Here is a 57,671-nt window from a genome sequence, read left to right as displayed (position 1 = left end):
TCCTTAGACAAAATTATTAGGAAAATTCAGCTACGCAAGTAATAGCAAGGGAAATACGGGTTTTTGTTAATAACTTAGGGCATTTGTTAATAAAGCGAGTGTATTTCATCGGATTTTTTGTAAAACCAATGATAATAAGGGTTTACAGCAGTTTTGCGGATTCAGAAAAATTAAACCCATTTAAAAGTGATTTTACATCCATCTTTCGCTTTCCAGGAAGTTGAATTTCTAAAATATTTAGGTAACCTCCTTGACATGCGACTTTTAGTTCATCTTTACTAGCGATTAATTGTCCTGCTTCAAGGTTGTGTGTTTCTTCTATTTTTTCGACACCATAAATTTTTATAGATAAAGGTTTTTTATCATCATTTTCTAAATAGCACCAAGCTGTTGGAAAAGGGTTTAAGCCTCTTATTTTATTATATATAGTGTTAATTGGTTGTGACCAATCAATTTTACAATTATCACGATTAAGTTTATATGCTGTTTTTAAGTCTTCGTTTTGGGGTTGAATGGTTGTGCTTACGGCATCTGCTTCTATCTGTTTAACGGTTTTAATAACTAGCTCGCTACCAATAGCCATTAACTCATCATGCAAATCGCCTACGGTTGTTTTATGGCCTATATGTGTTGCTTCACTTAAAATAACAGCTCCTGTATCAATTTTTTCATCTATAAAAAATGTGGTTACGCCTGTTTTTGTTTCTCCATTAATAATGGCCCAATGTATTGGTGCTGCGCCTCTATATTGAGGTAATAAGGAGGCATGAAGGTTAAATGTTCCGTATTCTGGCATCTGCCAAACTACTTTTGGAAGCATTCTAAAGGCTACAATAATTTGCAGATTGGCATTTAGAGACTTTAATTCTTCTAAAAAAGATTCTGCTTTTAAATTTGTAGGCTGTAAGATATTCAAATGATGTTCTAAAGCAAATTGTTTTACCGCAGATGCTCTTAGTTTTTGGCCTCGTCCTGCAGGTTTGTCTGGTGCAGTAATGACACCAACAACATTATATTTATGGTCAATTAAGGCTTTTAATGTGGCTACCGCAAAATCTGGAGTACCCATAAAAACAATTCGTAAGTCACGTGTTTTCGTCATACAAGTGTGTAAGTATTAGCTGGTGTTAGTTTAATTTTATTAAGTTCAATAAGTTCTGAAAGACTTTGTAATAATATTTTTTCAGAACATTTAATATGTTGTAATAACTGTCTTGAAGATAAGGTTTTTGTTTCTAAGGCTTTTGTAATTTGAAGCGAAACCATTTCAATTGAAACATTTTCTATGGGCGTTGTTTTAGCTATACAAACCGAACACTTACCACAAACATTGTTTGTTTCTTCTCCAAAATAGCGTAAGAGTTGTTGACTTCTACAAACGGAATCATTTTTAATATAATTTAAAACAGACTCAATCTGTTGGTGTTTTAACGTATGCTGCTGTTCTATAGTTCTTGCAATTGGGTTAATGGTTATATCATCTTCACGAGGTTGTAAGAAGGTAATTTCAGAATCTGTATTTGTCATCTGTAAACTAATGACCTCGTCTTTTTCTAACCTTTGTAATTGGGCTATTACTTGTTTTTCTGACAGATTTGCTTTTTTAATGATTAAACTGAGGTTTACTTTTGTTTCATAATCAAAAATACCTCCATAAGTTCTTAAAAGTACCTTAACCAAAATATTTAAATCTAGATGTGTTTCTAAGTATTTAAATAAAACAGCATTTGTGGTTATAAATTGAATTTTTGTTCTAAAATTAAATAGCTGGGTTAGTGTAATAATAGCATTTCGGTCTAACAGCAACAAAGCATTGTAAGTAATATTGGCATTTAACTTATATTGATTACAAAAGGACTTAAAATCGAATTGATGTAATGTGTTTTCTCCTTCTCCGTAAGAAATCTGAAAATAATTACATAACTTATTATACACTGTTTTTACAAAAGCAACAGAAGGTAAGGTGCTTAAAAACTGATTACGAAGACGGTCTTCATCTATATGTTGTTTTAAAATAATAGCATAAGATAATGTGCCATCTCTTCCGGCCCTTCCTGCTTCTTGATAGTAACTCTCTAAACTTTCTGGTAAATTAAAATGAATAACGGTTTTTACATTAGCTTTATCAATTCCCATTCCAAAAGCAGTGGTAGCAACCATAATCTGTTTTTGGCCATTAGCCCATTCGTATAAGCGTTCTTGTTTTTCTTTATTTGTTATACCACCATGGTAAAACGTTGAAGAAAAACCCTTGGCATTAAGAAAATTATGAATATCAGTTGTTGCTCTTCGGGTTCTAACATAGATGATAGAAGATCCATGGTGCTTTTTTAATAAATGTTCGAGTTGAAATAATTTATCATCAGTATGAATGACATTATAGGCAATGTTTGGTCTTGCAAATGAGGCTTTATATATATTAGGGGTTATAAAATCGAGATTTTTAACAATATCATTTACAACATTATGTTTTGCAGTAGCTGTTAACGCTATACAATTAACATGTGGATGCATTTGTCGTAATATTGAAATGTTTTTGTAAGCAGGTCTAAAATCATTTCCCCATTGACTAATACAATGTGCTTCATCTACAGCAATTAAGTTCACTTTCATTTGCTGAATGCGATCTTGTACCAAAGTTTGTTGCAAACGTTCTGGTGAGAGGTATAAAAACTTGTAATTGCCGTAAATACAGTTGTCTAGTTGTGTGTCTAAATCTTTGTAAGACATACCAGAAGCTAAAGCAATGGCTTTAATACCTTTAGCCTTTAAGGTGTTTACTTGATCTTTCATCAAGGCTATTAAAGGCGAAATAACAATACAGATGCCATCTTGTATTAGAGCAGGAATTTGAAAACAAATCGATTTTCCTCCTCCGGTTGGTAATAGCGCAAAGGTATCTTCACGGTTTAAAACCGAAGTAATAATGTCTTCTTGATACGGTCTAAAAGACGTATGATGCCAATACCGCTCTAAAACTTCTATAGGATGCATTACTGCAAATTTAAGGACTCTATAATAAAATTAGCCCTAGTTTTAACATTTCCAAAAGGAACATCAATTAATTGATAACCAAATCGCTTATATGTGTCTAATAAATGATGGTGGATTTCTATGGCTTCTTCAAAATTTTCGTAACGTTCACTATCGCTAGTAAAAATTTCTTGCCAAGGAGCTAAAATAAAAATGGCATCGTAAGTATAAGTTTCACATGCTTTCACAAAATGTTCAGGATAAGTATCTCCAATATAATCCATATATGCCAAAACATCGGGAATGCCCCTGTCTAAAAAAACAATAGGATTAGATTCTTTAGTGGCATCTTTAAATTGTTGCGTTCTGCCTTCTAACAGTTTTTCACTGAAGAGTAAAGGCTCTGTAAGAAATAGTTGTTCTATACCATCTTTTCTTGCTTGTAAAGTGATTTGCCTAGATATTTCATCATAACATAAAAAACCACGTTTTTTTAACTCATTAATAATAGTGGTTTTTCCTGTACCAGGACCACCTGCGATGACAATTTTTTTTGGACTCAAATTGGTATTTTTTTTGAAATAAAACAGAGGATAAAAGTAAGGTAATAAAAATAGAATATAAAAATCCGTTATATATTTTGACTTTTTTTAAGTTGCAAATTGTATCGAGAATAGATTTAATCTTTAGTTTTTAAGTTTTAAACGTATCTTTACATCTGAAAAATTTCATTATGGATAATTCTAAAAAAACAGACGCGTTTTACGAAAAATTAAAATCACAACTTTACGATACAGCCCTTTGGCCTTCGGAATACTTATACAAATTTATTATACTATCTGAAGGTTCAGGAGTTAATCATATTGAAGCCCTTTTTGATAATTTAGGAGCTGTTATTACGACTACAGAATCAAAGAATGGAAAATATACTAGTGTATCTATAAACGTTAGAATGAAAAATCCCGAAGCAGTTATCGCTAAATATAAGGAAGTCGCCGAAAATGTTGAAGGAGTAATTTCCTTATAAAATTTCTATTAAGCTTCGTATTTTTTTGTACTTTGCAACAAAACCTAAAACGACTACAGGTTTTACAAACTATACACTACACATTTTACAATTTTGATTGACGATTTAGAATACAACACAGAGCGCGAGCATTTAATTATACCTGAATATGGACGTCATCTACAAAAGATGATTAATTATGCTAAGTCTCGCGAAACAAAAGAAGAACGTAATAAAATAGCCAAAGCAATTATAGCTGTAATGGGAAATCTACAACCACATTTAAGAGATGTGCCAGATTTTCAGCATAAATTATGGGATCAATTGTTTATTATGGCCGATTTTGATATTGATGTAGATTCACCTTATGGCGAACCTTCAAAAGAGGAAATACAAGCAAGACCAGAGCCTTTAAAATACCCACAAAACCATCCTAAATACCGTTTTTATGGTAATAATATAAAAACAATGATAGATGTTGCTGTTGGTTGGGAAGAAGGTGATCTAAAAGAAGCTTTAAAGTTTACGATTGCAAATCACATGAAAAAGTGTTTCCTTAATTGGAATAAAGATACCGTTGAAGATGCTGTAATTTTTAATCACTTGTATGAGCTTTCTAATGGAAAATTAGATCTAAAAAATAATGAAGAAGATTTAAGTGATTCTTCTAGTTTGATGCGTGCCAAGTCTAAATATGGAGGTAAAAACAATTCAAACAAAAAGAATAATCATTCAAATAAGAAAAAATATTCTAATAACAGAAAACGTTACTAAAACGTATGAGTACATTTAAAATTGAAGGCGGTCATCAATTAAAGGGGAAAATTCAGCCTCAAGGAGCAAAAAACGAAGCTTTACAAATCTTATGTGCAGTACTTTTAACTGCCGAAGAAATTAAGATAGATAACATTCCAGATATTATTGACGTAAACAAACTTATTGCTTTATTAAAAAAGCTAGGGGTTAAAATCAATAAATTAGGAAAAGGGTCTTATACCTTTAAAGCAGACGAAGTAAATCTAAAATATTTAGAATCTGCAGAGTTTAAAGAAGACGGAAAAGGATTACGAGGTTCTATTATGATTGTAGGTCCATTATTAGCACGTTTTGGAAAAGGGTATATACCCAAACCAGGAGGTGATAAAATTGGTCGTCGTCGTTTAGATACCCATTTTGAAGGTTTTATCAACCTTGGAGCAAAGTTTCGCTATAATAAGGAAGATTTGTTTTATGGAGTAGAAGCAGAAAAACTGAAAGGGACATACATGCTTTTAGATGAAGCTTCTGTAACTGGTACAGCTAATATCGTTATGGCTGCTGTTTTAGCAGAAGGAACAACAACTATTTATAATGCCGCTTGCGAACCGTATTTACAACAACTTTGTAAAATGTTGAATCGCATGGGTGCTAAAATCTCTGGTGTTGGTTCTAATCTGTTAATTATTGAAGGTGTTGATTCATTAGGCGGAACAACGCATAGGATGTTACCAGATATGATTGAAATTGGTAGTTGGATTGGTTTGGCTGCAATGACAAAAAGCGAATTAACCATTACAAATGTAAGTTGGGATGACTTAGGTCTGATACCAAATGTATTTAGAAAAATAGGTATTACAGTAGAGCGCCAAGGTGACGATATTCATATTCCTGCACATACAGAGGGTTATGAAGTACAAAGTTATATTGATGGCTCTATTTTAACCATTTCAGATGCTCCTTGGCCAGGATTTACACCAGATTTGTTAAGTATTATTTTAACGGTTTTAACACAGGCGAGAGGAAGTGCAATTGTACATCAAAAAATGTTTGAAAGCCGCTTGTTTTTTGTTGATAAATTGATAGATATGGGAGCAAAAATTATTCTTTGCGATCCACATAGAGCAACTGTAATTGGTCACGATTTTAAATCGACATTAAAGGCAACAACCATGACGTCTCCAGATATTAGAGCAGGAGTTTCTTTATTAATTGCAGCATTATCTGCAAAAGGAACATCTATAATTCATAATATTGAACAGATTGATAGAGGTTATGAAAATATTGATGAGCGTTTAAGAGCTATTGGAGCAAAAATTGAACGTGTAGACGGTAATTAACCCTTTTTAATTAAAGTATATAAAAAAGCTTCAAGTGTATATCTTGAAGCTTTTTTAGATTTAGGATATAAATACTATTTTACATGGTATAAAAATATTGCTCACTTGTAATTTTGCCGTCTTTTACTTCATATACGCAAACTTCCTCCATTTTTTGCCTTCCGCCTTCTTTAAATGTACAGTCAAAGTCCATTTTTGCTGTAAAAAAATTACCAGCTACAAGAGGGTTACTAATACTACTGGCGTGAATATTTTCAACACTATCAATCCATTCTTTACTTTTGTTCCAAACATTTTGCTTTCCGGTTACAACTTCACCAGGCATACCAGGCATTTCTTTGCTCACTACATTTTCTGCATAAAGCTCGTTAATGCATTCTAAGTTTTTGCCTTTCTCACACATTTCTTTCCATTTTTTTGCAACTCCCCAAGTATTCATAATGTTCTTGTTTTTGAATTAGTGCTTTAAAGTTAACAAAAAGTTTGAAGTAATATCTTATTTTTTAGCCATTAAAATAAAAAGCCCTGAAGACTAGTCAGAGCTTTTAAAATTGTTTGTTGAAATGGTTATTTCGGTTTAAGACCTTAATAGTCTTATAATTAGTAACGCATTTTATATTGTTTTATTGTTTGAAGGAATTAAAATTTTAATTTAAAGCAGATTTATATGTTTCTAAGCAGCGTTCTCTTGCAATTTTATGCTCTACTATAGGAGCTGGATATGTTAATTCCTGAAAATCAGGAACCCACTTTTTTATATATTCTAAATTTTTATCAAATTTTTGAATTTGAGTTGTTGGATTAAAAATTCTAAAATAAGGGGCTGCATCTACACCGCAACCAGCAACCCATTGCCAATTACCAACATTACTTGCCATTTCATAGTCGTGTAGCTTTTCTGCAAAGTAAGCTTCTCCCAATCGCCAGTCTATTAATAAATGTTTACATAGAAAGCTACCAACTAGCATTCGTACTCTATTGTGCATAAAACCAGTTTCATTTAATTGGCGCATGCCTGCATCTACTAAAGGATATCCTGTTTTGCCTTCGCACCATTTTTTAAACTCGTCTTCATTGTTTCTCCAATCTATGCGATCGTATTTTGGTTTAAAGGCGTTGTCTATAGTATGTGGAAAATGCCAAAGAATTTGCATAAAAAATTCACGCCAAATCAATTCTTGCCAAAAGATTTCATTCTGTTCTGCAATTGCTTTTTTTATTGTTTTTCGGATGCTAACAGTTCCGAATCTTAAATGTGGTCCTAAATGTGAAGTCGCATCTTTTGATGGAAAATTTCTAGTGGCTTCATAATTTTGAATTAAAGTAGGAGTGAGAACATAAGGTAAAATCTTTTGGTTAGGTTTTTCAAAACCAATATCTGATAGACTAAGATTAGGCAACCTACTATGTGTAATTAAATTATCTAAATGTGAATTGGTATCGTAAATTTCTAAGTCAATAGTCTGAAACTTTTTTTTCCAAGTCCGCATATAAGGTGTGTAGACCAAATAAGGATTTCCGTCTTTTTTTACAACTTCATTTTTTTCAAAAATAACCTGATCTTTATAGGTGTTAAGTTTAATAGAATTGGTTTCTAATAAAGACTTGATTTTATGATCACGTTCTGTTGCATAAGGTTCGTAATCGTGATTGGTATAAACTGTTTCAATTTCATAGTCTTTAATTAACTGTTTAAATATTGTTTCAGGTTTACCTTTAAAAATGGCAATACTACTATCGTGTTCATCTTGTAATATTTGTCGCATCGATTGAAGCGTTTGATGAATAAATGCCACGCGAGCATCGTTTTTGGCTAATTTGTTTAATATTTCAGTATCAAATATGAAAATGGGAAGTACCTGATGTTCGCCTCTTAAAGCCTCATAAAACCCAAGATTGTCATCTAATCTTAGGTCTCTTCTAAACCAAAATATATTTGTTTTTTTACTCATTTAAAATGCCGATTTAATTTTTAATTGAAGGCTGTAAAAGTTTGTTTTTTGTGCTATAAATTAGTTTCTAACCTTTATGTTTTCCAAATAATTCTTCTAATTTTTTGGTTCTGTAATTAAATATCTCTTCCAATTTTGGCTGCACTAAAAACGGATGCACGATTTGCCCTAAAATTCCCAATGGTAATTTATAATCTATAATATCTTCCATTTCAACTCCACCTTCAATTTCTTTTATAAAATGCTTATGATGCCATAGAGCATAAGGCCCAAAGCGTTGTTCATCTACAAAATATTCAAGATTTTTAACATGTGTAATTTCTGTAACCCATTTAGTTTTAATACCTAAAACGGGTGTGACAATATATTGAATAATTTGTCCCGGAAACATTGGTCTGTCTGCTCCAGAAAGAATGTTAAAACCCATATAATCTGGAGTAATCACTTTTAGATTTGCAGGACTGGATAAAAACTCCCAAGCTTGTTCCACTGAGATTGGTAGGTTTTGTTTTTTATGTAAAGTATATATTTTCATGATATGTTATAGGTGTAGAAAACTAGTAGAATTGTGTCTATAAACACAAGAGTGAAATGACGTTCCAATTAATTATTAAAAACAACGTAACCATTTAAGGAGGTTGCAATACAGAGCCAAATAATATAAGGAAGTAATAGGTATTTTAACTTACTTAATTTATCATCACAAAACGTGATAAAGAAATATGCTATGACTAGTGTTAATAATGTAATATTGATTAAAGCTAAGTTTGTGAGTTGTTGATTAAAGAATATGTAATTCCAACTTACATTTAAAATCACAGCAATAGTATAAACAAATATTACAAATTTAGAATTTCGAATTGTAAATAAATAGCTTAGGTATGCCGAAAAGCAAATCATAATCAGTGTCCAAGTCGCTCCAAAAACCCAGCCAGGAGGTGTCCAAGGTGCTTTATTTAAATTGGTGTACCATTCGCTTGTAACAGCATCTCCCATAAACCAATTGCCAAGAGCAAGTCCGCCAAAATTAATAATTAGAAATAATATGAAAAGGTAGATTTTTTTCAAGGTAAGATTATTTTAATTTATCAATTTTATCAGCAATTAATTGAGCTTCAGTATATTTTTTGTCACTTTCAGCTCTATTTGTTGTAGAAAGCTTATGCCATTCAGCCATAAGTTTTTCATATTGTTTTTGAAGTTTTTCCGCCTCCGATGTCTTTTTAAATAATCCGAACATAGTAATCTATTTTAAGTATTTTATGAGTCTTGAACTTGTAGGACTTGTGATAGAATAGTAGTAATTTAAAAATTCACCATTGTCGTCTATTAAATATTTTTGAAAATTCCACTTTACGGTAGAATTTTGTTTACCGTTAAGAGGTTTTTTAGTCAGCCAAGCATATAAAGGGTGTTGATTCTCACCCTTAACGGCAATTTTTTCAGTAATTAAAAATGTGACACCATAATTAATTTTACAAAATTCTTGTATTTCGTTAGGGGTTCCTGGTTCTTGTTTTCCAAATTGATTGCAGGGCACTCCAATAATAATTAATGTGTCTTTGTAGGTGTCTTGTAAATGTTGTAAATCTTTATATTGTGATGTAAATCCGCATTTAGAAGCGACGTTTACAAACAGCATTTTTTTACCTTTAAATTGTTGTAAATTTATAGGCTTACCTTGTAAACTGTTAATTTTTATATCGTAAAGTGATTGTGTTGCTGTTGTCATCATTTTGATAAGGTGTTAATGATATAGTTACTTTACGTAATGCTATTTCTATAATTTGAAACTTACAATGCCACAATCCATTTCAAATATTTGACCTGATAGCGATGCTGCTTTGTCGGATAACAAAAAGGCAGCCATACCAGCAACTTCTTCGGGTTGTAAGTACTTTTTTAGTGGGTGGCGCTCATTCATATTTTCAATCATACGTTCGTTACGTAGTAATTTTGAGGCCAATTCTGTATGTGTAACAGTTGGAGCAATAGCATTAACTCTTATTGCAGGTGCTAATTCTGCACCTAAGGACTTTGTTAAACCTTCAACAGCAGATTTTGAAGCAGCTACACTGGCATGAAAGGGCATACCTAGTTTGGCAGCAACAGTACTAAAAAGTACAATTGAGGGTTGCTTTCCACTTTTTAAGGCTGGTAAGTATTTCTGAATTGCTCTGACAGCTCCAATAACATTGATTTCAAAATCATTTTTAAAATCGTCTACAGTTAATCGGTTAATGGGTTTTAAGTTGATGCTTCCTGGACAATACACTAAGCCATCTGCTATGTCTATTTCTGGTAGTTCATCTTTAAGAATATCACAGCTGTAATGTATTACATTAGGGTAGGATTCTTCTGGTGCTGTTCTGCTGATGTTTATAATTTCATCATAAAAAGAAAGCAAAGCTATAACAATTGCCTTGCCAATACCTTTGCTTCCTCCTATAATTACTAGCCTCTTCATTATTAAATTATGAAGCGGTTAGTGGCCTTCCTTTTAAACGTTTTTCGATTTTTTGTTTTATAACCGTAAGACGCTTCATTAAATCCATAAGTTTAGCATCTTTCTTTTCTTTATATAATTCGTTTACCTCTAAAATTAGGTCTTTAGCCTCTCTCGCTGCTAAAATTCTGTCACTTGTTGTTTTGAAAGAAAATTTTCTGTTTTCAAATTCTATAGCTCTTTCTAATGTTCCCATAGCTTAATTGTTTATATAGTTTTGTAATTCTAAAATTTTTGAAGCGTTATTAAATTCGCCTCCATAATATGTTGTCACTGTAGCAGATGTGTCGTCTTTAATGCCTCTAGATGATACGCATAAGTGTTTTGCATCTATAATTACAGCAACATCTTCGGTTTTTAAAACCGCTTTAAGTTCGTTTGCAATTTGATTTGTTAAACGTTCTTGAACTTGTGGACGTTTGGCATAATATTGAACTATTCGGTTTAATTTTGAAAGTCCAATAACCTTTCCAGATGATTTATAAGCTATATGTGCTTTTCCAATGATTGGCACAAAATGATGCTCACAATTTGAGTAGAAGGTAATATTTTTTTCTACTAACATCTGATTATATTGATATTTATTATCAAAAAGTGCGATTTCAGGCTTATTTTTAGGATCTAAACCTGAAAATATTTCTTCAACATACATTTTTGCAACACGATCTGGTGTACCTTGTAGCGAGTCGTCTGTTAAATCGAGACCTAAGACATCCATTATTTCTGAAAATAATATTGAGATACGTTCTTTTTTCTCTGTATTAGACATTTCAAAAGCATTAGCTTTCATAGGTGTGTCTAGACCTGTAAATAAATGGTCGTCACCTATATCATCAATACTGAGCTTTTGACCATTGGTTTTGGAAATTGTTTCTGTAATCATAGAATCTTTTTAATGTGCTGTCTTTAAGTACTCCAAACTTAAATCAAAGCACGTGTTAACGTTTTGAAATAGAGTTGTTTGTTATTATTCTTTGTCTAGAGCATTTAAATCTGCCTTCGTCAAACGTTCTTTTTTTACTGTGTTTAGTTGCTCTTCCTTGAACTCTTGTTCTCCACAATCTAAAACTGCTTGGTTTTAATTCTTTTCGCATTAAATTAATAACCTCTTGTTCTTTTAGCCCAAATTGAAACGTAATAGCGTCAAATGGTGTTCGGTCTTCCCATGCCATTTCAATAATCCTATCAATTTGTCTAATATCTAAATTCATTACCTCTAATAAGATAAACGGTTTTATTTAATAATTGTTATCTAATATTACGGTTAGAATCTCATATGTTAATTTCAATTTCTATACCAAAATTAAATATTGTCAATTTTGTCAGTTGCGATACTTTTATAGTTCTGCTAAATACTACTCAGTATAGTGTCTCAAATCTACAAAATGTTTAACGTTTTAACACTATGTCTAAACAAAAATTAACAGAGTATTAGCGTTTTACACGTTTTATAGGTGGTAATATGTGATGAAATTGTTAAATATATGTCGTTTTAATATACGAGAACTTTCGTCAACGGCACATATATTTCAAGATTTATTAGCTAAAGCATTAATCATACCATTGAAAACAAAGGCGTGAAACGGTAAGACCATATACCAATATAAACGTCCCCAAAGTCCTTTTGGTCTAAAAACAGCTCGTTGATAAAGGATGCCTTTAACAATCTTAAATTCTAACCAAGCTTCGCCAGGAAGCTTCATTTCTGCAAAAAGTAATAGGCGCTTTTCTTCTTTATCGGCAAGTAATACTCTCCAAAAGTCAAGAGGATCTCCAGCTTCTAAATTGGTATCGTGTGTGCGTCCTCGTCGTAATCCAACACCACCAAAAATCTTATCCATATACCCACGGATGCGCCATAAGCCATTAAAGCTATACCAACCATTACGTCCACCAATACTCCAAATTTTGTTGAGGGTATATGCTTCGTCTTTTACAGGACGATGTCTTAAGTCTTCGAAACAACCAAACTGAGGCAATTCTATATGCTTAGATAATTGATCTTTAAAAACACCACTGCTTACAGCATCTTTCCAGCTCGAAATCACTGCATTTTGTTCAATTTTTTGAAAAGCTAAATCTACAGCTGTTTTGTAAGCCATTGGTTCAATCTGTATATGATCATTGATGTCGCTAGGTTTACCAATGACTTCCACTTTCATACTATCTACCAATGCCGAAGCCAATTGAAAAGAGGTTGATGTTACAAAATACAGCCAAAACGATGATAGTTTTGGAGACAGAACAGGCAAGGTGTAGATGTAACGTTTTAAGCCTCTAACTTCCGCAAATTGAAGTAACATTTCTTTATAAGTTAAGACTTCAGGACCAAAAACATCATACGCCTTATTATAAAGTTCGGTTTTACCTAGTGCACCAGATAGATAGGTGAGGATATCTCTAATGGCTAATGGTTGTGTTTTAGTGTTTAACCATCGTGGTGTTACCATTATAGGTAATTTTTCTACAATATCTCTAATAATTTCAAAAGACGCACTGCCACTACCAACAATAATACCTGCTCTAAATGTGGTTAGGGCATAGGTTTTAGAGCTTAAGGTTTGTTCTACTTGAAGTCTAGATTTTAGGTGCTTAGATAGTGAGTAGTCATTTACAATACCACTTAAGTAAATTACTTGTTGGCAATTGGTAGACGCCATTAAATGTTTAAAATTTAACGCACAACGTTCTTCTAAAGTTTCAAAATTATTAGACGATGTTGCCATAGAATGAATTAGATAATAGGCAGCATCTATATCTTTTGGAATTTGAACATGGTCAGGTTCTAAAAAATCAACCTTTATAAAAGAACAATTTGGATGGTTTTGTAATTCGTCTGGAGTTCTATTTAAATCGCGGACACAACAAATCAATTCATGCTTTTGTTCTAATAATTGAAGCGCTAATCGTTTGGCTATATAGCCCGTTGTGCCAGTGATGAGTATGCGCATTATAGATTGGTTTTTACGAATTGTTGCATCTAAAGATTTTTGAAATTATTTATCTTAATATTTTGAGCCTTAAGGTCGAACATTAAATTGTAAAGTCCAAAGAACGTTCTATTGATATAAATAAAATGTTTAGAACCTCGGTTTCCGTTCATATTTCTTAGTTCTGTGCTTTTAGAATAGCGCTGACCCATTTCTGTAATTTGATAAAAAAATGCAGGGTCTGAAAAATCAAAGCTTTCAGAGTGAAAAGGTTGAGTAAATAAGCTTAATAGCTCGTGAAACATTGCACTAAAGAATTTGATTTCTTCTTCAGAATCATCTTGTCGTAAAATTTCAAGTTGATAAAGTTTCTCGGTAAACCGTGTTGGATTTTCGATACAAGTTTTGTCTGCTAATTCAAAATAAGGAACGTAAAAATCCTCAGGAATCATCTTCATACATCCAAAATCTAAAGCAATAAGTTTAGCGTCTTCAGCGATTAAAAAATTTCCAGGATGAGGATCGGCATGTACTTTCTTTAACGTATGAATTTGAAACATATAGAAATCCCATAATGCCTGACCCATTTTATTTGCTTTAACTTGATCTGTATTATGTGCTGTAAATTCTGAAAGGTGTTCTCCTTTCATAAAATCCATAGTAATAATGCGCTCAGATGAAAATGCTTCGTAATACTCTGGGAATTCTAAATTTGGAATATGTTTACAAGCTTCTGCAATTTCTTTACTCTGCGCAATTTCTAAAATGTAATTGGTTTCTTCGGTGAGTTTGTTTTCAACTTCTTTAAAATACTTGTCGGAGTCTTTTCCTTTAATATTAAACATCTTAATAGCAATGGGTTTTACCAAAGCTAAATCTGATGCTATACTTTCTGCAACTCCAGGATATTGGATTTTCACAGCAAATTTTTTCCCATTCTTTTCCGCCATATGAACTTGGCCTATACTGGCAGCATTTACTGAAGTTGCGTTGAAAGTGTCAAAAATGTCTTCGGGATGTTTTCCAAAGTATTTTTTAAATGTTTTTATAACTAAGGGAGGAGATAGTGGTGGCACAGAGAATTGTGACAATGAAAATTTCTCAACATAAGCCTGTGGTAAAATGCTTTTCTCCATGCTTAGCATTTGCGCTACTTTTAAGGCACTACCTTTTAGTGTTTTAAGACTGTCGTATATATCTTCTGCGTTATTTTGATTAAGGCGTTCTTTGGCATCTTCTTTAGAATTTACCATTTTGTCGCCATAATACTTTAAATAATTCACACCAACTTTAGCTCCAGTTGAAACTAATTTTGAAGCTCTAGATATTTTGGTCATCGGAATGCTATCTATTGTTTTCATCTAGTTGGAGTGTATTTTTTCTTTATATAAGAATTTACCAAAGTCAATAAGACTTTTTAAAGGAGTGGTATCTATTAAATCAAAACTTGCCTGAACTGACTTTTCGATAAACACATCTGTTTTTTCAAAGGCTAGTGAAGTGTCATCTAACCAAAATTTTAGGGTGACTAATAATTGAAACCAAGCGGATTCTTTGAGACCTCTGTTTTTTAATTTTTCGAGTTTTTCTTCCTTAAGATCAATGGTTTTAATGTCTAAATGATGAATGTAATTGGTAAAGCTCTTCTTTAAGTGTGATAGCGTTTTTAGGGACTTTAATTGGTTTTTATCTGTGTTTAAAGCATGGACCACATAGCTTCTATTGGCCGTTAATATTTCAAAAAACGTATAATAAAAACTGAGGAGTTTGTTTCGTGCATCAAAAGATTGATAGTCTTCGCTTTTTTCTAAAACAGCTAATGTGTTATCAAAAAATATTTTGAATATGGATTGTTCTAAAATTTCGAAGGAACTAAAGTATTCATAGAATTTTTGTTCTTCAAAATTGTGGTCTTTAGCAAAGGCATATACCGAACTGGGTTTGTGATTATGTGTTAGAACATAATCCATGTAAAAGGATATAAGATCAGATGCTTTTATGTTTTTCTTTTTTGCCATTGTAATTAATTTACAATGTAAAGATACGTTATGTTTAATTATTTTGCATTATGGTTAAACAAAATTTAACACCAATTTCTGATACTTTTGCGTTTTGTTACGTTGTTTGAGGTAAATAATATTTTTTACGCAACCAAAATGCGACTCTAACCAAGAGAATTAAAGCGGGTACTTCTACTAAAGGACCAACAACACCAGCGAAGGCTTGACCTGAGTTTAATCCAAAGACAGCGATGGCTACAGCAATGGCTAGTTCAAAATTATTTCCCGCAGCTGTAAAAGCTATAGCGGCTGTTTTATCGTAAGTTGTTCCCATGGCCTTACTGACAAAAAAGCCAATAATAAACATTAGCGTAAAGTAGATTAATAAGGGAACCGCAATAATGAGGACATCCATGGGGATTTCTACAATTAACTCGCCTTTAAGTGAAAACATAACCACGATGGTAAATAACAAGGCAATTAGGGTCATTGGTGAAATGGCTGGTATAAATTTCTTAGTATACCAGACCTCACCTTTGAGTTTTACCAATATTAAGCGTGAAAGGATACCGAGTAAAAACGGAATACCTAAATAGATCGCTACACTTTCGGCAATCGTAACAATGGAAATATCTACAATAGCTCCTTCAAAACCAAAATAGGGTGGGAGTACCGTAATAAATAGGTAAGCATAGAAACTATAAGCAAAGACTTGAAAAATACTATTGAGAGCTACAAGACCTGCTCCATATTCACTACTACCTTCAGCTAAATCGTTCCAAACTAATACCATGGCTATACAACGAGCCAAACCAATAAGGATTAAGCCAACCATGTATTCAGGGTAATCTTGTAAGAATGTAATCGCTAAGATGAACATTAGTACTGGGCCAACAATCCAATTTAAAACTAAAGATATAGATAGAATTTTCACATCTTTAAACACCTTTGGTAATAAGGCATAATTAACTTTCGCCAATGGAGGATACATCATTAAAATTAAACCAATGGCAATAGGTATATTGGTAGCTCCGCTACTGTAAGATTCTACAAGCTCTGGAAAAGATGGAGCAAAAAAGCCAATACCAACTCCAATAGCCATAGCTATAAAAATCCATAAGGTAAGATAGCTATCTAAAAAGCTTAATTTTTTTTTGATTGCAGTCATTGTAATTAGTTTACGATGTTAGAAAACACATATTTTAGTTCAGTAGCAATTTGAAGGCTACGCTCGTTATATTTTTCTAATTGCTGAGGCGTATTATCAAAAGCTTTAGGGTCTTCATAGGTTATTGGAATTCGTTTTTCGGCACCAGCAATAAATGGGCAACCTTTATCTGCGTTAGAGCAGGTCATAATTGCAGTAAATTCTGAAATTGGATTAAACTGAGCATCAAATGTTTTTGAAAACCCAATAACAGGATGTGCGTTTTTAGAATATTTGATACTGTAAACCGGATTGGTTCCGTTAGAAAGCATTTCAATTTTAAATCCTGTGTTTTCTAAAGTTTTTGCAACCATTGGAAATAAGGCTGTAGCTTCTGTTCCGCCAGAATAAGAGTACACATTATCTATTTCAAAATAGGACGCCATTACTTGTGCCCAAACTTGAGATAAATGGCTGCGACGGGAATTATGTGTGCAAATAAAATTTAAGTTAACCCTAGATTTATTAGTTACTTTTAATTGTACAAAATCTATAAGTGGTTGTAAAATAGTTTTGCGTTCTTTGGAAATAGAATTTGTATTTAGCTGTTCTATTTGGGTTTTAATAGGTTGGTATAGCATAGCTTTTTACGAAATATTAACGATTAACAACATCCTGAACCAGGCGCACAAGACGGAGCTTCTTTTTGTAATTCTGATAGTTTAAGTTTTGGTTTCTTTTCAGGAATACCACATTTGTCTTTAGCTAAACAATCTGTCAACTTTGTCGTCAATAAAAAATGTGTGCCATCAAAGTCTAAACCATATTTTCCAATCGTGTCACCTTGGTATTCGACTTCAATTTCTAAGTCTTCAATGTTTAAGACTTTTTCAGAAAGTTCAATAATGCTTAGTAGTTTTTCAGGGTGTAACCTATGGTCGTAATCGTCTGCTTCCCAAAGCTGAAAGTTGGCTACGTTTTCAGTTCTTACGGTGCCGCCACAATCAATAAAATGCTTCGATATTTTACCGACTTCTGTTACATGAAAGTGATTTGGTACTAAAGTGCCGTTTGGTAATTGAAACGCTATAGTGTCTAAGGTTTGTAATTTTGATTTAATTTCTGATAATTTCATAAGGCAATATTATATTTAACAACAGTTATTGTTTTCATTTATATCTTGATTAAGGAATACAGAAAGTACGGTTTTCATCTGTGACCAATTATCTTTATCAATACAGTAACAAATGCTGGTGCCTGTAATGTTTCCTTTTATAAGTCCTATTTTTTTTAACTCTTTTAAATGCTGAGAAATGGTAGGTTGTGCTAAACCAATTTCATCAACCAAATCCCCACAAATACAAGAATCTATTTTAAATAAATGCTGAAGAATAGCCACTCTCGCCGGATGACCAAAAGCTTTAGCGATACTTGAGAGCTCATTTTGTTCTGGAGTGAAAATTTCTGATTTGGTTAAACCCATAAGTCTTTATATTATTATATTGCAATATTACGATTAATACTGTTATTATCCTAAATATTGCGTGTTAAGAAATCGTTATTAAGAATGTTAGTTTTCATTTTAAGGATTCCTTAACATTTATAGCATAGCTTAAGTTGTAATTTTACAACAGTTAAAAACAAACACTTAACACTATAAAAAATGAAGAAATTAGTACTATTTACATTTGCTTTAACTTTAATGTTTTCGGTAAATGCACAAATTAAAACACCACAACCAAGTCCTTTTACAAAAGTTGAACAAGTCGTTGGTTTAACAGATGTTACTTTAGAATATTCTCGTCCAAGCATGAATGGGAGAACTATTTTTGGAGACCTTGTACCTTATGGTAAATTATGGAGAGCAGGAGCTAATAAAAACACAATGGTTACATTTAGTGATGACGTAGTTGTTGCTGGTAACACTTTAAAAGCTGGTGCTTACGCTATTTTTATTACACCTTCTGAAAAATCTTGGGAGGTTATTTTCTATACTGACACTAACAATTGGGGAGCACCAAAAACTATTGATGCTGCAAAAGTTGCTGCAAAAGTGAAGATTGAAACCATGCAGTTACCAATGAAAGTTGAAACATTTACGATTACTTTTGATAATTTAAAAAGTGGTTCTGCAGAATTAGGGTTTATCTGGGAGAATACTATGGCTAATTTAAAATTTGAAGTTCCAACTGCTAAGACAGTAGCGGCTTCTATTGAAAAAGCAATGGCAGGACCATCAGCTAACGATTATTATGCTGCAGCGGTTTATAACTTATCTGAAGGAAAAGATTTAGAACAAGCTAAAGAATGGATGGATAAGGCGATGGCTATGACTAAAGATCCTAAGTTTTACCAATTGAGAAAACAATCATTATTGTATGCTGCTCTTGGAGATAAAAAGAAAGCAATTTCAACAGCTAAAGAATCTTTAGCTAAAGCAGAAAAAGCAGGTAATGCTGATTATATAAAAATGAATAAAGATTCTTTAAAAGAATGGGGAGCTAAGTAATTTACTAGCTATCAGACATAAAATAACAAACGCAGCTTTTGGATTACTTATAGTAAACAAAAAGTTGCGTTTTTTTTGTTTGAATTGATGTTGGTTAAGATCTAAGGCTATTATTAAAAAAGTGTTGTGGCATTCTTAACTTGCTTTAGAATAGGGAAACTTAGCCTTGGTTTATTCTTGTCATCCTAAAAGATAAAAGTACTATCGTAACATAAAACTATAGACTAAAAGTTTTAACTTTTTCTAGGTTTTATAAAGGCGCTATAGTGAAGAATTAAAATTTAGAACAGTAGATAAGTCAGATGTAAATGTAAACGTAATAGCTTATAGGACTAATTATACGGCTTTTTTTGGTAATAGCATTTGTAATAGATGGGCAATTGTAATGACAACAATACAACCAAATAAATTCAGCCATAAGTAAGGCATCCAATCTAGCCACCAGCCAATAACGACAATAGCCTGTGTTATTAGTGCACCAAAAAATACAGCATTCCCTTTTATATATTTAAAGAAGAAAGCGAGTAAAAAGATACCCAAAACATTGCCGTAGAAAATAGAACCTATAATATTAACAAGTTGAATTAGATTCTCAGCAAGATCTGCAAAACAAGCAATAATAATGGCTACAATTCCCCAACCAAACGTAAACCATTTGGTCATTTTTACCATGTGTTCTTCACTTTTGTCTTCCTTTTGATTTCTGCCGTATAAATCAATAGACGTAATGGTTGCCAATGCGTTAATTTCTGAAGCTGTTGAAGACATTGCTGCAGATAATATAACAGCTAATAATAAACCAATTAAACCTGTTGGTAGGTTATTTAAAATAAACCTAATAAACATGTAATCTCTGTCGTTGGTTTGTGTGTCTTTAGCGGCATCTTTGTATAGTGCTGTAAGTGCAGCCGATTTTGTGATATATGCTTCACTTTTAGGGTTAGACTTTAAAGCGTCAACTTCACTTTTAAGCTTATTGTATGCTATGGTATAATCAGAATCAATAGCTTTTTTTATTAAAAACTTTGATTCAGAGCGGTAGGTTTTTTCAATACTGTCTAATTGAAATAGTTCGTTTTTTAAACTGTCATCAGTGCTTTTAGATAATGCCAAACTCACTTTTTGTTTTTCAGTAAATAATGCGGCTTGTTTATCTTGAAGCCTTCTGTAATCGTCACCAAATTCAGAAACTAAAACAGTCTGTTCAGATTTGTCTATAAAGTTTAAGGGCGAAGGATTAAATTGATAAAACACAAATACCATTACACCTACAAGTAGTATAAAGAATTGCATTGGTACCTTTAGCATACCATTAAACAATAAGCCCATTTGCATTTCTTTCATAGATTTACCAGAAAGATAACGTTGCACTTGACTTTGGTCTGTGCCAAAGTAGGAGAGCATTAAAAATGTACCTCCAATTAAACCAGTCCAAACGGTATATCTATTTTCTAAATCGAATGAAAAATCTAAGACTTTCATCTTTCCTGTAGCGCCAGCAATATCAATGGCGTCTATAAACGAAACTTCTTCTGGGATTAAATTAATGATGATAAACAAAGCGGCTATCATTCCTGCAAAAATGACAAACATTTGTTGTTTTTGTGTTACGGTTACGGCTTTTGTTCCTCCAGAGACAGTATAAATAATAACTAAAACACCAATAATGATGTTAAGGGTAATAATATTCCAACCTAAGACAACAGAGAGTATAATAGCAGGAGCAAAGATGGTAATTCCTGCTGCAAGACCTCGTTGAATTAAAAAGAGAATGGCTGTAAGACTTCGGGTTTTAAGGTCGAATCGATTTTCTAAAAACTCGTAAGCTGTGTAAACTTTAAGTCGATGATAGAGAGGGATAAATACCAAGCAAATTATAACCATGGCAATTGGAAGTCCGAAATAAAACTGGACAAAGCCCATGCCATCAGAAAATGCCTGACCTGTTGTAGAAAGGAATGTAATTGCACTTGCTTGAGTTGCCATTACAGATAGACCAATGGTCCACCATTTAGAAGTATTACCTCCTTTTATGTAATCTTGTGCATTTTTTCGACCTCTAGTTTTCCAAGTTCCATAACCAACAATCGTGGCTAAAGTTGCTATTAAAACCGTCCAATCAATCCAATCTAAAGTTTGCTGCATTATATGTTTTTATGCGAATGAAGCGGTAATAAAGTAAAATAAGACAATGTAAAGTGCATTTGCTATTAAAACAGCAGTATACATTTTACTCCATTTTTGCTTTGGTTGTGGTTGGTTTTGGTTGCGCATCTTTTTAGTTTTTAGTTAGTTGTTAGGGGTTTGTTATCTAATATTAGCTAAAAATCATCAGTTTTTAAATGACGGTTTATCGGCTTTTTCTGCGGATAGTAAGTTAGCAAAAATTCTGAAAGCACCCGACACTCCAGCAGGAAATTCTCTAAAAAAACTTAAACCTGTATAAATATAGTTGCCTTTACCGTATTTAGCAACCAATAGTGCTCCCTTTTTTGAACTTTCGCCTTTGTCGTTTGATGCCAGTAATGGTGTGAATTCTTTAGACCATTCATTAGGAAAATATAAGCCGCGTTCTTGTACCCAACCTTCAAAATCTTTACTCGTAATTTTATTTGGAAAGTTTAAGATTGGATGATTTGGTTCTAAGATTTGAATGGCAGCATTTTCATCCGTAACTCTGTCTCTAGACAATTTTAAGTTATAAGGCGCTAAGTTATCTATTTTAATACCTCTACTGGTATTGTATTGAATGATTAAATTACCACCTTCTTTTACGTACTCTAACAAGAATTTTTGTTTAAACTTTAAGTCTTCAACAATGTTATAAGCTCTAATGCCAACAACAATAGCATCAAAATTAGTTAAGTTTTCTGGTGAAATTTGTTCTGGTTCAATAATAGTCACATTATAACCAATTTGTCTTAAACTTTCAGGGACTACATCTCCAGCGCCTTCAATATACCCAATGTTTTTACCTCGTGTTTCAATGTTTAACCTTACGACTTTACTTTCACTTGGCATTAAAACCGTTTGAAATGGTATGTGAGCATAATCGATTTCTATGAGTTCATCGGTATAAAATTCACCATCAATATTCACCATTGGTGTAATTAAACCTTCGCTTTGGTTTTTTGGAGGTATAACTGTAAATACCACTTTTTGAATATCATCTTTATTGGCGATTTCAACTTTTTGCTTTTCTGGATAGACACTCCAACCTTTAGGATATGCCATTTGTACATAACCTTCAATATTATTCTTTCCAGCTTTAACAGTAACTTCAATTTCTTTTTGTTGGTCGTTTTCAAAGATGAAAACCTTATCACTTATACTTGCTGAAACTATTGGAATAATTTCGAAAGGTCTATATAATTCGCCTTTATCTGGTTTAGAATAACGATAAATTACAGGTTTTCTAATGCTTAAAGGTGTGCCTTCAATCATTAAGTTAAAATCAACAAAAACGGCTCTTGGTGTTTCTGGTAAACCGATTAAATTTTGGTTTTCCACGTTATACATGCCTAAGGAGCTTTTTTTGTTTAGCCAATATGGTGTTGTGTAATTTTTATTGTTTGAAATTGTTATGCTTTCTTCAAAGTTTAGCTTTTGGTTTGAAGCCAAAGTTATATTTTTAGTAATGCCTCTTTCTAATGTTGAAAGGCTATAAGAGACCAAATTAATATTGGCATTGCTTCGGTTTAAAACTTCCATATCTAACGTTACATTAGAATTTGGTGCTGCATTTGGGGTTTTAGCTGAAACTTCCAGGTACAATCCAGAGCAAGCTTCGATAATTGTTTTTAATTCTTTTGTTTTAACGGTTTTCCAGTGCTCGTCTTTTACATTTTGAAGCAATTTATAAGCTTCTAAAAGTTGTGGTAAATGTGATGCTGGGTTTTTAAAGTTAAAATGCGTTTCTACCAACTTTAAAATGTTTCCAATGGCCTTTCCGCCTTCAATTCTGTTCCAAGACACATCTATTCCAGAGAAGATATCTTCATTTTTTTGAAGTGGTTCACCTTTTAGAAACTCAATATATTCTTGTTGAGAGCCTCGTTGTGACAAACGTCCAAAACCTTGACATAAATGTTGACTACTTGCCAAAGCCGCCACTTCGTTATTAGACATGCCTTTGCTTGGGTAATAAACACCAACGTCAAAATTTATCATATTGCTTTTGTCTAATTTGTCAAATTCTTCTTGACTTCCGTATCTCCACCAAGAGGTATTGTAAAATAAGCGTTTAGGTTGCCACGTTTGGGTTAATTCTAATTGTGAGGTGTATTTAGAAGCATCATTTGCTAAATCAAAAGCTTCCATACTTAACATGGCCGAAGCGGTGTGATGACCATGCGTACGACCAGCTCTTCTATGATCAAAACGGTTAATAATAATATCGGGTTTAAATTCACGAATAGCCCAAACAACGTCTGATAATACATCATCTTTATTCCAGATTTCTAAAGTTTCGTCTGGATGTTTAGAATATCCAAAATCATTGGCTCTGGTAAAACGTTGCTCACCACCATCAACACGTCTTGCGGCTAACAATTCTTGGGTTCTAATAACGCCTAAAAGTTCTCGGATTTCTGGACCAATAAGGTTCTGTCCTCCATCTCCTCGAGTTAACGATAAATAAGCTGTACGTGCTTTAACTTCATTAGACATATAAGAAATTAAACGCGTGTTTTCATCATCAGGATGTGCTGCGATATACAAGACGGATCCTAGAACGTTGAGCTTTTGAACCGCTTCGTAAATTTCTGAAGAATTGTATTTTTTAGGTTGTTGCGCTTGTAATGAAACGATGGAGCTTATAAAAAGCAATAGACAAAGTCTAAGTTGGTACATGAGGTTATTAGTTAGTTTCGTTTCAAATATAGAAAAGTTAGTAGGTTCTGAACTTTGTTTTAGATTTTTTTAACGTTGCGATTAAGATACTAACGCTTTAGATAGAAACGGTGACAAATGTCTCAATAATGACTCCTATAGACTTTAATTTTTAGGTGTCACATGTTACATCATCCCAATCAGAACTCATGTAGTTAATGAGCCAATTGAGCGCATAATGTCTTTCATAGACAATTCCGTTATGAATTTCTGTAATTTCTTTACCGTTTATTCTAGCATCTACACAAGCCCAATCCATTCTGTAGTAGAGGTCATTAGCGTTTAGTATTTCGGTTTTACTTCTAACCTCTGTTTGTGCATTAATAAAGTCGTTTGGATTTTTATCTGGACCAATTGGGTAGTTTTCGAATGGAATATTGTTTAAATCGGCCATCTGATTTGGGAAACCAAGATCGTCTACAATTTTTAATGCCCACATTAAGGTCCAAATGCACTCACATTTCCATGTTTCTTGGTTTTTCTTTTGGTCAGTAGGATTCTCTAGAAATGATTTTTCATCAGGAGTTACTATATCTAGTAAATCAAAATCAGTAATCATTTTTAGTGCGTCTTCACCTGAAATATTATTAAAAGCAACCAAATTGGTAATGGTTAAAATGGTTACTCTTTGTGCTATTTCTTTTGCCGTTCTTATGGTGGTTGCATTTTCACTTTCTATAAAAGGAAGGTTGGCGTTAATTTTTATGTGGTGATTTTTTAGGATGAGTTCACTTTCTTCTTTTCGAGATTTTTGGTCTTCTGTGATTTCTTCTATTTCACCATCATAATATTTAGAATCTATGGCAACTTTAAGCTCTGTTATTTCACAATGTCCGTTTAAATCAATAATTAAGTTTAGGTGTTTGTCTAAAAAGTGTTGTCCATCTGCTTTAGAAATTATGGTTTGCGGTTGAGCGAAAACAATCGCGTCAAATTCATCTGCTAATTGACTAATGATGTCTTTAAGGTTTTTGGTTTTACCTTTTTCTTGAAAAATTGAAAACTCAGAATTAAGGGTTTGGATTTTTCTTAAAAATAAACTTTTAATATTTTCATTGGTTGTAGGAAGGGAAGACGCAAAGCCATAAAGTCCTTTTAAATTCTCGTTAAGCGGGCAGTGTTCTGTATCGCTGATTTGATAATCAGGTTGAAGCCGTTCTCTGTATGAAATTTTTACAATGTGGTCTGAAGAGAACAGGCCTCCTTTTGTTTGTATTTCTGCGATTTTAAAGCCATCTAATTCTGAAAAGGTGATTTGTCCTTTAGGAATATTAGTTTTTAAAATAGTTATGATTTTATCGAAGCCTAATTGGTGTGCGTATAATGTGCAGATCATTCTATTTAATTTTTAAAGATGCGTTTAAATAAAGGGAAATTTGATTTTGTAAAGCTTCTAGAGCCATTTTTTACGTTTAAAATAAAAGAGCAATCCAATAAACAGAACAAACATTACACCTAGAAGTATAAAATAACCGTTTTTATATTTTAGTTCAGGAATGTATTCAAAGTTCATTCCATATATGCCTGCAAGAAAGGTTAATGGGATAAAAATGGAAGACATTATGGTGAGTACTTTCATTACTTCGTTCATTCGATTGCTAATGGTTGTCATATACATGTCCATTAAACTCCAAATCATTTCACGGTAGATATCTATGTTTTCAGACACTTGAATTAAATGGTCATAAATATCTCTGTAATAGGTAATAGTGCGTTTGTAGATTAAAGGGTGTTCGCCTTTTTCAATACGATTAATAATTTCACGTAGCGGAAAAATAGCACGACGTACTTTTAATATTTCTCGCTTTAATTGTTGTACTTCAATATTGATGTTTTCTCTTGTGTTTCCGGCAAACAAATCGTTTTCTAAATCTTCAATTTTATTGCCTAAGGTTTCAATAATACTAAAATAATGATCTACAACAGCATCAATTAAGGCATACAATAAATAGTCTGATTTTAGACCGCGTATTCTACCATTACCATGGCGCAGGCGTTCTCTTACTGTATCAAAGACATCGCCTTCTGCTTCTTGAAAAGAAAGGACGTAGTTTTTTCCTAAAACGAAGCTCACTTGTTCTATAACAATGTTTTCATCGTTGTCATAATACAGCATTTTAAGTACAATAAATAGATAGTCGTCATACTCATCAATTTTAGGACGTTGTGTGGTATTTACGATATCTTCGAGAACAAGAGGGTGTAATTCGTACTGTTTACCTATGTTTTCAATCTCATTAATGGAGTTTAACCCATCAATATTTATCCAAGTAACAGAATCTGTGCTTTTGTGTATTTTGGCATCTTCAATATTGGTGAGGATGCTTTCATTTAATGTTTCTTTGGTGTAATCAAAGGATTCAATATGAAGTAGTTTTTCGGTTTTTACACCAGTATAAACTAAAGTGCCCGGAGCTTTTCCAATATGTTTTTTATAATTATGTGTGCGTTTTTTTATTGGTTTATTCTTCATAAGTTATAAAATACTACTGTCGTCTAAAGCATCCTTTTGCAATAAAGTTACAGCTTTTTGAAGAATGAGATTGTTTGGATAGGTTACTAAATCTCCATTATCCTCTCTAAGATGAATTTGAAACGCTCTAATATCTTCAATAATAGCCTCTAGCGGATAGTCTTTATCATGAATTTTTATTTTATCACCAACTTTATATGGGAAAGAAAAAAACATAATTACACCAGAAGTGATGTTACTTAAAATAGACCAAATAGCAAATAAGGCCACACCAATAACGGCAAATACAGAAGAAAATACAAGTGTAATATCTCGTGTTTCTGCACCAAGAATAAAGGCTTCTATTAAAATAGCTATAAGAACAAAAACGACAGTTACATATCTACCAATTAATGTTGCTCGTGCTTCTGTAGTACCGCTTTTTTCGCCTATTTTTTTTACAGTAATTACAATAATTGTCCTAATTATAAATAATACGATTAATAATATAATCGTATAAATAAATTTGTCTTGATAGTTGGAAAATATTGAACTCATGTAAGGCTTATTTTGCTACACAAATATAATTCAGAAACTATAAAGTCTATTGTAATTTTAAAGTTTCTCTAAGGTTTAAATCTGCATTGCTTTTTTTATTCCAATAGTCAGATTTTAAGGTTTCTAATTTTGTAGCTTTTGTAGTTAAGGTTGCGCTAGAAGTACCTATTCCGTTAGTTGTGGTTTCTTCCCAACCTAAAATATCGAAAGGAAAATTAGGATTGAAATTTATTTTTAAAGTTCGGTTTGCCTCAGGATACGAAATGGTGTAACTATTATTTTCTAATTTGGTAAAAGCTTTTTGAGGTTCTAAGGCTTCGTGATTAAGTCTTGTAGATTCTAATGCCGGAATTAGGTCTAATTGCCCTACAGGAAGACTTTTGGGATCTATTCTTAATTTAGTCCATAATTCATTTTCGGTCCATGTTTTATCTAGCTTAAAGTTTTCGTCAGCTTCCCCTTGGAAATATGAATGTGATTGTACTTCAAAAGTATTGCGATTATTTAATTGCATATAAACATGTCCACACCATTCTTGTATAGAAGCAGAGATTTTTAAGGCATGTTGATTATTTGTAACGGGATAAAACGTACTCTGCATTATAGAGTATGGATATATGCCCGTATTAAAATTTTTAGTCGCATTTAATTTTAAAACAGGAATATTAGTTTCATTATAGTTGTCTGCTTTGACTTGTACATTGGGTAGAAAATCTTCTGTGACATAAACTAAAACAGCTGTGCCTTCTCGTAATTCGCCATAGCGAGCTTGTTCTAATTTGTAGGATGTTATTTCGGCTTCACCATCATACCAATACGCTTTAAACTCTTCTGATAATTTAGGTGCTGGTGCTACCTCTTCTGTTTTAGGTTCTGAAACCGTAGCTGTTTCTAATGTTTTGGTCTTGTTTTCTGTACAAGATGTAATAATAGATGTTACTCCTAGAATTAAAAGGTAAAAAAAGTTACGTTTTATATGTTTCTCCATGACTTGAATGTTTTTAGATTCTGAAACTAAGACATTTTGCCTCATAATTTCAAAGTATAATAAAGATAAGACTCTAAAAACCTTTGACAATGGTATTTAACGTTTCGTAAAGTAAATGTGTTGGCAAACCAACAACGTTGTTATAAGAACCTTCAATACTTGTAATACCTATTGCTCCAATCCATTCTTGTATACCATAAGCACCAGCTTTATCTAGTGGTTTATAGGTTTTAACATAGTACCAAATTTCTTCATCTGTTAAAGCCTTAAAAGTTACTTTTGTTGTTGTATTAACAAGGTGTTGCTCTGTTTTTAATGTAAAACAGATAGAAGTAACAACTTCATGTGTTTTGTTACTCAACGATTTTATCATAGAAAAAGCATCGTCTTCATCTTTAGGTTTGCCAATGGCTTTATGGTCTAGCCAAACAATTGTATCGCTTGTAATAAGAATGTCTTTATGCTGAATATTTTCTGTAAAAGGTGTCGCTTTTAATTTTGCTAAATAATCAGTGATTTCTTCACGTTTTAAGTCTTCAGGATAAATTTCTTCAACAGGTTTTAACTGAATGTCAAAGTCAAGATGCATTGCTTTTAAAAAAGCATGACGACGCGGCGAAGCAGAAGCAAGAATGATATTGAAATCTTTGAGTTTGTCATTAAGCATTAGCGATGGTTTTATATTAAAATAGTTACGAAAAAAGAAGTTTTATATAAAGATAAAATAAGGGTTATTTTAATATAAAATTATATAGCAATAAAGACAACATACCTGTGAGCATTACTAATTTTAAAACTAAACTAATGTGTTTGTATTGTGCTTTCTTTTGGGCACTAAATAATTTTATACTCACATAAATTAGCGGAGCTATAACTAATATTAAAAAATAGCCAACGACAAGTTGTTGCTTAAATAAGTAGGTAATTACGTAGTAAGTTATAGCGCATATAGGAATAAGAGACAGAAAAAATGCAATTTTATTAGCACGTTCTCTTCCTAAAATAATAGGTAGCGTTTGAATTCCTGCTTTATAGTCGCCATCAATATCTTCAATGTCTTTTACTAATTCTCTGATAAGATTAATCATAAAAGCAAAAATGGCGTAATCTCTAATAATATTAATGAATGTTAATTGGACAGCTTTGTTATTTATATTTATTGCAGGGATTAACTCAATAATACCCACCAATAAAATACTTAATGCCACCACAATAGACACGACAATATTACCAACTAAGGCTATTTGTTTTAGAGAAGTCGAATAAATATAAAGCAATGCAGAAGCTATAAAAAAGATAGCAAAAAAACCGGATTTATTAATCTCGTTAGTAATATAAAACCCTAAGCCAACACCTAATATATTAAGTATGATAAATAAAGTATATGCATTTTTTTCGGAAATATGCTTATGGATAATAACTTGGTTGGGTTTGTTTATTTTGTCAGTTTCAACATCATAAATATCATTAATAACGTAGCCTCCAGCAGCAATACAAAGTGTAGCTAATACTAGAAGGAAAAAGTTAAAATCGTTTAAGGTGGTTAATACGCTATGACTTTCGTGAAATGGTAATAAAAGGGCATATTTTACTAAATATTGCATTAGAGCAATCATTAGTAAATTTTTCCAACGGATTAAATTTAAAAAGTGAATCATTTGAAAGCTTAGTGGGATAAAATTTTAGTGATTAAATAAAATGTGGTAATCGCAATGATAATAAAAAGAATAGTGCTAATAATTACTGTTCTTTTTAAGAGTTTACGTTCTTGTTGTCGTATTTTATCTTTAATTTTTTGTTTGTCTTCTCTTGTTAAATCTTTATGCAAAAAATGCATTTTGTAATGTAGATGTGCTTCAAGATCTAGCTTATCCTTATATTTAGAAAAAGGCTTTGACGACCTTTGGTTAAATGTAGCCTGACTATTTCCAAAGCCAATATATCCAAACCCTGTGCTATGTCTTCTTCTGCTTGACATCTATGCTTTAGTCATATTTTGCATTAAAATTTCCATTCCATTTGCCTTGTACTTTTAGGACTTGCTCAATCACATCTCTTACAGCACCTTTTCCTCCATTTTTATGTGAAATATATTTTGAAATGGCTTTAATTTCTGGAACAGCATCTTGCGGACAACACGGCAAACCAACTAGTTTCATTACGGGATAATCTGGAATATCGTCTCCCATATACAACACTTGTGATTTTGAAATATTGTGTTGATCTAAATACGAATAGAGTTGTTCAATTTTATTATGAGCTCCCAAAAAGATGTCTTTAATACCTAATCCAGCCAAACGTTTTCTTACACCTTCGTTAGAGCCTCCAGAAATAATACAAAGATTAAATTGGGCATCAATTGCTGTTTTTAGTGCAAACCCGTCTTTAATATTCATAGTTCTTAACATTTCGCCTTCTGTGGTTACTGTGATTGTGCCATCGGTTAGGACACCATCAACATCAAAAATAAAGGTGGTAATGTCTGCTAAATATTCTTTGTAACTTTTATCGTCGTTCATTGGTTTATCTATTTTTTTGTTACTGGTCTAGAGGTTAGATTATGTGTCTTTTTTATAGAGGCTGTCAGTAATTTATAAATGGCTTCGTGTTCTTCTTTTTCAATCAGTTTTAGTTGCCGCTTTATTGTTTTTTTATCATTTCGTTTGGCAGGTCCTGTCTGTGCCATATAGGGAGACATTTGTTGAATTTTCTTTGCCGTTTCTTCAATTAAAGGGTGCAGTATTTTAAATTCTATATTTTTAGTTTCGCAGATTTCATGACCAATTCTGTAGAGTTGGTTGGTGAAATTATTAACAAAAACAGCTGCCAAATGAAGTGTTTGTCGCTGTTCGGTTGTAATCTTATGAGGTTTGCAACCTACTGCTTTGGCTAAATCTTTTAATAGTGTAAGGTTTTCCTTTTCGTAAACTTCTACACAAATAGGAACTTCCGAAAATTCTATTTCAGCCGTTTTAGAAAAAGTTTGTAAAGGGTAAAAAACACCAATCTTATTCTTTTTATCTAAATCGTGCATGGCAACACTTCCTGAGGTATGAACCACCATACGATTAGAAAATGGTAAATCAGAAGACAATTGTGAAATGCTATCATCGCTAACAGCAATAATGTAAATGTCGGCTTCCTTTAATTCGTCTAGCGAGTCTGTAATATCAACATCATTAGCGTAAGACGAAATTGATGCTCGCGTACGGTTATACCATTGGACAACTGAAACGGTTTCAGATTTTAAAAAGGCTTTATATAAATGTGTGGCTACGTTGCCAGCACCTAGTAATACAACTGATATCATGCTGTAAAAATACTAAGATTTCTTATTTTAGAATCACTAGAATGGGATTAAAAGAATAACTTTGGGTAACATTAAAAGAATGAGTCTATTTAGTAGATTGTAAATGTTAATTTCTATGGGTAAATCAGACATAAAAAATAGAGAAGATGTTTTTCTATTGGTATCAAAATTTTACGAAAAGGTAAGAAAAGATGAAAAATTAGGACCATTTTTCAATGAAACTATTAAAAATTGGGACGAACATTTAGAACATTTAACCACATTTTGGGAATCGAGTTTATTCCTAAAAACTAAATATTATGGTAATCCATTAGAAGCACATGTTAAAGTTGATGCTGCATTTAATCATAGTATTACCGAGTTGCACTTTGGCTTATGGTTAAATCTTTGGTTTGAAACTATAGATGAGTTATTTGAAGGTGACTATGCCGAAAATGCTAAGCGTAGAGCACGTAAAATGGGCACCTTTATGTATATGAATATTTTTGCAGCAAGAAAGGCCTAATTTTTTATAGGCATCTTCATAAATTTGTGTTTTAAAATCTAAAACAAAACACAGATGAAACTGATTAGAGAATTTAAGGAATTTGCAGTTAAAGGCAATATGATGGATATGGCAATAGGTATCATCATTGGTGCGGCCTTTAATAAAGTTATAGATGTTTTAGCAAAGCAGGTTATTTTACCACCTTTATCCTTATTGACAGACGGAGTTAATTTTGGTGATAAAAAATTAGTGTTACGAGAGGCTATAAATAGTGCTTCTGGCGAGATTATTACTAGTGAAGTTGCTATAGCTTATGGAAAATTATCTGAAGTGTTTTTAGATTTCTTAATCATTGGATTTACGGTTTTTATAATTGTAAAGTTTATGAATAGACTTAGAAATAAAGCCCATGATGCTAAAGATAAAACAGTGGTGACACCAAAGGATATTCAGCTCTTGTCAGATTTAAAAGAATTAATGGAAGAGCAAAATAGAATGCTTAAATCTAACACAAGGAATTAGGTTTGTAAATATGTATAAATTTAACATGTTTTAGTATTTTAATCTCATTTCCAAATCACTAAAATATCCTATCTTTGCGCGAGCTTAAAAAAGCCTATAGTTATGCAAAAGAAGATCGCTAATTTCCTATTCTCCACTAAACTTACTGCGTTTTTATTTATTGCCTTTGCTGTTGCAATGGCAGTTGGTACTATTCTAGATAGAAACATGGATACATCGCCAACACCATACACAAGAACGCTAATATATAATGCATGGTGGTTTGAAGCCATAATGGTGTTTTTTGTAATTAATTTTATAGGTAATATTTTTAGATTCCGTTTGCATAAAAAAGAAAAGTGGGCCACTTTAATTTTGCACTTATCCTTCATACTTATCTTGTTCGGTGCTTTTGTGACACGTTATATAGGGTTTGAAGGTATGATGCCTATAAGAGAAGGCGAAACAGAAAGTGAGTTTTTCTCTCAAAAAACATATATAGGAGGACGAATTATTGGTGATTATAAAATTAATGGCCAATTACAACAACGAAGAATAGAAGAAGAAGTCGATTTTTCTCCACGATTAGATAATGATTTTGAAAAAACCTTTGATTATGGTGATACCGAAGTAACTGTTAAACTCGAGGAATTTATTCATGGTGCAGAGGAAGATATCATTCCTAATGAAACTGGAAAGCGCTATTTAAAAGTTGTAGAGGCAGGCGATAGCGGAGCCCATAATCACTTTTTAGAGGATGGTACAGTAGCTAATCTTCACAATGTTTTAGTGTCTTTAAATAAGTTTCAAGAAGGAGCTATTAATATTACTGAAACGGAAGATGGGCTTTTTATTAACTCTCCTTATGATGGAGAATACATGACTATGGCAACTCGTGCTACAGGTAAGTTAATTAAAGATAGTTTACAGCCTTTAATCCTAAGGTCTAGATATATTATTGGTAACATGCAGTTTGTATTGCCAAAACCTATTGTAAAAGGTGATTTTGGAGTTGTAAAAAAGCCGGAGCTTCTAAAAAGTAATGCAGATCCAGATGGCCTAGTCTTAAGTGTAACTGCAAATGGTGATACAAAAAAAGTAGGTATTTTAGGTGGTCCTGGTAATTATACCGCTTTGAAAGAATTTAAAGTAGGTGGTTTAGAAATAGCATTACAATATGGCCCTAAGTTGTTAAAACTACCATTCGAAATTAAACTTAATGATTTTATTGCTGAAAAATATCCAGGTACGGAAAAAGCCTATTCTTCTTACGAAAGTAAAATAACTGTGTTTGATAAAGAAGACGGAGATTTTGATTACCATATATACATGAATCATGTTTTGGATCATAAAGGTTATCGTTTTTTTCAGGCGAGTTTTCATCCCGATGAAAAAGGAACAGTCCTTTCTGTAAATCATGATTTTTGGGGAACATACATTACTTATGCAGGTTATATATTACTGTATTTATCAATGATGGCTATTTTATTTGTAAAGAACACGCGTTTTGATGATATCCGAAAAAGACTAGCTAAATTAAAAGAGAAGAAAGCAAAAATGATGACCATGATTTTGCTTTTAATTAGTTTCTCTGGTTTTGCTCAAGTGCATTCAGAAGATGATGGTCATAACCACCAAAAGAAAACAGATAAAGCACAGATAGACTCAATACTTAGAGTGCATATTACACCCAAAGAACATGCCGCGAAGTTTTCTAAAATGGTCGTTCAGGATTATAGTGGTCGTATGATGCCAATGCATACCTATGCTTCAGAGATGCTTCGTAAATTAAGTAAAAGTGATGTTTATGAAGAATTTGATGCAGACCAAGTCTTTTTATCTATTCAAGAAAGTCCTATGCTTTGGTACAATGTGCCAATCATTTATTTAAAACCAAGAAAAGCAGATTCAATACGGTCAATAATAGGTATTGATTATGGTGAAGAATATTCGAGATTAGTAGATTATTTTACGCCAGAAGGTAGGTATAAACTAGCACCTTATTTAGAAGAAGCTTACAAAACACAAGTGCCTAATGGCTTTCAAAAAGAAGTAAAAGAGGCAGATTCTAGGGTTAATTTATTATATAATGCTATAGAAGGAAGGTCTATTAAAATATTTCCTGTTCCTAATGATGATAATAATAAATGGATTTCTTCTTTAGAGTTTAGAGAGCAAAACTATAGAGAAAAAATTGAAGATACGCTTTACGGTAATTTTATAAATAATGGCTTTAGTGCGTATTTAGTCACTTTAAATAATGCCAAACAAACTGGAGATTATTCTAAAGCAGAAGAATTACTAGAAGGCATTAAAAAAACACAACAGCGTTTTGGAAGTGAAGTCATGTTATCTGACGAGAAAATTAATTCCGAAATTCTGTATAACGATTACGATGTATTTAGACAACTCTTTAGTTGGTACATGTATGCTGGTACATTATTATTTGTTTTAATTATTATTCAGATTTTTAAGTACCAAAGTAAAGGCCTTAAGGTTGCAATAAATGTATTGCTAGGTGTTATAGCATTGTTGTTTGTGATGCATACTTTAGGTTTAATATGGAGATGGTATTTGTCAGGTCATGCACCTTGGAGTGATGCTTATGAGTCCATGATTTATGTCGCTTGGTCTACCATGTTGTTTGGATTTATTGTAGGTGTTACTAAGAAAAAAGATAGTATAGGAACCTCTAAGTCAATTTTAGGAAAATTTACGACATCTAGTTTAACTGTTGCAGCTGGAGCTTTTGTAACATCTATGATATTAATGATTGCACATTGGAATTGGATGGATCCAGCTATTGCAAATCTTCAACCTGTATTACAAGGATATTGGTTAATGATACATGTTTCTGTAATCGTTGCAAGTTACGGACCGTTTACCTTAGGAATGATTTTAGGTGTGGTTTCATTAGTCTTAATGATTTTTACCAACAAAGCGAATAAGGATAGAATGCTCATTAATATTAAAGAGTTAGCCATAATCAACGAAATGGCATTAACGGTTGGTTTAGTATTGTTAACTATTGGAAATTTCCTTGGCGGAATGTGGGCCAATGAAAGTTGGGGACGTTATTGGGGTTGGGATCCAAAAGAAACTTGGGCACTTATTAGTATTATGATTTATGCCTTTGTTATTCACATGCGATTAGTTCCAGGATTACGAGGTCGATGGATCTATAATCTTATGTCTATTATCGCTTTTGGTAGTATTCTTATGACTTATTTTGGTGTTAATTTCTACCTGTCAGGATTGCATTCTTATGCTAGTGGAGACCAAATATTAAGTTTTCAGTTTATTGCCATAACTATTGGTATTATAGCGATATTAGGATTCTTGTCTTACAGGAAATATAAAAGACATTACAAATAATACGTAAAGACTTTAGAATACTTTTTTAAAATTGGTTGATAGATATGAGTATTTATCAACCAATTTTTTTTGTTGAGAGTTCTCTAATGAGTTGCATCCATTTTTACTAAATTTACATCTCTTAGAAACATAATTATGACTAAAAATAAACTAGGCTTAAATACCATTTGCACACATACAGGTGAAGTTAAGGACGAACAATTTAAAGGAGCAGTATCTCCTATATATTTAAGTACATCTTATGAGTTTTTAGATGTGGATGTCAAACGATATCCACGGTATTTTAATACTCCTAATCAAGAATATTTAGCCAAAAAAATTGCGGCTTTAGAACATACAGAATCGGCTATGATTTTTGGTTCTGGTATGGCAGCAATTAGTACGATGTTTTTAGCCTTTTTACGACAAGGAGATCATTTGGTAGTTCAGAATACGTTGTATGGTGGAACCTTAAATTTTATAAAAGAAGAATTTCCTAAATATGGTATAGAATACACCTTTACCAATGGGTATCAAGTTGAAGATTTTAAAGCAGCCATTCAACCGAACACAAAATTGATTCATATTGAAACACCTTCCAACCCTTTAATGACTATCACAGATATTAAAGCGATTGCAAAACTGGGTAAATCTAAAGGTATTTTAACCTCTATTGACAATACCTTTGCATCACCAGTAAATCAAAATCCTATAGACTTAGGTATTGATATGGTAATGCATTCTGCAACCAAATATTTTGGAGGTCATAGCGATATTTTGGCTGGTGCTGTAGCAAGCTCTAATGAACATATGGAACGCATATGGAATGTTGGTAAGAATCTTGGTGGAAGTCTAAGTGATATGACTGTTTGGATGTTAGAACGTAGTATGAAAACTTTAGGGCTGCGTGTAAAAGCACAAACCAAAAATGCTATGAAGTTGGCCAAATGGTTAGAAAAACATCCAAAGGTTTTAAAGGTTTATTATCCAGGATTAAAGTCGCATCCAGATTACAAGTTAGCTAAGTCACAAATGAAAGGTTTTGGAGCTATGTTGTCTTTTGAATTGATAGGTGGCATCGATTCGCAACAATTTCAAAAAGAACTCAAGCTTATTAAATCGTCTATGAGTTTGGCTGGTGTTGAGAGTACTGTGTTATCTCCGCATTTAACATCTCACGCATTATTAACTCAAGATGAGCGTGATGCTATTGGACTTAGCAATCAGTTAATTCGATTTTCTGTAGGTATAGAAGATGTAAAGGATTTAAAACGCGATATAGAACAAGCTATAAATAGTACAAAGCACTAATATTTAAAGTGTTTTTTGTCTAAAATCACATTTTAAATTTAGTTGTAGAGACAGTCTGTTGAAGTTTTTAGTTTTAAATGCATGTCTTGCATAACCGATTTCGGTATTTATAGTGTTGGTTATTAAAATACCCAGACCCACAAAAGCTCTATTTTGTTGAAAATCAAAAGCGTTTAAGTTGAAATGAATTTCATCATAGGATGAAATAAAGAGCATGTTATTTAGTGGTATTTTAATTTTAAATCGGTAACGTATTCTATGTTTTAATAGGTTTTCTGTAGGATATGCTAAGAACCGTTGTTCTAATCTTAACCTATGAGAAAAACCAATAGTGTTTGCTTTATGATTAAAGACTAACTGTTCAATTATTCTATTGTCTCTGGTATGGGGAATATCATTGACTTCAAATGATGAATCAATATCACCATAAGCATAGCTTAAACCAATGGATAATTTTGGGTTAAAATGATAATTCAGCCCTATGATTCCTAAAAGTAAGTGTGCTTTATTAGCGGGTAATTCATAGTTCCAATTAGTGAAAGAGCCGCTTACACTAAATTTATCACTTATTTTGTTAGATGATGTCACTTCATACCAAGATCCTAATTTATTTTCTCCTGTGTTTTGTGCATGCAATTGCGCTTGAAATATAATGAAAGCGAATACTATGTATAGGGTGTTTTTCATAATAGACTGTATAAGAAAAAGAGCCCATTTCTGGGCTCTTTTCAGTCATGGAATTATTAAATATGGTCGTTTAAATGATGGTGTTCATCAATTAATGGACCACCTTCAATGATTTGTTGAGATGCTTCACTTGCAAATTTTTCAAAATTCAAATGGAAAGAATGTGCAAGTTGAATAGATTTACTAACATACTGGCCTTTATTTTCCCAAGTATTCATTGGGTCTAATATGTCGTCAGGTACATTAGGACATGATTTTGGCATAAATAAACCAAATATTGGATGTTGTTCGAAATCTACATTATCTAATTTCCCTTCAAGAATCGCCGTAATCATAGCTCTTGTATATTTTAGTTTTATACGAGAACCAACTCCATAAGGTCCTGCGCTCCAACCCGTATTTATTAGCCAAACGTTGACACCTGCATCTTGCATTTTTTTACTTAACATTTCAGCATAAACTGTTGGGTGTAATGGCATAAATGGTTCTCCAAAACATGCAGAGAAAGATGGTACTGGCTCTGTAATACCAGCTTCTGTACCTGCTACCTTGGCGGTGTAACCAGAAATAAAATGGTAAGCCGCTTGGCCTGGTGTTAATTTTGAAACCGGTGGCAATACACCAAAAGCATCTGCTGTTAAGAAGAAAATATTTGTGGGATTACTAGCGTAAGACGGTTTTTGGATATTATCTATATGATAAATCGGGTAACTTACACGTGTGTTTTGTGTAATGCTACTGTCCATATAATCAACTTCTCCATTGTCTTTGAAGATGACATTTTCAAGAATTGCACCTGGTCTAATGGCTCTAAAAATATCGGGTTCTTTTTCTTCAGTTAAGTCAATCACTTTTGCATAACAACCACCTTCAAAATTAAAGATATTGTTTTCTGCTGTCCAACCATGCTCATCATCACCAATTAATTTTCGGTTTGGATCGGCAGATAAGGTTGTTTTACCTGTACCAGATAAACCAAAGAAAATAGCTGTGTCTCCATCTTCGCCAACATTAGCAGAACAGTGCATTGGTAAAACGTTTTTTTCAACCGGAAGAATAAAGTTTAATGAAGAAAAAATACCTTTTTTAATTTCACCTGTATAAGCAGAACCACCAATTAAAGCAATTTTCTTAGTAAAATTAAGAATTGAAAAATTTCCTTGACGTAATCCAACAGCTTTAGGATCTGGTGCTTCATATCCTGGAGCACAAAGTACCAACCATTCTTCTTTAAAATTTTCTAATTCAGATTCATCAGATCTTAAAAACATATTATATGTAAACATGTTAGACCAAGGATATTCTGTTACAGTTCTTACATTGGTTTTATATTCAGGATCAGCACATACGTAAGCATCTCTAACATAAATTTCTTTGCCACTTAAATAGTTAGTGATTTCAGATTGTAGTTTATCAAAATTATCTAGGGAAATTGCTTTGTTCGTTTTTCCCCACCAAACTTTATCTACAGTATATTCATCTCGAACTATAAAACGATCTTGAGGTGAACGTCCTGTGAATTTTCCTGTATTTATAGCTAAAGTGCCGTTCGCAGTTTCTTTTCCCATTCCTTTTTCAATAGTAATGGCTTGTAGTTTTTCAGGAGAAAGATTCCAATGAGCTTTGGTGTCCTTAAGTCCATATTTAGTAAGGTCTCTAGTTTTCATAATTGAATTGTTTAATAAAGTTTCCATGATTTATAATTTTTTAATTCCACGTTCCTTTTAAAATGGCCAAATTAATGGCACTAATAGTAAAGAGGTTATTAAGAAGAGTAGAAGCAATGGCGCACCTACTTTTAAGTAATCCATAAATTTATAGCCACCTGCAGTCATTACCATAGCATTTGTCGTTGTACCTACTGGTGTTAAAAATGCTGTTGAAGCACTAATCGCTACTACAATCATAAAAGGAGCTGCAGAGATGTTAAGCGTGTTTGCTGCAATAATTACAATAGGCGCCATTAATACTGCTGTGGCTGAGTTATTAATAACTTGACTAAAAGTTGTAGTGAGTAAAAACACACCTCCTAATAAAACAACAGGGTGTAAGCTTCCTAATGAAGCGACCAAACCGTTAGCAATCAGTTCTGCTGTACCTGTTTTTTGTAATGCAATTCCCATTGGTATCATAGCTGCAATCATTACAACGCTTATCCAGCTTATACCTTTGTAAGCTTTTACCATTGGGACACAACCGGTAATCATTATTAGGCCAGCAGATATTAATGCAGCAACTGCTCCTGGTACGATTTCAAATACTAATAATGCAATCATTAATAATAAGGCAGCTAATGCGATATACGATTTAATAGTAAGGTCTGTAACCGTTTTAGCCATGCCTTCAGGACTACCACAAATAACCAAATGCTCGTAGTGTTTTTTTAACTCATCAATAGCGCTCCATTGCCCTCTAATTAAAAACGCATCACCTGCCTTTACTGTAATTTCTCTGTCTATTAAAGGTTTTGCATTTCTTGACGCAGCCATAAGTTGTACGTTGTAACGTTCAAAGAAATGCCCTGAACTTATATTTCGTCCTACAAGTGCAGATTGCGGAGTTACCAAAACCTCTGCCATACCAACTTCTTGATTGATGAGGTTGTTTCGTAATTCATTAGCAATAGGTTCTAATGGTAAGAGACCTAATCTAAATTTTATCATTAAGGTATTAATCGCTTCAGTATTACCTTTAACAGTAATAATATCGTGGTATAAAAATTCAGTGTCATCTGTCGGAAGTTCAATAAAAGGATGATTACCTTTTAGACGGTTTGGATGTCTACGTTTAATACGTAATATGGTAATACCATAATCTTTTTCAAGATTCCAATCCCCTAATTTGGTATTTAAGAATGGAGATACAGATCTTACTCTCAATCTATAATAGTCGCCATCTACTTTATATGCTTCAATCCATTGGTGAAGTGTAGTGCTAACATTAACAGGCTTATTATTGGTTTTATTGCTAGGCAAAAGTCTGTAGCCTATATATTTAAAGTAGAGTAGTGTTAATAATAATAGCGGTAATCCTATAAGTCCAAATTCAAAGAAAGAAAACCCTTCTAAACCACTTTCTAGCATTGTATTATTTACAATAATGTTTGGAGGAGTGCCTGTTAAAGTTAGCAGACCACCAGTATTTGAGCCAAAAGCTACGGGCATTAATAATTTAGAAGGTAAGGTACCAATACTCCAAGCAGATGCAATGGTTACAGGCATTAGTGTTGCTACAGTACCAGTATTACTTACGACTCCAGATAGTAATCCAGAACCTAAAGTTGTTATTAATAAAAGCTTCATTTTGCTTTTGCCAGCCATTTTTATAAATTTTTCACCAGCCAAAGCAGTCCAACCTGTTTGAGAGAGTCCTTCTCCTATAATAAATAGAGCAGCAATCATAATCACGGTTGGATTACTAAATCCGCTTAATGTTTCTGTTAAATCTAAAATTCCAAAGACAAACAAGCTTAACATAGAAAGAAGTGCGATAATATCTGGTGTGAATTTACCCCAAATGAATAAGGAAATGGTAATAATTAGAATGGCTAACATTAAGGTCATAAGGACGTTATCTTTGAATAATAGCGTAAAGATATAGTCAATAGGAAGCAATATTCATGACGAAAGTCATACTTTAGAAGTATTGCGGATTTTTCAATTTAGACCACTAAAATTTGAGAAAATAAAAGATTTATGCAATCGAAACCGTTTGCGAATTAAAAAGAAAGCGATTATCTACCTTCTTTTTAATATTTTTGATACTTAGAAAAAATTAAAAGACGTATGAAATTAGATATTTTGGCTATTGGTGCACATCCAGATGATGTTGAATTAGGCTGTGGCGCAACCTTAGCAAAAGAAGTTTCAAAAGGAAAAAAAGTAGGTATTATAGATTTAACAAGAGGCGAATTAGGGACTAGAGGAACAGCCGAAACACGTGATGAAGAGGCTTTTAATGCTGCTAAAATATTAGGAGTACAATCTAGAATTAATATGCGATTTGCTGATGGTTTCTTTGTTAACGATAAAGCACATCAATTAGAACTTATTAAAATGATTCGCTATTACAAACCTGAGCTAGTTATTTGTAATGCTATAGATGATAGGCATATTGATCACCCAAAAGGAAGCCAATTAGTTAGTGATGCTTGTTTTCTTAGTGGATTGAAAAAAATTGAAACCATTTATAAAGATGAAAGTCAAGTACAAGAAGCTTGGCGACCAAAAGCCGTATACCATTATATACAGTGGAAAGATTTAGAGCCAGATGTTGTTGTTGATGTTTCTGGTTTTATAGATAAAAAGGTAGCATCAGTATTAGCTTATAAAACGCAATTCTTTGATCCTAATAGTAAAGAGCCTGAAACTCCGATATCTAGTAAGAACTTTACAGATAGTGTAGAGTATAGGGCAAGAAATTTAGGGAGATTAATTGGAGTGGAACATGCTGAGAGTTATACAGTTGAGCGTTATGTGGCCGTAGAATCGTTATTTGATTTAAAATAATTTCAAAAACTGTTTGCAAGAGATAACAAATAAATTATCTTTGCAATCCAATTTAAAATGGTGGTTGTAGCTCAGCTGGTTAGAGCGTCGGTTTGTGGTACCGAAAGTCGCCGGTTCGAACCCGGTCTTCCACCCAAAAGTAATAAGCCTTTCAGAAATGAAGGGCTTTTTTTGTGGAGTGAATTTAAATGCTACTTTTAATTAATAGAAGTCAAAAGCGTTTTGATGTCTTTCTTTAAACGGGTAACTTCTTCAGGAATTAAACTGTTATAAAACCCACGTATGTTTTGGTTGTGATCCAAAAGAGCAATGTAACTACTATGGTAGAAGTCTGTACCATCCTCGTTAGGTTTAAAGTTTGTCATAAATTGAGCGGCTAAATGTTTAGTGTTTTCTTCACTAGAGGTTACAAACAGCCATTTATGATTTGGTATTGCTGTAGCTTCAGAATAGTTTTTTAGGACTTCAATTGTGTCATTTTTAGGGTCTATAGTATGAGATATAAGTAGAACAGTATCATTAGTTATAAACTCTTCAGCAACTTTAATAAGTTCTGTTCGCATAGGCGGACAGATACTTGGACACCGTGTAAAAAAGAAATTAGCAACAATAATTTTGTTCTGAATGGTTTCAGCAGAAACATGTAATCCGTCTTGGTCTTTAAAATTAGAATATTTAATAGAATAAGTTTCTTTTTCGCCTTCAGAGTTAATTTTATAGCTTAAAATAGGCAGTTCTTCAACATTCGATTGGCAACCCATAAGTACTATAGTTAGTAAGACAAATAGTAATTGCTTCATTAGTTTACTTTGTAAGCTTTTAGTTGTTCGTGCATTTCTTTGTCGTATAAAAATAGAAACATACTCGCCATCATATCCTGATCGCTTCCAGATGTGTTATTAACTTCTAGTATCAATTCATAAGCATGATCTGGATACAACATTACACCTTCTGCACTCGAAAAAGACGACACACGTTTTAAACCTGTTTTATCAGTATAATTTTCAGCAATAGATGTAAATATTACTGTGTCTTTGGTTTTATTTTTTAAAGTTAATGTCTCAGCATAAGGATGTAAATGTGTAGCAATATGGTGCAATGTTGTGCTGTCTTTTAGCTGAAGTTGATGTGTAATATCATAACTATATCGCTTTCTGCCGGGAAACACAACCCAATGACCAGAAAGGCTTTCTCCTTCATCGTTACTATAACTATGGTTTCCTGTTTCAACCGGTAAGCACATATTAGGATTGGCTTCGGTTGGACCTTGAAAAGGATTATCTGTATTATAAGGTAACATAATAAAAACCGTTTTGCTTTGTAGCGGTTTCATCGTTTTACTATGCGGTTTATAGCCTAAATTGATTTGATGTTTTACAGAAAACGGATCACTTTTTATATTATGATTAAGAGTTTGTGTGGATAAAAATAAATTTTCATTTCCAAATACAGGAAAACCATAACCATCAGGAAAGTTATACTTTTCAATGCCGTTGCTCATTGAAGTTAACCTTGGATAGTGTTGTCCAATGCGTTCGTTTAAATTCCAGCGCGAATAATGTTCGCCATCATAAAAATCAATATTTGTATGGCATATATAATCGTTGGAGAGTGCATCGACTTCGTTTGTACTTATGGCCTTGGTTTCAAATGAAGTTATCCAAACCAAATCATCCGTTTTAGAATCTATTTGAAAGGAGCGCATTACCTTAGGGCCTTCCATAGATTTGTATATCTGGTCGACAACAAGTGTTGGTGTAATAAGCGATAATGTTTGGTCTTTTTTTGTGATATTCCAAGTGTTATCAACCAAGCCAAAAGTGTGATTTATACGCGTTTTTATAATGGCTTTATGCCTGCTAGGAAGATTTAAATAATAAATTCCACCAACACTTATGGCAACAAGCAATAATAAAACTGAATATTTTAGTATTTTCGAGTTCACACAATAAAAGTACTATTATTTTATGCAAGCACATAGTGAAAAACGTGTTTTTGGTTTAGATCTAATGAGGGCTATGGCAATAGTACTAGTTGTTTTTTCTCATGTATCTTGGATAGTGCCAAATGCACAAGGAGTGATTCCAGATTTAATGGGGATTGCAGGAGTTCTTGGCGTAGAAATATTTTTTGTACTTAGTGGCTTCCTTATAGGTCGAATTATTTACCGTCTTTATACCTCTGATAATTTTAATTTTAAATCGCTCTCGTATTTTTGGGTGAGACGATGGTTTAGAACACTTCCTAATTATTATTTAGCATTAATTATAAACATAGGTATCTCCGTTTATTTAGGTTTGGCTTTACCAGATCGTCTTTGGACATATTTTCTATTTCTTCAAAATTTGACTACAGAAATGCCTTCTTTTTTTGTAGAGTCTTGGAGTTTGTCTATTGAAGAGTTTGCTTATATAATAGGACCTTTGTTGTTGTATTTTACACTGTTTATAAAGACAAAGTTGTCAAAATCGAAACAGTTTTTATGCGTAACGTTCCTTATTATTTTAATTTTTATACTAACTAAATGGCTTTATGCAATTAATGATGATGTAAAAACAATGTATCATTGGAATTCCCATTTAAAAGCAGTAGTGATTTATAGAATAGATGCTATTTATTATGGCGTTTTTGCTGCTTATATCTCTATGGTGAAACCAAAATTTTGGAAACAAAGTAAATATATAGCCATGGGATTAAGTGTGTTAAGTTTAGGTGTTATAAATATTGCAGTTCCTTTACAGTATATATTTATTGAAACGCACTCTACATTTTGGAACTTATGGTATTTACCACTCAATTCAATAGCTATATTATTGGCATTGCCAATGCTAAGTGAATTAAAGAAAGCCCCAAAACTAATAAGTAGGCCAATTACGTTTATTAGCTTAACATCTTATGCTATTTATGTTTTACATTATTCTATTATTTTGCAATTAATGAAATACAATTTGCCAACTGATAACTTACCTAAATTTGATATTCTAATTTATATCTTAACGTATTTAAGCTTGACGCTCATTTGCGCATATTTTGTTTATCGTTTATTTGAAAGACCTCTGACTAATTTAAGGGACACTTCAAAGCTCAAAACATACTTCAATTAGTTTTTTCTTTACATAATATTTTGAAGATTATATAGGTAAGTGACAAATTCATAATTATTCTAAATAAGCGTAATTATTAATTTGATATTTAAGTTGCTATAGAATTATTAAATGCATAATAAATTATATTTAAAAATGCTGAATTGATAGTAAAACACACTAAGTTAGTATTTAATTCAACAAAATCCCAATTTTGTTACATATTTTTTAAAACCCTTTATAATTCGTAAATTTGTGACACAAACAAACTAATTATCAACCTTAAATATACTATATGGCTTTTGACATTGATATGATTAAAAAGGTTTACGCTAACATGACAGAGCGCGTTGATGCTGCTAGAGACATTGTTGGTAAACCATTAACACTTTCAGAAAAAATATTATACTCACACTTATGGGACGGAAAACCTACTACAGCCTTTACAAGAGGAAAGGATTATGTAGATTTTGCTCCAGACCGTGTGGCATGCCAAGATGCAACTGCTCAAATGGCATTATTGCAATTTATGCAAGCAGGTAAGCCTAAAGTGGCTGTACCAACTACAGTGCATTGTGATCACTTAATCCAAGCAAAAGATGGTGCTGCTACCGATTTAAAGAATGCAAATAGCACGAGTAGTGAAGTGTTTAATTTCTTGGAATCTGTTTCTAATAAGTATGGTATTGGTTTTTGGAAACCAGGAGCTGGGATTATTCACCAGGTTGTATTAGAAAATTATGCATTTCCAGGAGGAATGATGATTGGTACTGATTCTCATACTGTAAATGCTGGTGGACTAGGAATGGTTGCTATTGGAGTTGGTGGTGCTGATGCTGTAGATGTTATGGCGGGAATGGCTTGGGAACTTAAATTTCCAAAACTGATAGGAGTAAGATTAACAGGGAAACTTTCTGGTTGGACAGCGCCAAAAGATGTCATTTTAAAAGTAGCAGGTATTGTTTCAGCTAAAGGTGGAACAGGTGCTATTGTAGAATATTTTGGACCTGGAGCAACATCTATGTCTTGTACAGGAAAAGGAACAATTTGTAACATGGGAGCTGAGATTGGAGCAACGACTTCAACATTTGGCTACGATGATTCTATGGAGCGTTATTTACGTGCTACAGATAGAGCTGATGTTGCAGATGAAGCTAATAAAATTAGACCATACCTAACTGCTGATGAAGAGGTATATGCTAACCCAGAACAATATTTTGACCAAGTAATTGATATTGATTTATCTGAATTAGGACCTTTATTAAATGGACCTTTTACTCCAGATTTATCAACACCAGTTGGTAAAGATATGTCTAAAATTGCAAATGAAAATGAATGGCCTATAGCTGTAGAATGGGGATTAATAGGTTCTTGTACGAACTCGTCTTATGAAGATTTATCAAGAGCATCATCTATTGCACAACAAGCCATAGATAAAGGCATTAAAATGAAAGCTGAATTAGGAATAAATCCTGGTTCTGAGCAAGTACGTTATACAGCTGAACGTGATGGTATTTTAGGAATTTTTGAAAAATTAGATGCTAAAATATTTACGAATGCTTGTGGTCCATGTATTGGACAATGGGCAAGATATAGCGACCCTAAAAATGCACCAAAAAACAGTATTGTTCACTCATTTAACAGAAACTTTGCTAAACGTGCAGATGGAAATCCAAATACACATGCTTTTGTAGCTTCACCAGAAATTACAGCTGCAATAGCTATTGCAGGACGTTTAGACTTTAATCCTATGACGGATAAGTTAATTAACGAAAATGGAGAAGAAGTTATGTTTGATGAGCCTACAGGATGGGAATTACCTCCTAAAGGTTTTGAAGTAAAAGACAATGGGTATTTAGCGCCAGTTGCAGACGGAAGTCAAGTAGAGGTTTCTGTGAGTCCAACATCTGAGCGTTTACAATTATTAGAGCCTTTTACACCTCTTGGTAATTCTATTACAGGAGCTAAGTTATTAATTAAAGCTTTCGGAAAATGTACTACCGACCATATTTCTATGGCTGGACCTTGGTTACGTTTTAGAGGTCATTTAGATAATATAGCCAACAACACTTTAATAGGTGCCGTAAATGCTTTTGGTAAGAAAACTAATTTTGTGAAAAATCAGTTGACAGGTGAATTTGGTGGTGTGCCAGATACAGCAAGAGCGTATAAAGCAGCTGGAGTAAAATCAATAGTAGTTGGTGATCATAATTATGGTGAAGGTTCTTCTAGAGAACACGCAGCTATGCAACCAAGACAGTTAGGTGTTGCTGCAGTTATCGTAAAATCTTTTGCTCGTATTCACGAAACAAACCTTAAAAAACAAGGTATGTTAGGTTTAACTTTTGCTAATGAAGCTGATTATGATTTAATTCAAGAAGATGACACCTTCAACTTTATAGATTTAAATGAATTTGCACCAGATAAGCAATTACATTTAGAAGTTGTTCATGCAGATGGAAGTAAAGATGTAATCGCATTGAATCATACTTATAATGATGCACAAATTGATTGGTATAATGAAGGTTCTGCTTTAAATTTAATTAAAAAGCAAAACTCTTAATAATTAAGTGATATAAACTATAAAAATCCGTTAGAAATTCTAACGGATTTTTTTATGCCAATTAATAAAGGATTAACCCTAAATTAAAAAGAGTATATTCGTTCTTATAATATAAATTTATGAAAAAAACACTACTCTTTTTAAGTTTCATCTTGTTATTGCAAACCAATGAAATTTTGGCACAAACCATTGAACTACCATCTACTTTATATTTATGTGAAACTGGTTCTCTTGAGCTTGATGGAACTGTAATAAATACAACAGATACAAATATTACTTATCAATGGTATTATGGATTTTCAATTAGTTCTGCAAACGAAGAAATTGTTGGTGCAACGGATCCTTTATTAACAATCACTGGAAATAGCAATGGACTTGGATATTATAAAGTTGTAGCAACGTTCTCTGATAATAGTAATCTTATAGGTTGGGTTCAAATCTTAAAGAGTGACTACCTATACAATAACAACTATGAATTTGTTCAGTGTAATGATTTTTTTATTGATGATTTGCAGAGCCATTACTATTTATTTAACGCTTCTAATATAACAACTAGATATTATTATACTGAGAGTGACGCTATTCTAGGTAATAATAACAATATTACTTATTATCAAGTATATGACTATGTAACTATATTATATCTACGTATTGAAGAAAATGATGGTTCATGTGTAGATATTATTCCTTTAGAGGTTATTCCCGATTTTCCGATTTTATTTGCTATTTGGGTTCCTAATATGGGAGATTGTTCTATTGATGCAACGGACAACGTATTTGATTTAACTACAAATGATGCTCAAATTATTGGCGGACAACAATTAGCAGTGGTTAATTATTTTGTTAGCTATAATGATGCTAGTAATCTAAATAATCCAATAACGAATGCTTCTACTTATACGGCATTGTCGCCTAATCAAACTATTTATGCCAGGGTATATGATCCAAATAACACTAATTTTAATTGCGATCCATATCTAAGCATTACCCAATTTCAATTATTATCCATTTCAGAACCAACTCCAAATACAGAATTAGATTATATTGTTTGTGATAATACAAGCGGCTCCTCTACTGATGGCATTGGTGCTTTTGATTTAACAAGTAAAAATACTTTGTTGTTATCTGGTTTAAGCACGTATCAATATAATATTAGTTACTATACTACTTTGGTTGATGCCGAAAGTAGTGCAAACGCTATAGCTTCGCCTCAAAATTATATGGCTAGTGATGAAGTTATATATGTAAGAGTTGAGAGCAGTATAAACTCAGAGTGTGTTCAAATTTCAGAGATGAATTTAATAGTACAAGATACTTGTGATGATATTTCAGTGAATTTACTATCATATTGGTCAGCTCCTAGACCAGGATTTACATATAGAAATATGCTTGTTATAAAAAATAATGGAGAATCCACAGTCAGTTCTGGCACTGTAGCGTTTACTAAGGATCCTTTGGTAACCTATTCTGGAGCAATAGGGTTGAGTACAGGTAATTCAATTACACCAACGGCAGATGGATTTACCTTAGATTTTATAAACTTATTGCCTGGTGAAAGTGAAGTAATTTATATTGATTTATTAGTATCCACTTCTGCGAATTTAGGAGATATGATCACCAATGTTGCAGAGTATACAACATCTTCCAGTGATGTGGTCGTTGAAAATAATTCCTCTAGTTTATCAGAAATTATTATAGGTTCTTATGATCCCAATGATATTAACGAATCTCATGGACCAGAGATTGAACATGTAAGTTTTACAGAAGACGATTATTTATATTACACGATTAGGTTTCAAAATGTGGGGACTGCTAGTGCAATAAATGTAACCATAGAAAATGTTTTAGATCCAAAGTTAGACAAAACTACATTTCAAATGTTAAGCGCAAGTCATTCGTACGCAGTTGAACGCGATTTTGATGCCTTAACGTGGCAATTCAATAATATTAATTTGGCCGATGAAACTACTGACGAACCTAATAGTCATGGATTTGTATACTATAAGATAAAGCCATTAGCAGGCTATGAAATAGGTGATATAGTGCCTAATACAGCAGCTATTGTTTTCGATTTTAATGCGCCTGTAATAACAAATACTTTTAATACTGAATTTGTAGCTCCTCTAAGTTTAACAGAAAATAGTCTTAATTCTCAATATATACTATTTCCAAATCCTTTAAAAGATGTGGTGAGTTTGAGTTTTAGTTCAGAACAATCAAACGTTGAAGTTATTGTTTTTGATATTTTAGGAAAAATAGTATTAACGCAAAAGGAACAATACGTTTTAACACTAGAACTCAATCTATCGTCTTTAGAAAATGGTGTTTATTTCGTGAAAGCTAAAGATGATAAAGGACAATGGGGCTCAAAAAAGATTATTAAAGAGTAATCTCTAACGTTTTTATAAAAGTAAAGCCTTTGAGAAATCAAGGGCTTTTTTATGTTAGGATGCTATTTTTATCTCGACAATTATGCTATCTAACAAATACACCTTCTAAATGCAGTCACTATGGTTCTTTGATAATGTTAACCTTTTTAAGGTGCTCTGCCCTCATAAAGTCAAGATTTATACTAACGAACATAATTTTTGTTCGTACAAAAAGAAAGACTATATCTATATTGAAGCAGATGCTGCCAATAAAGTTTATTTAATTGAACATGGAAAAGTTAAAATTGGCTATTACAGTGAAGATGGAAATGAAATCGTAAAAGCCATTCTTACTAAAGGTGAATTATTTGGTGAAAAAGCTATTCTAGGAGATGATAAGCGTGATGAATTTGCACAGTCCATAGATAACGAAACTTCTATATGTCCTATAAGTGTTGATACCATGCACGATTTAATGAGAGACAATCAAAATTTTAGTTTTAAAGTCTATAAATTCATTGGTTTAAAGTTTAAAAAATTAGAGCGTAGGTTACAATTGTTATTGTTTAAAGATACTAAAACACGCTTAATTGAATTTCTAGATGAACTTTGTGTAGATTTTGGTTACGACTGTGACAAAACCGGAGATTATGTTATTAAGCATCCCTATACTCAAAAAGATATTGCTTCGCTTATAGGTACATCGAGACCAACAATTAATATCCTGCTTAATGAGTTAAAAGAGGAAAATTACTTAGATTTTAACAGAAAAGAAATAAGAATCTTAAAAAAATCAGCATAGTGTTAGCTATCTAACATTTAAAGAGGTTGTGGTCGTTTAATTTTGAAATATAATTTTAAAATTAAAAAAGCAATGAAGAAAAAAATGATTTTAGCGGTATTGGCATTAGGGATTTTTGCCAGTTCGTGTAGTAGTGATGATGATAACACAAGCTCAGTAAATTCAAATTTAACCCTCAACCTTGATGGTTTAGAAGCGTTAGGTGATGATTTTGTTTATGAAGGATGGATTATTGTAGATGGATCTCCAGTATCTACAGGAACATTTAGTAGTGTAGATTTTCCTCAAACATTTAATGTAAATTCAGTACAGTTAGCTATGGCAACTACATTTGTATTGTCTATTGAACCTGCAGTAGATTCTGATCCCGCTCCAGCTGCTACAAAAATTTTAGCAGGTGATTTTTCCGGAACTTTGGCAAGTGTAAATTCTAATGGTATAGTTGCAGATTTTAGTACTTCTACAGGTAACTATATTTTAGCAACACCAACAGATTTAGATGATACTAATGAGGAAAGTGGAGTTTGGTTTTTAGACAACTCTAGTGGAAGTGCTGTTGCAGGATTAGATTTACCAACGCTAACAGATGGTTGGAAATACGAAGGTTGGGCAGTCATAGATGGTACACCAGTTAGTACAGGAACATTTACAGACCCAACATTAGCAGATGATAATGCAGCTACTTCAGTTTTTAAAGGAGATGCAGGAAATGGACCAGATTTTCCAGGTGAAGATTATTTACAAAACGCTCCTGCAGGAATGACGTTTCCAACCGATTTGCGTGGTGCAACAATCGTGATTTCTGTTGAACCGGTACCAGATAATAGTCCAACACCTTTTACGTTAAAACCCTTAGCGCATGTAGTACCAGAAGAAGCTTCTGTACGTACAACCATTTCAATGGAAGTAGGACCCGTTTCTGTTATTTCAGGAACCGTAACAAAAAGTTAAGTTAGATTAAATTTGTTAGATTTGAAGCGTGATACCAAATTTATGGTGTTGCGCTTCTTTATTTTATATTAATACGGATATGAAAAAATCAAATAAGAAAAAATCTATAATTTCTAATATAATTGGTATTGCGGTTATCTTGTTACTTATTATACCTCAAACAAGAAGTGCTATTCAGGTAACGCTTCATAAAGGGTTGAGCTACGTGAATCAATCATCACTTATTAATAAAGAAGACAGGGTGTCTGTAAGCTATACAGATTGGCAGTTAATATCCGATACCAATAAGGTTATTAGTTTTAATGATACTAAAGGAAAAGTTGTATTTATAAACTTTTGGGCAACCTGGTGTCCGCCTTGTATTGCAGAAATGCCAAGTCTTCAAGAGTTATATAATGACTACAACGCTAAAGTAGAATTTATGTTTGTTACTAGTGATGATTTTAAAACTGTAGAAAAATTTAAAACAAAAAAAGGGTTTAATTTTGAAGTGTATAATCCATTAAATCAAGTGCCTTCAACCTTGTCAACTCAGACGATACCAAGAACTTTTATTATTAATAAAGAAGGAGAAATTGTTGTAGACGAATCTGGTGCTATAGATTGGAATAGCGACAAAGTTAGAGAAATGCTTAACACGTTAATAGATTAAGCTATAGTTGTATATTTTTATAGCTTAATGCGTTTCATAAGGTATAAATTGGTAAGTATAAGTGTAAACGCATACACCATGTCTTCAATAGGAATTGTGAAAATTCTAAAAGCAAGATTTTGACTATTGTCATACCATACAACTTCATTTTCAATACAACTCCCGGTTAATAGTCCGTTTACAATAAAAAAAGGAATTAACATTACTAAGAAGGTTACGTAGTATTCTTGCAGAAGTTTAATATTAAATTTTAAAACAAATAGAATTAAACCAATAGCATAAATAAAATTAACTAAAGTGTACCATTTGTCATAGGCAAAAATTAATGTAATTGATAATATTGCTAATGAGATGTAGCTTATAGTTTTTGTGGTTTTTTTAGAAACGCTCATGTTTGGAAAATAATATAAGAGCGAATAATGTGTAAATACACAAGCATAAGGTATACATATAAAAAACAACCATTCTTCAATGGGTAAATTAAAGATTCTATACTTTAAAAAATAGGCGTCATTAAAACCCCAAAAGCCGTAGTGTGTAAATATAATATCCCATGGAACATAGAAGCACATGGTTATTATGATGGCAATAAATAAAGACTTCCAATGCTTATAAAACTGTAATTTTGGATGAAAACTGTAAATAAAAGGTATAGAAAGTGACCCTAAATCTAAAAGTAAATACAGATAATTCATTAGTTATTGTTTAAAATATTTAAAAGGAACAATTAACATTCCGAAGTTTTCTCCTTTGTCCTTCCCTAAGTGTTTATGGTGAATCTTGTGGGCACGTCTCAATCCTCTTGCGTATTTATTATCTATGTTTCGTAGCCACTTAAAACGTTGGTGAATAAATATATCGTGAACAATAAAATAGGCTGCACCATATACTAAGATACCTAATCCTATAGGTAGGCAATACCAAATGGCTTCGTAACTCCATAAGTAAAAACAAACCATACTAACAATGGCATAGAAAATAAAAAAGGCATCATTACGTTCAAACCAACTATCGTGATCTTTTTTGTGATGATCTTTGTGTAAATTCCATAAAAAACCATGCATAATATACTTGTGTGTAAACCAAGCGTTGAATTCCATGATAAAGAATGTACTTAAGAAAATCAGTATCCAAAAAATAGTTTGCATAATTATCTATTTATATTTTAAAGTAAATTCAGTTGATATTTAACATAGCTTCTTGTAAGTAGCTCTATTTTTCTGTAATTAGGTACTCTAATTCTAGTCGATTTAATCTGTAAAGCAGGAGTTTTTTTAAGTTTATCTAATAATTTACTATAATAACGATAAGCCATAAATACTCCAAATTTAGCTTCTAAAGGTAATCGTTTTATGCCTTGTAATCCTTTTTCAAAATCAGATTCTATATCAGATATAATTGCTTTTTTTGAAGTTTCGTCTAATTGATTTAAATCTGTATCTGGAAAATAAGTTCTATTTAAACCTTCAAAGTCGGCTTTTAAATCACGTAAGAAATTGACTTTCTGAAAAGCTGATCCTAAGCTCATTGCAGATGCTTTTAGGTCTTCATATTTTTCAGTATCACCTTTAACAAAAACTTTTAGACACATTAATCCAACAACATCTGCCGAACCATAAATGTACTCTTCGTATTCATCATGGGTCAAATAATCTGTTTTATGAAGATCAAGTCGCATGCTGTTCATAAAAGAATCTACCAAATGTTTGTCAATGCCATAGTTGTGATAGGTTTCTTGAAAGGAATTTAAAATAGGGTTTAAGCTAATTCTATCTTCCAAAGCAGCTTCTAAATCCCTTTCAAAATTGTTAAAAAGCTGTTCTTTGTTGTAGTCATGAAATGTATCAACAATCTCATCAGCAAATCTTACAAATCCATAAATATTGTAAATATCTTGCCTTATGCTATGTGATAACATTTTTGTAGCTAATGAGAATGATGTACTGTAAGCATTAGTAACTGCTTTACTACATTCTCTAGAGACATTGTCGAAAATTGATTTCATACTGTGTTTATTAAAATTAATTTTTTTGAATTAGTTCAGATACTAATTTTCCCGATATTAAGGCTGGAGGTACACCTGGTCCAGGTACAGTTAATTGCCCTGTAAAATATAAGTCTTTAACTTTTTTGCTTTTTAATTTTGGTCTTAAAAAGGCCGTTTGCGTTAAAGTGTTAGCCAAACCATAAGCATTTCCTTTATAAGAATTGTATTCGCTTATAAAATCATTAACACAAAAAGACGACTTAAAAAGAATATGTTTTTGAACATTTTGATGTGTTCTTTTTTCGAAACGCTTTATAATAAGATTAAAATAGTGGTCACGTAATTGGGGTGTGTCTTCTAAACCAGGCGCAATAGGAATGAGGAAAAAACCTGTTTCACAATGCTGAGGCGCCATAGTTTTATCTGTAACAGAAGGAAAATTGGCATAAAACAAAGGATCTTCTGGCCATTTAGGATTGTCATAGATGTCTTTTGCGTGAATTTCAAAATCTGTGTCAAAAAATAAATTATGATGTTCTATATTTTGTAGTTTTTTATCAAAACCAATATAAAAGAGTAGGGAAGAAGGAGCAAATGTTCGTTTGTTCCAATAAGCTTCGCTATACTGTCTGTGTTGTTTTTCTAGTAAGGTTTCTGTATGATGGTAATCTGCGCCACTTAAAACAATATCAGAAGGAATAATTTTTTCATTAACAGTGATGCTTTCAGCGGTATTGTTTTTAACCGTTATCTTTTCAACATTGCTGTTTGTATAAATAGAGACACCTATGCTTTCTGCTAAGCTTTGCATGGCTTTAATAATTTCATACATACCTCCTTTAGGGTGCCATGTTCCTAAACCAAAATCTGCAAAATTCATAAAACTATAAAAAGAAGGTGTCTGATTAGGTTTTGCTCCTAAAAACAATACTGGAAATTCTAATGTTGAAATAAGTTTTGGGTTTTTAAAGTTTTTACGAACTTCCGAGCTTATGGTTTTAAAAAACTGGTCTACTCTTGTAATGGTTTCCTTAGATACCAACTCAAAAGGTGAAACACCTGGTTTTAGTACAACTTTATTTATTGCAATATCGTAGTGCTCTTGTGCTCTTGCTATGAATTTTCTTAATGGTTTAGAGCTTCCTGCTTCAATACGTTCAAATTCTTCACAAATTTTATCCATGTGATCACCTATGGTAATTACATCGTCTAAAAAGAAGATTTTATAAGCAGGACTGAGCTTGTCTAGTTGGTAGTAGTCACTGGTGGTTTTTCCAAAGTCGTTAAAGAATTTTTCAAAAACATCAGGCATCCAATACCAACTTGGACCTATGTCAAAGGTAAATCCATCTTTAATAAGTTGTCTTGCTCTTCCGCCTACAGTATCATTTTTTTCGTAGATAGAAACAGTATGTCCTGCTTTAGCTAGATAGCATGCTGCCGATAGAGCTGAAAAACCAGAACCTATTATGGATATTGTTTTAGACATTAATTTATAATTCTTTAATTAGTGCTTTAATAGAATCGAATGGTTTAATATGTTCAGGTAATTGCATTTTGTCAATACCATCTAGCATTTTTCCTAAAACCCAGAAACTCGTATTAGAGTTTTTTAACAAGGCATCATCAAATTCTTCTATGTAGCTTAAAAGATTTTCTTTTTCAGGCTTAACAGTAAAATAAGATACAAAAATAATCTCATCATAGTAGTTTTTAATATCTCTAAGACTTTGTATTGGAACACTTGGTCCTAAAAATATAGACCTGTAACCGTGTCTAATAATCTCATAATTAATAAACATTAAGCCGAGTTCGTGTATTTCGTTGTCAGGCAAATAAAGCACAAATGTTTTATTGGAGGTGTGCATTTGTTTGGCCTGAATTTTTTCGGTATTGACTAGTATTTTCTGGCGGATAAGTGTAGAAACAAAATGTTCGTGAGCAGGAGTAATTGTGTCTGTCTGCCATAGCAATCCAATTTCTTTTAAAAAGGGTATAAGAATGTTGTAAAAAATATCTTGAAAAGCTTTTTCATTAAGAAGCGAATCATAAGTCTTATAAAAGAGAGATTGGTCAAAATTAAGCATGGAAAGCTTAAAAGCGTTTATGGCATGGCTCTCCATATTTGATTCCGTTGCAATTTCTCTAACTAATTGCGGGATTTTCTGAGAATCAATGGTTGCAATCTTAGATATTTTATAGCCATTATTATTAAGATAACTTACGTTAAGAAGCTTTTGAAAATTAGCTAAGTCGTAATATCTAATATTTGTTTCTGTACGTTTGGGCTCAAGCAAATTATAACGCTTTTCCCAAATTCTAATCGTGTGTGCTTTAATTCCAGTAAGGTTTTCTAGATCTTTAATGCTAAACCTATCTTTAATATTGTTCATTTTTTTTTGAAAATGTTTAAACAAAAATAAGGTTTATACCAATACGAAGTTTAGAATTAACAAAAATTATGAAAAAAAGAATTGTAAAATGCAATGAAACCTAGTGAAGGCTTATTTATTAGTGAAGAATATAAATGTGATTTTTAAGTAATTGTGCGCACGAGAAGACTCGAACTTCCACGGACTAATGTCCACCAACCCCTCAAGCTGGCGCGTCTACCAATTCCGCCACGTGCGCAAAATAATGAAGTAAATATAAAAAAAGTTAAGCATTACGCTTAACCTTTTTTTAGTGACCAGTCTGGGGCTCGAACCCAGGACCCTCTCCTTAAAAGGGAGATGCTCTGCCAACTGAGCTAACTAGTCGTTATGTTTTTTTCTAACGAGGGTGCAAATATAAAACCTTTATATAAATACAAAGAACAGAATCAAAAAAAAATATTTTTTTTTATTTGATGACGGTTATAAGTGTCCTATAATATTTATTTAATATGTAATTATTCGTTTTGTAGTAATTTGATACTGCATGTTTTAGGGTCATTGCTAAAAGTTGTGTGTGATGATTAAAAAAAGATTCTGATTTTTGTAAAAAAAAAAAGACTTTTGGACAATTATCTAGAACTACTGAAACTTATTCTTCCTGAATTTTTAATAGATCATTTTGATTTAATTAGGCATACCAAGAATGGAGAAGTCATGCATCTCT

General features: G+C 32.5%; 56 protein-coding genes and 3 tRNA genes. 16 read left to right on the top strand and 43 right to left on the bottom strand.

The window, feature by feature from the left end:
* Positions 1 to 142 precede the first annotated feature (142 nt).
* Genes fmt through VDP25_RS15725 form a run of 3 tightly spaced genes read right to left on the bottom strand, consistent with a single transcriptional unit; the run spans position 143 to position 3,536 of the window.
* Positions 143 to 1,102 (bottom strand): methionyl-tRNA formyltransferase, encoded by a 960-nt coding sequence (fmt, locus tag VDP25_RS15735; protein ID WP_334471364.1) that lies wholly within the window; start codon positions 1,100 to 1,102, stop codon positions 143 to 145.
* The gene (locus VDP25_RS15730; protein WP_334471362.1) at positions 1,099 to 2,994 is read right to left on the bottom strand and encodes a RecQ family ATP-dependent DNA helicase; all 1,896 of its coding nucleotides are present in this window, start codon (positions 2,992 to 2,994) and stop codon (positions 1,099 to 1,101) included. Before VDP25_RS15730 ends, fmt begins: the two co-directional genes overlap by 4 nt.
* Complete coding sequence (locus tag VDP25_RS15725; protein ID WP_215925220.1) at positions 2,994 to 3,536, bottom strand: AAA family ATPase; 543 nt, start codon at positions 3,534 to 3,536, stop codon at positions 2,994 to 2,996. Before VDP25_RS15725 ends, VDP25_RS15730 begins: the two co-directional genes overlap by 1 nt.
* Positions 3,537 to 3,706: 170 nt before the next feature.
* Between VDP25_RS15725 and VDP25_RS15720 the strand changes: the two genes are divergently transcribed.
* The 3 genes from VDP25_RS15720 to murA all read left to right on the top strand — a co-directional run bounded on the left by VDP25_RS15720 (position 3,707) and on the right by murA (position 6,075).
* Positions 3,707 to 4,000, top strand: coding sequence for a DUF493 family protein (locus VDP25_RS15720; RefSeq protein ID WP_334471360.1), 294 nt, complete (start codon positions 3,707 to 3,709; stop codon positions 3,998 to 4,000).
* A gap of 93 nt (positions 4,001 to 4,093) precedes the next feature.
* Positions 4,094 to 4,753, top strand: a complete 660-nt coding sequence (locus VDP25_RS15715) for a DUF4290 domain-containing protein (protein ID WP_334471358.1) — start codon at positions 4,094 to 4,096, stop codon at positions 4,751 to 4,753.
* Between the two features lie 5 nt (positions 4,754 to 4,758).
* Positions 4,759 to 6,075 carry a UDP-N-acetylglucosamine 1-carboxyvinyltransferase gene (gene murA / locus VDP25_RS15710; protein WP_334471356.1) on the top strand — a complete coding sequence of 439 codons (1,317 nt, stop codon included), beginning with the start codon at positions 4,759 to 4,761 and terminating at the stop codon, positions 6,073 to 6,075.
* Positions 6,076 to 6,154: 79 nt separating this feature from the next.
* On the opposite strand, the gene VDP25_RS15705 is transcribed toward murA, so the two are convergent.
* The 17 genes from VDP25_RS15705 to VDP25_RS15625 form a co-directional block, all read right to left on the bottom strand.
* Positions 6,155 to 6,514 carry a nuclear transport factor 2 family protein gene (locus VDP25_RS15705; protein WP_215925216.1) on the bottom strand — a complete coding sequence of 120 codons (360 nt, stop codon included), beginning with the start codon at positions 6,512 to 6,514 and terminating at the stop codon, positions 6,155 to 6,157.
* 208 nt (positions 6,515 to 6,722) lie between these two features.
* Positions 6,723 to 8,027 (bottom strand): cryptochrome/photolyase family protein, encoded by a 1,305-nt coding sequence (locus VDP25_RS15700; protein ID WP_334471354.1) that lies wholly within the window; start codon positions 8,025 to 8,027, stop codon positions 6,723 to 6,725.
* Positions 8,028 to 8,094: 67 nt separating this feature from the next.
* Complete coding sequence (locus VDP25_RS15695) at positions 8,095 to 8,562, bottom strand: SRPBCC family protein (RefSeq protein ID WP_334471352.1); 468 nt, start codon at positions 8,560 to 8,562, stop codon at positions 8,095 to 8,097.
* Between the two features lie 68 nt (positions 8,563 to 8,630).
* A complete protein-coding gene (locus VDP25_RS15690; protein WP_334471350.1) occupies positions 8,631 to 9,095 on the bottom strand; it encodes a TspO/MBR family protein in 465 nt (154 codons plus the stop codon).
* A gap of 7 nt (positions 9,096 to 9,102) precedes the next feature.
* Positions 9,103 to 9,267 carry a Lacal_2735 family protein gene (locus VDP25_RS15685; RefSeq protein ID WP_334471348.1) on the bottom strand — a complete coding sequence of 55 codons (165 nt, stop codon included), beginning with the start codon at positions 9,265 to 9,267 and terminating at the stop codon, positions 9,103 to 9,105.
* A 6-nt stretch (positions 9,268 to 9,273) separates the two neighbouring features.
* Positions 9,274 to 9,762, bottom strand: a complete 489-nt coding sequence (locus tag VDP25_RS15680) for a glutathione peroxidase (protein ID WP_334471346.1) — start codon at positions 9,760 to 9,762, stop codon at positions 9,274 to 9,276.
* Positions 9,763 to 9,807: 45 nt separating this feature from the next.
* Positions 9,808 to 10,494: an SDR family NAD(P)-dependent oxidoreductase gene (locus tag VDP25_RS15675; RefSeq protein WP_334471344.1), complete on the bottom strand. Its 687-nt coding sequence runs from the start codon at positions 10,492 to 10,494 to the stop codon at positions 9,808 to 9,810.
* 7 nt (positions 10,495 to 10,501) lie between these two features.
* Positions 10,502 to 10,729, bottom strand: coding sequence for a hypothetical protein (locus VDP25_RS15670; RefSeq protein ID WP_334471343.1), 228 nt, complete (start codon positions 10,727 to 10,729; stop codon positions 10,502 to 10,504).
* A 3-nt stretch (positions 10,730 to 10,732) separates the two neighbouring features.
* A complete protein-coding gene (folE, locus tag VDP25_RS15665; protein ID WP_334471342.1) occupies positions 10,733 to 11,416 on the bottom strand; it encodes a GTP cyclohydrolase I FolE in 684 nt (227 codons plus the stop codon).
* Positions 11,417 to 11,471: 55 nt separating this feature from the next.
* Entirely contained in the window at positions 11,472 to 11,744 is a 273-nt protein-coding gene (locus VDP25_RS15660; RefSeq protein WP_334471340.1) for a TIGR03643 family protein, read from the bottom strand.
* A 318-nt stretch (positions 11,745 to 12,062) separates the two neighbouring features.
* On the bottom strand, positions 12,063 to 13,484 hold the full coding sequence (locus VDP25_RS15655) for an SDR family oxidoreductase (RefSeq protein WP_334471338.1): 1,422 nt from the start codon (positions 13,482 to 13,484) through the stop codon (positions 12,063 to 12,065).
* Positions 13,485 to 13,513: 29 nt separating this feature from the next.
* Positions 13,514 to 14,824 (bottom strand): ABC1 kinase family protein, encoded by a 1,311-nt coding sequence (locus VDP25_RS15650; RefSeq protein ID WP_334471336.1) that lies wholly within the window; start codon positions 14,822 to 14,824, stop codon positions 13,514 to 13,516.
* Positions 14,825 to 15,481, bottom strand: a complete 657-nt coding sequence (locus tag VDP25_RS15645) for a TetR family transcriptional regulator C-terminal domain-containing protein (protein WP_334471334.1) — start codon at positions 15,479 to 15,481, stop codon at positions 14,825 to 14,827. It lies immediately after the preceding gene.
* Between the two features lie 97 nt (positions 15,482 to 15,578).
* Complete coding sequence (arsB, locus tag VDP25_RS15640) at positions 15,579 to 16,631, bottom strand: ACR3 family arsenite efflux transporter (RefSeq protein WP_334471332.1); 1,053 nt, start codon at positions 16,629 to 16,631, stop codon at positions 15,579 to 15,581.
* Positions 16,632 to 16,636: 5 nt separating this feature from the next.
* The gene (locus tag VDP25_RS15635) at positions 16,637 to 17,251 is read right to left on the bottom strand and encodes an arsenate-mycothiol transferase ArsC (protein ID WP_334471330.1); all 615 of its coding nucleotides are present in this window, start codon (positions 17,249 to 17,251) and stop codon (positions 16,637 to 16,639) included.
* A 23-nt stretch (positions 17,252 to 17,274) separates the two neighbouring features.
* A complete protein-coding gene (locus tag VDP25_RS15630) occupies positions 17,275 to 17,745 on the bottom strand; it encodes a DUF6428 family protein (protein WP_334471328.1) in 471 nt (156 codons plus the stop codon).
* A gap of 15 nt (positions 17,746 to 17,760) precedes the next feature.
* Positions 17,761 to 18,093 (bottom strand): ArsR/SmtB family transcription factor, encoded by a 333-nt coding sequence (locus VDP25_RS15625; RefSeq protein ID WP_334471326.1) that lies wholly within the window; start codon positions 18,091 to 18,093, stop codon positions 17,761 to 17,763.
* A gap of 180 nt (positions 18,094 to 18,273) precedes the next feature.
* Here VDP25_RS15625 and VDP25_RS15620 point away from each other — a divergent pair, with 180 nt between their 5' ends.
* Positions 18,274 to 19,119, top strand: a complete 846-nt coding sequence (locus VDP25_RS15620; protein ID WP_334471324.1) for a DUF2911 domain-containing protein — start codon at positions 18,274 to 18,276, stop codon at positions 19,117 to 19,119.
* A gap of 336 nt (positions 19,120 to 19,455) precedes the next feature.
* On the opposite strand, the gene VDP25_RS15615 is transcribed toward VDP25_RS15620, so the two are convergent.
* From VDP25_RS15615 to VDP25_RS15565, 11 genes are all read right to left on the bottom strand, one after another.
* The gene (locus VDP25_RS15615) at positions 19,456 to 21,264 is read right to left on the bottom strand and encodes a sodium:solute symporter (protein ID WP_334471323.1); all 1,809 of its coding nucleotides are present in this window, start codon (positions 21,262 to 21,264) and stop codon (positions 19,456 to 19,458) included.
* Between the two features lie 186 nt (positions 21,265 to 21,450).
* Entirely contained in the window at positions 21,451 to 23,970 is a 2,520-nt protein-coding gene (locus tag VDP25_RS15610; RefSeq protein ID WP_334471320.1) for a PIG-L family deacetylase, read from the bottom strand.
* A 151-nt stretch (positions 23,971 to 24,121) separates the two neighbouring features.
* Positions 24,122 to 25,345 (bottom strand): DUF4272 domain-containing protein, encoded by a 1,224-nt coding sequence (locus VDP25_RS15605; protein WP_334471318.1) that lies wholly within the window; start codon positions 25,343 to 25,345, stop codon positions 24,122 to 24,124.
* Between the two features lie 57 nt (positions 25,346 to 25,402).
* On the bottom strand, positions 25,403 to 26,482 hold the full coding sequence (gene corA, locus VDP25_RS15600) for a magnesium/cobalt transporter CorA (protein ID WP_334471316.1): 1,080 nt from the start codon (positions 26,480 to 26,482) through the stop codon (positions 25,403 to 25,405).
* Positions 26,483 to 26,485: 3 nt separating this feature from the next.
* Positions 26,486 to 27,019: a mechanosensitive ion channel domain-containing protein gene (locus tag VDP25_RS15595; protein WP_334471314.1), complete on the bottom strand. Its 534-nt coding sequence runs from the start codon at positions 27,017 to 27,019 to the stop codon at positions 26,486 to 26,488.
* A gap of 46 nt (positions 27,020 to 27,065) precedes the next feature.
* A complete protein-coding gene (locus VDP25_RS15590) occupies positions 27,066 to 28,007 on the bottom strand; it encodes a septum formation inhibitor Maf (protein ID WP_418639566.1) in 942 nt (313 codons plus the stop codon).
* Between the two features lie 73 nt (positions 28,008 to 28,080).
* Complete coding sequence (locus VDP25_RS15585; protein ID WP_334471310.1) at positions 28,081 to 28,674, bottom strand: Maf-like protein; 594 nt, start codon at positions 28,672 to 28,674, stop codon at positions 28,081 to 28,083.
* A gap of 64 nt (positions 28,675 to 28,738) precedes the next feature.
* Positions 28,739 to 29,665: a geranylgeranylglycerol-phosphate geranylgeranyltransferase gene (locus VDP25_RS15580; RefSeq protein ID WP_215925191.1), complete on the bottom strand. Its 927-nt coding sequence runs from the start codon at positions 29,663 to 29,665 to the stop codon at positions 28,739 to 28,741.
* An 8-nt stretch (positions 29,666 to 29,673) separates the two neighbouring features.
* A complete protein-coding gene (locus tag VDP25_RS15575; RefSeq protein ID WP_334471307.1) occupies positions 29,674 to 29,985 on the bottom strand; it encodes a hypothetical protein in 312 nt (103 codons plus the stop codon).
* A 7-nt stretch (positions 29,986 to 29,992) separates the two neighbouring features.
* Positions 29,993 to 30,526, bottom strand: a complete 534-nt coding sequence (locus VDP25_RS15570) for a KdsC family phosphatase (protein ID WP_215925189.1) — start codon at positions 30,524 to 30,526, stop codon at positions 29,993 to 29,995.
* Between the two features lie 8 nt (positions 30,527 to 30,534).
* Positions 30,535 to 31,317 carry a Rossmann-like and DUF2520 domain-containing protein gene (locus tag VDP25_RS15565; protein WP_215925188.1) on the bottom strand — a complete coding sequence of 261 codons (783 nt, stop codon included), beginning with the start codon at positions 31,315 to 31,317 and terminating at the stop codon, positions 30,535 to 30,537.
* Between the two features lie 115 nt (positions 31,318 to 31,432).
* On the opposite strand from VDP25_RS15565, the gene VDP25_RS15560 reads away from it, so the two are divergent.
* From VDP25_RS15560 to VDP25_RS15545, 4 genes are all read left to right on the top strand, one after another.
* Positions 31,433 to 31,822 (top strand): group III truncated hemoglobin, encoded by a 390-nt coding sequence (locus VDP25_RS15560; protein ID WP_334471304.1) that lies wholly within the window; start codon positions 31,433 to 31,435, stop codon positions 31,820 to 31,822.
* A 54-nt stretch (positions 31,823 to 31,876) separates the two neighbouring features.
* The gene (gene mscL / locus VDP25_RS15555) at positions 31,877 to 32,326 is read left to right on the top strand and encodes a large conductance mechanosensitive channel protein MscL (protein WP_334471302.1); all 450 of its coding nucleotides are present in this window, start codon (positions 31,877 to 31,879) and stop codon (positions 32,324 to 32,326) included.
* Positions 32,327 to 32,428: 102 nt separating this feature from the next.
* On the top strand, positions 32,429 to 35,680 hold the full coding sequence (gene ccsA / locus VDP25_RS15550; RefSeq protein ID WP_334471300.1) for a cytochrome c biogenesis protein CcsA: 3,252 nt from the start codon (positions 32,429 to 32,431) through the stop codon (positions 35,678 to 35,680).
* A gap of 135 nt (positions 35,681 to 35,815) precedes the next feature.
* Positions 35,816 to 36,970 (top strand): trans-sulfuration enzyme family protein, encoded by a 1,155-nt coding sequence (locus VDP25_RS15545; protein WP_334471298.1) that lies wholly within the window; start codon positions 35,816 to 35,818, stop codon positions 36,968 to 36,970.
* Between the two features lie 3 nt (positions 36,971 to 36,973).
* On the opposite strand, the gene VDP25_RS15540 is transcribed toward VDP25_RS15545, so the two are convergent.
* Genes VDP25_RS15540 through VDP25_RS15530 form a run of 3 tightly spaced genes read right to left on the bottom strand, consistent with a single transcriptional unit; the run spans position 36,974 to position 41,220 of the window.
* Complete coding sequence (locus VDP25_RS15540; protein WP_334471296.1) at positions 36,974 to 37,657, bottom strand: DUF2490 domain-containing protein; 684 nt, start codon at positions 37,655 to 37,657, stop codon at positions 36,974 to 36,976.
* A gap of 56 nt (positions 37,658 to 37,713) precedes the next feature.
* Entirely contained in the window at positions 37,714 to 39,324 is a 1,611-nt protein-coding gene (pckA, locus tag VDP25_RS15535) for a phosphoenolpyruvate carboxykinase (ATP) (protein WP_334471295.1), read from the bottom strand.
* Positions 39,325 to 39,381: 57 nt separating this feature from the next.
* The gene (locus VDP25_RS15530) at positions 39,382 to 41,220 is read right to left on the bottom strand and encodes an SLC13 family permease (RefSeq protein ID WP_334471293.1); all 1,839 of its coding nucleotides are present in this window, start codon (positions 41,218 to 41,220) and stop codon (positions 39,382 to 39,384) included.
* A gap of 222 nt (positions 41,221 to 41,442) precedes the next feature.
* Between VDP25_RS15530 and bshB1 the strand changes: the two genes are divergently transcribed.
* On the top strand, positions 41,443 to 42,165 hold the full coding sequence (gene bshB1, locus VDP25_RS15525) for a bacillithiol biosynthesis deacetylase BshB1 (protein ID WP_334471291.1): 723 nt from the start codon (positions 41,443 to 41,445) through the stop codon (positions 42,163 to 42,165).
* A gap of 59 nt (positions 42,166 to 42,224) precedes the next feature.
* Positions 42,225 to 42,300, top strand: a tRNA-His gene (locus VDP25_RS15520).
* A gap of 62 nt (positions 42,301 to 42,362) precedes the next feature.
* Here VDP25_RS15520 and VDP25_RS15515 read toward each other — a convergent pair.
* Positions 42,363 to 42,965, bottom strand: a complete 603-nt coding sequence (locus VDP25_RS15515) for an SCO family protein (protein ID WP_334471289.1) — start codon at positions 42,963 to 42,965, stop codon at positions 42,363 to 42,365.
* Positions 42,965 to 44,110, bottom strand: a complete 1,146-nt coding sequence (locus VDP25_RS15510; protein WP_334471287.1) for a hypothetical protein — start codon at positions 44,108 to 44,110, stop codon at positions 42,965 to 42,967. Before VDP25_RS15510 ends, VDP25_RS15515 begins: the two co-directional genes overlap by 1 nt.
* Before the next feature lie 22 nt (positions 44,111 to 44,132).
* Between VDP25_RS15510 and VDP25_RS15505 the strand changes: the two genes are divergently transcribed.
* The 6 genes from VDP25_RS15505 to VDP25_RS15480 all read left to right on the top strand — a co-directional run bounded on the left by VDP25_RS15505 (position 44,133) and on the right by VDP25_RS15480 (position 52,585).
* On the top strand, positions 44,133 to 45,269 hold the full coding sequence (locus VDP25_RS15505) for an acyltransferase family protein (protein ID WP_334471285.1): 1,137 nt from the start codon (positions 44,133 to 44,135) through the stop codon (positions 45,267 to 45,269).
* Positions 45,270 to 45,543: 274 nt separating this feature from the next.
* Complete coding sequence (locus tag VDP25_RS15500; protein WP_334471284.1) at positions 45,544 to 47,811, top strand: aconitate hydratase; 2,268 nt, start codon at positions 45,544 to 45,546, stop codon at positions 47,809 to 47,811.
* Positions 47,812 to 47,930: 119 nt separating this feature from the next.
* Entirely contained in the window at positions 47,931 to 50,201 is a 2,271-nt protein-coding gene (locus tag VDP25_RS15495) for a T9SS type A sorting domain-containing protein (protein WP_334471282.1), read from the top strand.
* 109 nt (positions 50,202 to 50,310) lie between these two features.
* A complete protein-coding gene (locus VDP25_RS15490) occupies positions 50,311 to 50,982 on the top strand; it encodes a Crp/Fnr family transcriptional regulator (RefSeq protein ID WP_334471281.1) in 672 nt (223 codons plus the stop codon).
* Between the two features lie 72 nt (positions 50,983 to 51,054).
* On the top strand, positions 51,055 to 51,933 hold the full coding sequence (locus VDP25_RS15485) for an anti-sigma factor (protein WP_334471279.1): 879 nt from the start codon (positions 51,055 to 51,057) through the stop codon (positions 51,931 to 51,933).
* A 79-nt stretch (positions 51,934 to 52,012) separates the two neighbouring features.
* Positions 52,013 to 52,585 (top strand): TlpA family protein disulfide reductase, encoded by a 573-nt coding sequence (locus VDP25_RS15480; protein ID WP_334471277.1) that lies wholly within the window; start codon positions 52,013 to 52,015, stop codon positions 52,583 to 52,585.
* 17 nt (positions 52,586 to 52,602) lie between these two features.
* On the opposite strand, the gene VDP25_RS15475 is transcribed toward VDP25_RS15480, so the two are convergent.
* The 7 genes from VDP25_RS15475 to VDP25_RS15445 all read right to left on the bottom strand — a co-directional run bounded on the left by VDP25_RS15475 (position 52,603) and on the right by VDP25_RS15445 (position 57,331).
* Complete coding sequence (locus tag VDP25_RS15475; protein WP_334471275.1) at positions 52,603 to 53,280, bottom strand: lycopene cyclase domain-containing protein; 678 nt, start codon at positions 53,278 to 53,280, stop codon at positions 52,603 to 52,605.
* Positions 53,281 to 53,283: 3 nt separating this feature from the next.
* Positions 53,284 to 53,733, bottom strand: coding sequence for a sterol desaturase family protein (locus tag VDP25_RS15470; protein ID WP_334471274.1), 450 nt, complete (start codon positions 53,731 to 53,733; stop codon positions 53,284 to 53,286).
* Positions 53,734 to 53,750: 17 nt separating this feature from the next.
* On the bottom strand, positions 53,751 to 54,590 hold the full coding sequence (locus tag VDP25_RS15465) for a phytoene/squalene synthase family protein (RefSeq protein ID WP_334471272.1): 840 nt from the start codon (positions 54,588 to 54,590) through the stop codon (positions 53,751 to 53,753).
* A gap of 16 nt (positions 54,591 to 54,606) precedes the next feature.
* Positions 54,607 to 56,061 (bottom strand): phytoene desaturase family protein, encoded by a 1,455-nt coding sequence (locus VDP25_RS15460; RefSeq protein ID WP_334471271.1) that lies wholly within the window; start codon positions 56,059 to 56,061, stop codon positions 54,607 to 54,609.
* 4 nt (positions 56,062 to 56,065) lie between these two features.
* Positions 56,066 to 56,965: a MerR family transcriptional regulator gene (locus VDP25_RS15455; protein ID WP_334471269.1), complete on the bottom strand. Its 900-nt coding sequence runs from the start codon at positions 56,963 to 56,965 to the stop codon at positions 56,066 to 56,068.
* Between the two features lie 154 nt (positions 56,966 to 57,119).
* Positions 57,120 to 57,203, bottom strand: a tRNA-Leu gene (locus VDP25_RS15450).
* A 55-nt stretch (positions 57,204 to 57,258) separates the two neighbouring features.
* A tRNA-Lys gene (locus VDP25_RS15445) sits at positions 57,259 to 57,331 on the bottom strand.
* Positions 57,332 to 57,671 lie beyond the last annotated feature (340 nt).

Origin of the sequence: Winogradskyella sp. ECml5-4 (assembly GCF_036903175.1) — a bacterium.
Taxonomy (GTDB): domain Bacteria; phylum Bacteroidota; class Bacteroidia; order Flavobacteriales; family Flavobacteriaceae; genus Winogradskyella; species Winogradskyella damuponensis.
This window is presented reverse-complemented; position numbering and strand designations above follow the sequence as displayed.

Bases quoted from the DNA above. Each gene is read 5' to 3' on its own strand.
- VDP25_RS15475 (WP_334471275.1), bottom strand. From the start codon at position 53,280: ATGAATTATCTGTATTTACTTTTAGATTTAGGGTCACTTTCTATACCT.
- VDP25_RS15675 (WP_334471344.1), bottom strand. From the start codon at position 10,494: ATGAAGAGGCTAGTAATTATAGGAGGAAGCAAAGGTATTGGCAAGGCA.
- VDP25_RS15545 (WP_334471298.1), top strand. From the start codon at position 35,816: ATGACTAAAAATAAACTAGGCTTAAATACCATTTGCACACATACAGGT.
- VDP25_RS15660 (WP_334471340.1), bottom strand. From the start codon at position 11,744: ATGAATTTAGATATTAGACAAATTGATAGGATTATTGAAATGGCATGG.
- fmt (WP_334471364.1), bottom strand. From the start codon at position 1,102: ATGACGAAAACACGTGACTTACGAATTGTTTTTATGGGTACTCCAGAT.
- VDP25_RS15540 (WP_334471296.1), bottom strand. From the start codon at position 37,657: ATGAAAAACACCCTATACATAGTATTCGCTTTCATTATATTTCAAGCG.
- VDP25_RS15610 (WP_334471320.1), bottom strand. From the start codon at position 23,970: ATGTACCAACTTAGACTTTGTCTATTGCTTTTTATAAGCTCCATCGTT.
- VDP25_RS15695 (WP_334471352.1), bottom strand. From the start codon at position 8,562: ATGAAAATATATACTTTACATAAAAAACAAAACCTACCAATCTCAGTG.
- VDP25_RS15505 (WP_334471285.1), top strand. From the start codon at position 44,133: ATGCAAGCACATAGTGAAAAACGTGTTTTTGGTTTAGATCTAATGAGG.
- VDP25_RS15650 (WP_334471336.1), bottom strand. From the start codon at position 14,824: ATGAAAACAATAGATAGCATTCCGATGACCAAAATATCTAGAGCTTCA.
- VDP25_RS15560 (WP_334471304.1), top strand. From the start codon at position 31,433: ATGGGTAAATCAGACATAAAAAATAGAGAAGATGTTTTTCTATTGGTA.
- VDP25_RS15580 (WP_215925191.1), bottom strand. From the start codon at position 29,665: ATGATTCACTTTTTAAATTTAATCCGTTGGAAAAATTTACTAATGATT.
- VDP25_RS15595 (WP_334471314.1), bottom strand. From the start codon at position 27,019: ATGAGTTCAATATTTTCCAACTATCAAGACAAATTTATTTATACGATT.
- VDP25_RS15500 (WP_334471284.1), top strand. From the start codon at position 45,544: ATGGCTTTTGACATTGATATGATTAAAAAGGTTTACGCTAACATGACA.
- VDP25_RS15465 (WP_334471272.1), bottom strand. From the start codon at position 54,590: ATGAAATCAATTTTCGACAATGTCTCTAGAGAATGTAGTAAAGCAGTT.
- VDP25_RS15585 (WP_334471310.1), bottom strand. From the start codon at position 28,674: ATGCTTAATGACAAACTCAAAGATTTCAATATCATTCTTGCTTCTGCT.
- VDP25_RS15670 (WP_334471343.1), bottom strand. From the start codon at position 10,729: ATGGGAACATTAGAAAGAGCTATAGAATTTGAAAACAGAAAATTTTCT.
- VDP25_RS15565 (WP_215925188.1), bottom strand. From the start codon at position 31,317: ATGATATCAGTTGTATTACTAGGTGCTGGCAACGTAGCCACACATTTA.
- VDP25_RS15680 (WP_334471346.1), bottom strand. From the start codon at position 9,762: ATGATGACAACAGCAACACAATCACTTTACGATATAAAAATTAACAGT.
- ccsA (WP_334471300.1), top strand. From the start codon at position 32,429: ATGCAAAAGAAGATCGCTAATTTCCTATTCTCCACTAAACTTACTGCG.
- bshB1 (WP_334471291.1), top strand. From the start codon at position 41,443: ATGAAATTAGATATTTTGGCTATTGGTGCACATCCAGATGATGTTGAA.
- VDP25_RS15645 (WP_334471334.1), bottom strand. From the start codon at position 15,481: ATGGCAAAAAAGAAAAACATAAAAGCATCTGATCTTATATCCTTTTAC.
- VDP25_RS15470 (WP_334471274.1), bottom strand. From the start codon at position 53,733: ATGCAAACTATTTTTTGGATACTGATTTTCTTAAGTACATTCTTTATC.
- VDP25_RS15700 (WP_334471354.1), bottom strand. From the start codon at position 8,027: ATGAGTAAAAAAACAAATATATTTTGGTTTAGAAGAGACCTAAGATTA.
- VDP25_RS15515 (WP_334471289.1), bottom strand. From the start codon at position 42,965: ATGAAGCAATTACTATTTGTCTTACTAACTATAGTACTTATGGGTTGC.
- folE (WP_334471342.1), bottom strand. From the start codon at position 11,416: ATGATTACAGAAACAATTTCCAAAACCAATGGTCAAAAGCTCAGTATT.
- VDP25_RS15605 (WP_334471318.1), bottom strand. From the start codon at position 25,345: ATGATCTGCACATTATACGCACACCAATTAGGCTTCGATAAAATCATA.
- VDP25_RS15635 (WP_334471330.1), bottom strand. From the start codon at position 17,251: ATGCTATACCAACCTATTAAAACCCAAATAGAACAGCTAAATACAAAT.
- VDP25_RS15590 (WP_418639566.1), bottom strand. From the start codon at position 28,007: ATGGAGAAACATATAAAACGTAACTTTTTTTACCTTTTAATTCTAGGA.
- VDP25_RS15455 (WP_334471269.1), bottom strand. From the start codon at position 56,965: ATGAACAATATTAAAGATAGGTTTAGCATTAAAGATCTAGAAAACCTT.
- VDP25_RS15460 (WP_334471271.1), bottom strand. From the start codon at position 56,061: ATGTCTAAAACAATATCCATAATAGGTTCTGGTTTTTCAGCTCTATCG.
- VDP25_RS15720 (WP_334471360.1), top strand. From the start codon at position 3,707: ATGGATAATTCTAAAAAAACAGACGCGTTTTACGAAAAATTAAAATCA.
- corA (WP_334471316.1), bottom strand. From the start codon at position 26,482: ATGAAGAATAAACCAATAAAAAAACGCACACATAATTATAAAAAACAT.
- murA (WP_334471356.1), top strand. From the start codon at position 4,759: ATGAGTACATTTAAAATTGAAGGCGGTCATCAATTAAAGGGGAAAATT.
- VDP25_RS15705 (WP_215925216.1), bottom strand. From the start codon at position 6,514: ATGAATACTTGGGGAGTTGCAAAAAAATGGAAAGAAATGTGTGAGAAA.
- VDP25_RS15495 (WP_334471282.1), top strand. From the start codon at position 47,931: ATGAAAAAAACACTACTCTTTTTAAGTTTCATCTTGTTATTGCAAACC.
- VDP25_RS15730 (WP_334471362.1), bottom strand. From the start codon at position 2,994: ATGCATCCTATAGAAGTTTTAGAGCGGTATTGGCATCATACGTCTTTT.
- VDP25_RS15615 (WP_334471323.1), bottom strand. From the start codon at position 21,264: ATGCAGCAAACTTTAGATTGGATTGATTGGACGGTTTTAATAGCAACT.
- arsB (WP_334471332.1), bottom strand. From the start codon at position 16,631: ATGACTGCAATCAAAAAAAAATTAAGCTTTTTAGATAGCTATCTTACC.
- VDP25_RS15575 (WP_334471307.1), bottom strand. From the start codon at position 29,985: ATGTCAAGCAGAAGAAGACATAGCACAGGGTTTGGATATATTGGCTTT.
- VDP25_RS15685 (WP_334471348.1), bottom strand. From the start codon at position 9,267: ATGTTCGGATTATTTAAAAAGACATCGGAGGCGGAAAAACTTCAAAAA.
- VDP25_RS15620 (WP_334471324.1), top strand. From the start codon at position 18,274: ATGAAGAAATTAGTACTATTTACATTTGCTTTAACTTTAATGTTTTCG.
- VDP25_RS15655 (WP_334471338.1), bottom strand. From the start codon at position 13,484: ATGCGCATACTCATCACTGGCACAACGGGCTATATAGCCAAACGATTA.
- VDP25_RS15480 (WP_334471277.1), top strand. From the start codon at position 52,013: ATGAAAAAATCAAATAAGAAAAAATCTATAATTTCTAATATAATTGGT.
- VDP25_RS15485 (WP_334471279.1), top strand. From the start codon at position 51,055: ATGAAGAAAAAAATGATTTTAGCGGTATTGGCATTAGGGATTTTTGCC.
- VDP25_RS15530 (WP_334471293.1), bottom strand. From the start codon at position 41,220: ATGACCTTAATGTTAGCCATTCTAATTATTACCATTTCCTTATTCATT.
- VDP25_RS15490 (WP_334471281.1), top strand. From the start codon at position 50,311: ATGCAGTCACTATGGTTCTTTGATAATGTTAACCTTTTTAAGGTGCTC.
- VDP25_RS15630 (WP_334471328.1), bottom strand. From the start codon at position 17,745: ATGAAATTATCAGAAATTAAATCAAAATTACAAACCTTAGACACTATA.
- VDP25_RS15625 (WP_334471326.1), bottom strand. From the start codon at position 18,093: ATGGGTTTAACCAAATCAGAAATTTTCACTCCAGAACAAAATGAGCTC.
- pckA (WP_334471295.1), bottom strand. From the start codon at position 39,324: ATGAAAACTAGAGACCTTACTAAATATGGACTTAAGGACACCAAAGCT.
- VDP25_RS15570 (WP_215925189.1), bottom strand. From the start codon at position 30,526: ATGAACGACGATAAAAGTTACAAAGAATATTTAGCAGACATTACCACC.
- mscL (WP_334471302.1), top strand. From the start codon at position 31,877: ATGAAACTGATTAGAGAATTTAAGGAATTTGCAGTTAAAGGCAATATG.